Annotated in this window: 63 protein-coding genes (2 of these 63 cut by a window edge); 14 read left to right on the top strand and 49 right to left on the bottom strand. The window is 35.6% G+C overall.

The window, feature by feature from the left end; translation table 11 throughout:
* From ftsA to GGQ92_RS00535, 19 genes are all read right to left on the bottom strand, one after another.
* Window positions 1-112: the beginning of a cell division protein FtsA gene (ftsA, locus tag GGQ92_RS00625; protein ID WP_184243497.1), read on the bottom strand. Its footprint begins 1181 nt before the window's first position; only the first 112 of its 1293 coding nucleotides appear in the window; it begins with the start codon at window positions 110-112; its stop codon lies beyond the left edge, outside the window.
* Window positions 113-259: 147 nt separating this feature from the next.
* Window positions 260-622 carry a small basic family protein gene (locus GGQ92_RS00620; protein ID WP_184243495.1) on the bottom strand — a complete coding sequence of 121 codons (363 nt, stop codon included), beginning with the start codon at window positions 620-622 and terminating at the stop codon, window positions 260-262.
* A gap of 2 nt (window positions 623-624) precedes the next feature.
* The gene (locus tag GGQ92_RS00615; RefSeq protein WP_184243493.1) at window positions 625-1353 is read right to left on the bottom strand and encodes a DUF881 domain-containing protein; all 729 of its coding nucleotides are present in this window, start codon (window positions 1351-1353) and stop codon (window positions 625-627) included.
* Window positions 1353-2045 (bottom strand): DUF881 domain-containing protein, encoded by a 693-nt coding sequence (locus GGQ92_RS00610; protein ID WP_184243491.1) that lies wholly within the window; start codon window positions 2043-2045, stop codon window positions 1353-1355. Before GGQ92_RS00610 ends, GGQ92_RS00615 begins: the two co-directional genes overlap by 1 nt.
* Window positions 2035-2811 carry a cell division protein FtsQ/DivIB gene (locus tag GGQ92_RS00605; RefSeq protein ID WP_184243489.1) on the bottom strand — a complete coding sequence of 259 codons (777 nt, stop codon included), beginning with the start codon at window positions 2809-2811 and terminating at the stop codon, window positions 2035-2037. Before GGQ92_RS00605 ends, GGQ92_RS00610 begins: the two co-directional genes overlap by 11 nt.
* A gap of 83 nt (window positions 2812-2894) precedes the next feature.
* The gene (gene spoVE, locus GGQ92_RS00600; protein ID WP_184243487.1) at window positions 2895-4013 is read right to left on the bottom strand and encodes a stage V sporulation protein E; all 1119 of its coding nucleotides are present in this window, start codon (window positions 4011-4013) and stop codon (window positions 2895-2897) included.
* A gap of 78 nt (window positions 4014-4091) precedes the next feature.
* Window positions 4092-5438: a UDP-N-acetylmuramoyl-L-alanine--D-glutamate ligase gene (gene murD / locus GGQ92_RS00595; RefSeq protein WP_184243485.1), complete on the bottom strand. Its 1347-nt coding sequence runs from the start codon at window positions 5436-5438 to the stop codon at window positions 4092-4094.
* On the bottom strand, window positions 5435-6418 hold the full coding sequence (gene mraY / locus GGQ92_RS00590; protein ID WP_184243483.1) for a phospho-N-acetylmuramoyl-pentapeptide-transferase: 984 nt from the start codon (window positions 6416-6418) through the stop codon (window positions 5435-5437). Before mraY ends, murD begins: the two co-directional genes overlap by 4 nt.
* A 35-nt stretch (window positions 6419-6453) precedes the next feature.
* Complete coding sequence (locus GGQ92_RS00585; protein ID WP_184244739.1) at window positions 6454-7920, bottom strand: UDP-N-acetylmuramoyl-L-alanyl-D-glutamate--2,6-diaminopimelate ligase; 1467 nt, start codon at window positions 7918-7920, stop codon at window positions 6454-6456.
* A gap of 86 nt (window positions 7921-8006) precedes the next feature.
* Window positions 8007-9932, bottom strand: coding sequence for a stage V sporulation protein D (locus tag GGQ92_RS00580; RefSeq protein ID WP_184243481.1), 1926 nt, complete (start codon window positions 9930-9932; stop codon window positions 8007-8009).
* 87 nt (window positions 9933-10019) lie between these two features.
* Window positions 10020-12221: a penicillin-binding protein gene (locus GGQ92_RS00575; protein WP_184243479.1), complete on the bottom strand. Its 2202-nt coding sequence runs from the start codon at window positions 12219-12221 to the stop codon at window positions 10020-10022.
* Between the two features lie 9 nt (window positions 12222-12230).
* Entirely contained in the window at window positions 12231-12608 is a 378-nt protein-coding gene (gene ftsL / locus GGQ92_RS00570) for a cell division protein FtsL (protein WP_184243477.1), read from the bottom strand.
* A gap of 14 nt (window positions 12609-12622) precedes the next feature.
* Complete coding sequence (rsmH, locus tag GGQ92_RS00565; protein ID WP_184243475.1) at window positions 12623-13561, bottom strand: 16S rRNA (cytosine(1402)-N(4))-methyltransferase RsmH; 939 nt, start codon at window positions 13559-13561, stop codon at window positions 12623-12625.
* Between the two features lie 26 nt (window positions 13562-13587).
* Window positions 13588-14019 (bottom strand): division/cell wall cluster transcriptional repressor MraZ, encoded by a 432-nt coding sequence (gene mraZ / locus GGQ92_RS00560; protein ID WP_184243473.1) that lies wholly within the window; start codon window positions 14017-14019, stop codon window positions 13588-13590.
* 171 nt (window positions 14020-14190) lie between these two features.
* A complete protein-coding gene (gene bshC / locus GGQ92_RS00555) occupies window positions 14191-15813 on the bottom strand; it encodes a bacillithiol biosynthesis cysteine-adding enzyme BshC (RefSeq protein ID WP_184243471.1) in 1623 nt (540 codons plus the stop codon).
* 89 nt (window positions 15814-15902) lie between these two features.
* Window positions 15903-16292 (bottom strand): DUF3397 family protein, encoded by a 390-nt coding sequence (locus tag GGQ92_RS00550; RefSeq protein WP_184243469.1) that lies wholly within the window; start codon window positions 16290-16292, stop codon window positions 15903-15905.
* A gap of 293 nt (window positions 16293-16585) precedes the next feature.
* Entirely contained in the window at window positions 16586-17011 is a 426-nt protein-coding gene (locus GGQ92_RS00545) for an RsfA family transcriptional regulator (RefSeq protein ID WP_184243467.1), read from the bottom strand.
* 230 nt (window positions 17012-17241) lie between these two features.
* The gene (gene rpmF, locus GGQ92_RS00540) at window positions 17242-17415 is read right to left on the bottom strand and encodes a 50S ribosomal protein L32 (RefSeq protein WP_184243465.1); all 174 of its coding nucleotides are present in this window, start codon (window positions 17413-17415) and stop codon (window positions 17242-17244) included.
* Between the two features lie 31 nt (window positions 17416-17446).
* The gene (locus GGQ92_RS00535) at window positions 17447-17962 is read right to left on the bottom strand and encodes a YceD family protein (RefSeq protein WP_184243463.1); all 516 of its coding nucleotides are present in this window, start codon (window positions 17960-17962) and stop codon (window positions 17447-17449) included.
* 171 nt (window positions 17963-18133) lie between these two features.
* Between GGQ92_RS00535 and GGQ92_RS00530 the strand changes: the two genes are divergently transcribed.
* Window positions 18134-19342, top strand: a complete 1209-nt coding sequence (locus tag GGQ92_RS00530) for a nucleotidyltransferase (protein ID WP_184243461.1) — start codon at window positions 18134-18136, stop codon at window positions 19340-19342.
* A gap of 424 nt (window positions 19343-19766) precedes the next feature.
* On the opposite strand, the gene GGQ92_RS00525 is transcribed toward GGQ92_RS00530, so the two are convergent.
* A complete protein-coding gene (locus GGQ92_RS00525; RefSeq protein WP_184243459.1) occupies window positions 19767-20786 on the bottom strand; it encodes a SepM family pheromone-processing serine protease in 1020 nt (339 codons plus the stop codon).
* Window positions 20787-20848: 62 nt separating this feature from the next.
* Here GGQ92_RS00525 and ylbJ point away from each other — a divergent pair, with 62 nt between their 5' ends.
* The gene (ylbJ, locus tag GGQ92_RS00520; protein ID WP_184243457.1) at window positions 20849-22039 is read left to right on the top strand and encodes a sporulation integral membrane protein YlbJ; all 1191 of its coding nucleotides are present in this window, start codon (window positions 20849-20851) and stop codon (window positions 22037-22039) included.
* Here ylbJ and coaD read toward each other — a convergent pair.
* From coaD to GGQ92_RS00485, 7 genes are all read right to left on the bottom strand, one after another.
* Window positions 22036-22521, bottom strand: a complete 486-nt coding sequence (gene coaD, locus GGQ92_RS00515; protein ID WP_184243455.1) for a pantetheine-phosphate adenylyltransferase — start codon at window positions 22519-22521, stop codon at window positions 22036-22038. The genes ylbJ and coaD overlap by 4 nt on opposite strands.
* Window positions 22514-23083 carry a 16S rRNA (guanine(966)-N(2))-methyltransferase RsmD gene (rsmD, locus tag GGQ92_RS00510; protein WP_184243453.1) on the bottom strand — a complete coding sequence of 190 codons (570 nt, stop codon included), beginning with the start codon at window positions 23081-23083 and terminating at the stop codon, window positions 22514-22516. Before rsmD ends, coaD begins: the two co-directional genes overlap by 8 nt.
* Window positions 23084-23505: 422 nt before the next feature.
* On the bottom strand, window positions 23506-23781 hold the full coding sequence (locus GGQ92_RS00505) for a YlbG family protein (RefSeq protein ID WP_184243451.1): 276 nt from the start codon (window positions 23779-23781) through the stop codon (window positions 23506-23508).
* 69 nt (window positions 23782-23850) lie between these two features.
* Window positions 23851-24264, bottom strand: a complete 414-nt coding sequence (locus tag GGQ92_RS00500; protein ID WP_343068753.1) for a YlbF/YmcA family competence regulator — start codon at window positions 24262-24264, stop codon at window positions 23851-23853.
* Between the two features lie 87 nt (window positions 24265-24351).
* Entirely contained in the window at window positions 24352-24585 is a 234-nt protein-coding gene (locus GGQ92_RS00495) for a YlbE-like family protein (protein ID WP_184243449.1), read from the bottom strand.
* 9 nt (window positions 24586-24594) lie between these two features.
* Window positions 24595-24975, bottom strand: a complete 381-nt coding sequence (gene ylbD, locus GGQ92_RS00490) for a spore coat protein YlbD (protein WP_184243447.1) — start codon at window positions 24973-24975, stop codon at window positions 24595-24597.
* Between the two features lie 75 nt (window positions 24976-25050).
* Window positions 25051-26094, bottom strand: coding sequence for a CAP domain-containing protein (locus tag GGQ92_RS00485; protein ID WP_184243445.1), 1044 nt, complete (start codon window positions 26092-26094; stop codon window positions 25051-25053).
* Between the two features lie 152 nt (window positions 26095-26246).
* Here GGQ92_RS00485 and GGQ92_RS00480 point away from each other — a divergent pair, with 152 nt between their 5' ends.
* A complete protein-coding gene (locus tag GGQ92_RS00480; protein ID WP_184243443.1) occupies window positions 26247-26618 on the top strand; it encodes a YugN family protein in 372 nt (123 codons plus the stop codon).
* A 108-nt stretch (window positions 26619-26726) separates the two neighbouring features.
* Window positions 26727-27782 (top strand): sporulation integral membrane protein YtvI, encoded by a 1056-nt coding sequence (gene ytvI, locus GGQ92_RS00475; RefSeq protein WP_184243441.1) that lies wholly within the window; start codon window positions 26727-26729, stop codon window positions 27780-27782.
* Window positions 27783-27863: 81 nt separating this feature from the next.
* Here the strand turns inward: ytvI and ctaG are convergent, their stop codons facing one another.
* The 6 genes from ctaG to cyoE form a co-directional block, all read right to left on the bottom strand.
* Complete coding sequence (gene ctaG, locus GGQ92_RS00470; RefSeq protein WP_184243439.1) at window positions 27864-28751, bottom strand: cytochrome c oxidase assembly factor CtaG; 888 nt, start codon at window positions 28749-28751, stop codon at window positions 27864-27866.
* A gap of 247 nt (window positions 28752-28998) precedes the next feature.
* Window positions 28999-29313, bottom strand: a complete 315-nt coding sequence (locus GGQ92_RS00465; RefSeq protein WP_184243437.1) for a cytochrome C oxidase subunit IV family protein — start codon at window positions 29311-29313, stop codon at window positions 28999-29001.
* A 3-nt stretch (window positions 29314-29316) separates the two neighbouring features.
* The gene (locus GGQ92_RS00460) at window positions 29317-29937 is read right to left on the bottom strand and encodes a cytochrome (ubi)quinol oxidase subunit III (protein ID WP_184243435.1); all 621 of its coding nucleotides are present in this window, start codon (window positions 29935-29937) and stop codon (window positions 29317-29319) included.
* Window positions 29937-31796 (bottom strand): cytochrome c oxidase subunit I, encoded by a 1860-nt coding sequence (gene ctaD / locus GGQ92_RS00455; RefSeq protein ID WP_184243433.1) that lies wholly within the window; start codon window positions 31794-31796, stop codon window positions 29937-29939. The genes GGQ92_RS00460 and ctaD overlap by 1 nt, the downstream gene beginning before the upstream one ends.
* Before the next feature lie 42 nt (window positions 31797-31838).
* Complete coding sequence (gene coxB / locus GGQ92_RS00450; RefSeq protein WP_184243431.1) at window positions 31839-32909, bottom strand: cytochrome c oxidase subunit II; 1071 nt, start codon at window positions 32907-32909, stop codon at window positions 31839-31841.
* An 84-nt stretch (window positions 32910-32993) separates the two neighbouring features.
* Window positions 32994-33932: a heme o synthase gene (cyoE, locus tag GGQ92_RS00445; protein ID WP_184243429.1), complete on the bottom strand. Its 939-nt coding sequence runs from the start codon at window positions 33930-33932 to the stop codon at window positions 32994-32996.
* Between the two features lie 407 nt (window positions 33933-34339).
* Between cyoE and GGQ92_RS00440 the strand changes: the two genes are divergently transcribed.
* Window positions 34340-35248: a COX15/CtaA family protein gene (locus GGQ92_RS00440; RefSeq protein WP_184243427.1), complete on the top strand. Its 909-nt coding sequence runs from the start codon at window positions 34340-34342 to the stop codon at window positions 35246-35248.
* A gap of 48 nt (window positions 35249-35296) precedes the next feature.
* Here GGQ92_RS00440 and ftsW read toward each other — a convergent pair whose 3' ends face one another.
* Both ftsW and GGQ92_RS00430 read right to left on the bottom strand, forming a co-directional pair.
* Window positions 35297-36487, bottom strand: a complete 1191-nt coding sequence (gene ftsW, locus GGQ92_RS00435; protein ID WP_184243424.1) for a putative lipid II flippase FtsW — start codon at window positions 36485-36487, stop codon at window positions 35297-35299.
* Between the two features lie 196 nt (window positions 36488-36683).
* On the bottom strand, window positions 36684-36971 hold the full coding sequence (locus GGQ92_RS00430) for an Fpa/YlaN family protein (RefSeq protein WP_184243422.1): 288 nt from the start codon (window positions 36969-36971) through the stop codon (window positions 36684-36686).
* Between the two features lie 140 nt (window positions 36972-37111).
* Between GGQ92_RS00430 and GGQ92_RS00425 the strand changes: the two genes are divergently transcribed.
* Window positions 37112-37579, top strand: a complete 468-nt coding sequence (locus GGQ92_RS00425) for a hypothetical protein (RefSeq protein WP_184243420.1) — start codon at window positions 37112-37114, stop codon at window positions 37577-37579.
* 70 nt (window positions 37580-37649) lie between these two features.
* Window positions 37650-38243 carry a YhcN/YlaJ family sporulation lipoprotein gene (locus tag GGQ92_RS00420; RefSeq protein ID WP_184243418.1) on the top strand — a complete coding sequence of 198 codons (594 nt, stop codon included), beginning with the start codon at window positions 37650-37652 and terminating at the stop codon, window positions 38241-38243.
* A gap of 35 nt (window positions 38244-38278) precedes the next feature.
* On the opposite strand, the gene GGQ92_RS00415 is transcribed toward GGQ92_RS00420, so the two are convergent.
* A complete protein-coding gene (locus GGQ92_RS00415; RefSeq protein ID WP_184243416.1) occupies window positions 38279-38536 on the bottom strand; it encodes a hypothetical protein in 258 nt (85 codons plus the stop codon).
* A 124-nt stretch (window positions 38537-38660) separates the two neighbouring features.
* Here GGQ92_RS00415 and GGQ92_RS00410 point away from each other — a divergent pair, with 124 nt between their 5' ends.
* The gene (locus tag GGQ92_RS00410; protein WP_184243414.1) at window positions 38661-38867 is read left to right on the top strand and encodes a YlaI family protein; all 207 of its coding nucleotides are present in this window, start codon (window positions 38661-38663) and stop codon (window positions 38865-38867) included.
* Between the two features lie 100 nt (window positions 38868-38967).
* Here GGQ92_RS00410 and GGQ92_RS00405 read toward each other — a convergent pair whose 3' ends face one another.
* On the bottom strand, window positions 38968-39336 hold the full coding sequence (locus GGQ92_RS00405; protein ID WP_184243412.1) for a YlaH-like family protein: 369 nt from the start codon (window positions 39334-39336) through the stop codon (window positions 38968-38970).
* A 100-nt stretch (window positions 39337-39436) separates the two neighbouring features.
* On the opposite strand from GGQ92_RS00405, the gene GGQ92_RS00400 reads away from it, so the two are divergent.
* Window positions 39437-39607, top strand: coding sequence for a DUF5325 family protein (locus GGQ92_RS00400; RefSeq protein WP_221437182.1), 171 nt, complete (start codon window positions 39437-39439; stop codon window positions 39605-39607).
* 22 nt (window positions 39608-39629) lie between these two features.
* Here GGQ92_RS00400 and GGQ92_RS00395 read toward each other — a convergent pair whose 3' ends face one another.
* On the bottom strand, window positions 39630-40433 hold the full coding sequence (locus tag GGQ92_RS00395) for an inositol monophosphatase family protein (RefSeq protein WP_184243410.1): 804 nt from the start codon (window positions 40431-40433) through the stop codon (window positions 39630-39632).
* 215 nt (window positions 40434-40648) lie between these two features.
* Between GGQ92_RS00395 and GGQ92_RS00390 the strand changes: the two genes are divergently transcribed.
* Complete coding sequence (locus GGQ92_RS00390; RefSeq protein ID WP_184243408.1) at window positions 40649-41275, top strand: YktB family protein; 627 nt, start codon at window positions 40649-40651, stop codon at window positions 41273-41275.
* Window positions 41276-41354: 79 nt separating this feature from the next.
* Here the strand turns inward: GGQ92_RS00390 and GGQ92_RS00385 are convergent, their stop codons facing one another.
* The 7 genes from GGQ92_RS00385 to GGQ92_RS00355 form a co-directional block, all read right to left on the bottom strand.
* A complete protein-coding gene (locus tag GGQ92_RS00385; protein ID WP_184243406.1) occupies window positions 41355-41627 on the bottom strand; it encodes a UPF0223 family protein in 273 nt (90 codons plus the stop codon).
* 70 nt (window positions 41628-41697) lie between these two features.
* The gene (locus GGQ92_RS00380; RefSeq protein ID WP_184243404.1) at window positions 41698-42594 is read right to left on the bottom strand and encodes a polysaccharide deacetylase family protein; all 897 of its coding nucleotides are present in this window, start codon (window positions 42592-42594) and stop codon (window positions 41698-41700) included.
* A 190-nt stretch (window positions 42595-42784) separates the two neighbouring features.
* On the bottom strand, window positions 42785-44191 hold the full coding sequence (gene lpdA / locus GGQ92_RS00375) for a dihydrolipoyl dehydrogenase (protein ID WP_184243402.1): 1407 nt from the start codon (window positions 44189-44191) through the stop codon (window positions 42785-42787).
* Window positions 44192-44195: 4 nt separating this feature from the next.
* Window positions 44196-45473 (bottom strand): dihydrolipoamide acetyltransferase family protein, encoded by a 1278-nt coding sequence (locus GGQ92_RS00370; protein ID WP_184243400.1) that lies wholly within the window; start codon window positions 45471-45473, stop codon window positions 44196-44198.
* A 23-nt stretch (window positions 45474-45496) separates the two neighbouring features.
* A complete protein-coding gene (locus tag GGQ92_RS00365; RefSeq protein ID WP_184243398.1) occupies window positions 45497-46474 on the bottom strand; it encodes an alpha-ketoacid dehydrogenase subunit beta in 978 nt (325 codons plus the stop codon).
* Window positions 46475-46477: 3 nt separating this feature from the next.
* Window positions 46478-47560: a pyruvate dehydrogenase (acetyl-transferring) E1 component subunit alpha gene (gene pdhA, locus GGQ92_RS00360; RefSeq protein WP_184243396.1), complete on the bottom strand. Its 1083-nt coding sequence runs from the start codon at window positions 47558-47560 to the stop codon at window positions 46478-46480.
* A 471-nt stretch (window positions 47561-48031) separates the two neighbouring features.
* The gene (locus GGQ92_RS00355; RefSeq protein WP_184243394.1) at window positions 48032-48682 is read right to left on the bottom strand and encodes a YkyA family protein; all 651 of its coding nucleotides are present in this window, start codon (window positions 48680-48682) and stop codon (window positions 48032-48034) included.
* Window positions 48683-48869: 187 nt separating this feature from the next.
* On the opposite strand from GGQ92_RS00355, the gene def reads away from it, so the two are divergent.
* Window positions 48870-49427 (top strand): peptide deformylase, encoded by a 558-nt coding sequence (def, locus tag GGQ92_RS00350; RefSeq protein ID WP_184243392.1) that lies wholly within the window; start codon window positions 48870-48872, stop codon window positions 49425-49427.
* 152 nt (window positions 49428-49579) lie between these two features.
* Here def and GGQ92_RS00345 read toward each other — a convergent pair whose 3' ends face one another.
* Window positions 49580-50353, bottom strand: a complete 774-nt coding sequence (locus GGQ92_RS00345; RefSeq protein WP_184243390.1) for a Cof-type HAD-IIB family hydrolase — start codon at window positions 50351-50353, stop codon at window positions 49580-49582.
* 360 nt (window positions 50354-50713) lie between these two features.
* Between GGQ92_RS00345 and GGQ92_RS00340 the strand changes: the two genes are divergently transcribed.
* Both GGQ92_RS00340 and rnjA read left to right on the top strand, forming a co-directional pair.
* Complete coding sequence (locus tag GGQ92_RS00340) at window positions 50714-50923, top strand: DNA-dependent RNA polymerase subunit epsilon (RefSeq protein WP_184243388.1); 210 nt, start codon at window positions 50714-50716, stop codon at window positions 50921-50923.
* Window positions 50924-50925: 2 nt separating this feature from the next.
* Window positions 50926-52593, top strand: coding sequence for a ribonuclease J1 (gene rnjA, locus GGQ92_RS00335; RefSeq protein ID WP_184243386.1), 1668 nt, complete (start codon window positions 50926-50928; stop codon window positions 52591-52593).
* 56 nt (window positions 52594-52649) lie between these two features.
* Here rnjA and GGQ92_RS00330 read toward each other — a convergent pair whose 3' ends face one another.
* The 3 genes from GGQ92_RS00330 to GGQ92_RS00320 form a co-directional block, all read right to left on the bottom strand.
* Window positions 52650-53321, bottom strand: coding sequence for a potassium channel family protein (locus tag GGQ92_RS00330; RefSeq protein WP_184243384.1), 672 nt, complete (start codon window positions 53319-53321; stop codon window positions 52650-52652).
* Between the two features lie 148 nt (window positions 53322-53469).
* A complete protein-coding gene (locus tag GGQ92_RS00325; RefSeq protein ID WP_184243382.1) occupies window positions 53470-55308 on the bottom strand; it encodes an ABC transporter ATP-binding protein in 1839 nt (612 codons plus the stop codon).
* 26 nt (window positions 55309-55334) lie between these two features.
* Window positions 55335-57083, bottom strand: a complete 1749-nt coding sequence (locus GGQ92_RS00320) for an ABC transporter transmembrane domain-containing protein (protein WP_184243379.1) — start codon at window positions 57081-57083, stop codon at window positions 55335-55337.
* Window positions 57084-57326: 243 nt separating this feature from the next.
* Between GGQ92_RS00320 and GGQ92_RS00315 the strand changes: the two genes are divergently transcribed.
* Window positions 57327-57671 carry the 5' end (the start) of a mechanosensitive ion channel family protein gene (locus GGQ92_RS00315; RefSeq protein WP_184243377.1) on the top strand. 489 nt of this gene lie beyond the right edge of the window, so the window shows 345 of its 834 coding nt (coding positions 1-345); its start codon is at window positions 57327-57329; the stop codon falls past the right edge of the window.

Here is a 57671-nt window from a genome sequence, read left to right as displayed (position 1 = left end):
TAGCAGTACCAACACCTATGATATTAAGGGTTTCGCCTAATACTTCCCCGATAATTACTTTAACTTTTGAAGTTCCTATATCTAAACTTACTAGAATTTCACTGTTATCCATGAGGCACCTCCTCTTTTCCTGCATAACTTATATTTACTCTGTTTCTTAATGATACTTCTCATTATAATAAAAATTGTTGAATATTGCATGAATTACTCTAAATTTATACGAAAAACGTGAAGTTTACAAGCATCTTGTGATACTTGCTTAAAAAGTTGTACTTTTTTTTCTTCTATTAGCATATTTATCTAGTAATAGTCTTCGAATAATAGCTAAATTTTGGAATAAACGAACTCCGAATGCGAAAATTGCTGCTAAATACAAATCAATACCTAGCTGGACACCTAAGAAGGCAAGAAAAGCTGCTAGTGATACATTAAAGAAAAAACCACTTAGAAAGATTCTGTGACTATATGTATTCTCTAATTGCGCTCTCAGTCCGCCAAACAACGTATCCAAAGCAGCGAGAACAGCAATAGACAAATAATTAGAATATTGATCAGGGATGGTAATATTTGTGAGTAGTCCCAATATAACTCCTACGATTAAAAATAAAATCGGAAACCACATGTTTACTGCTCACCATCCTTTATATCTGCTAGGTCTACCCCATCCATTTGAATCGAATGTGGGTAAGGGGCAACCGTTACTTCATTTTGAATATCGATAGTTAGTGAAACTCTCTCGAGTGCAAAATACGTATTTATCTCACTAAGCATTAAGTGATTGTGTAGCTTTTCATGATCAAGAGCAAGTACGTTAATGGATAGTGGCAAATCAGGTAATGGATCATTATTCACATAAACTCGTCCGTTAACATTCCTTATTGGTGAAAAGTTCGTAAGACGTTGTTCTCCAATTGCAATATCTGTTGCACCATAATTATTTAAATCATTTATCAAGTATTGCAAAAGTTCTGCATTTAGTTCTGGATAAGATACCGATTCTTCTTCATTATCAACGAATACAGGTTCCAAAGTAATAATGATTCCTGGTCCCTTTTTTTCTGTTAAGCCAGCTTTTATCTCTAACAGTTCTATTGACTCTTTTAAAGAGTTTATTTGTTCCTGTTCTGATTGTTCCACATATTGTAAGAGTAGGCGCTCGTTTTCCTCGATTTCTTTATACAGTTGCTGTTGTTTCTGCTGTTCCTCAATTAAAGACATTCTAATTTCCCATAAATCGCGATTATCAGCAGCTTGTTCTTGCTGGTTCGAATTATATAATATAGAAATCATCAATCCAACCAAGAGGCATACAGCACTTACTACCCATATTTCATTCCATTTTTTATTTTTCATTACAATGAATCCTTTTCACGCATCATAATATTAGACGATAAATCTAGTTTAACATCTATATTATCTTGCACAAGATATTCAATAACACCATTTCTCATTTGGATACTTGTATCTAACGTATTCTGATCACCAATAGCAGATATTACAAATGGTGCCGGATAAACATTACCCTCTACGGATATAACGGGTCCAATACACGTAATATGACTATCGTGGTAAATACGCTGCCCATTAATGGCAATTGCTTTAGCTCCTGCACTAAATAATTCGTTAATTAATAGATGGATATGCCTGTCATGGACAACATATTGATTCGCATGATCCTCTTCACTCATATCGTACGTAGTATCAGATAAAGTTATTTGGATGCCTTCCCCTTCAATTGGCAGCTCACCAGTAAATTTTTGTAATGTGTTTTTCCGGTTAACTAAATCTTTTAACTCGTCTGTATCGTTCGCAATTTCTTGTTCTAGATTTTGGACATTTTCTTGTAATTCTACTAGTTCACTACGTAGTTGTTTATTCTTCTCTTGCACATCAATTAATTGATCCCGATAATACAAATCCTGCTCTACGTTACTCTCGTTCAGTTGGATAAGCTCTCCTGATCTGTTGGCATGCTGTATACTTACCGTCAACAAAAATCCTATTAATAGAAAAACGAATGCATAAACAACTTGTCTACCCCTCATCGGATTGCTCCTTTTTAGGTTTCTGCTTTGGTGTGAATACCGCCCCACTATTATCAATCTTTAGTATTCCTTTATTTGTATCTAATTGATTTACAATGGAAGGATATTGACTCAAATTATTAGAAAGACCATTCAATGATGTTAACAATTCAAACCCGTCGGTCATATACATTCTAATTTGATAAGGGTAAACTTCTTGAGGAACCCAATATATTTCAGAAATAAGATCTGAAATAAACGTTGGCATTTCCGACAATTGATTTGCAAGTTCATTTAACGTGTCATTATCTTCCACGCCGTATATAAAAGGTAAATCGGAAAATTGATTTCGTTCTGAAACATGATCTAACACATTCCCGTTTTCTAGTAAAGGTTTTAATTCCTCTTCTATTTGTACGTATCCTACATGCGCCCATTCCTCAATATTAATAACAAGTATATGGGGAAAGCTTCTCCGCACGTTTACAGATTGAATCGTAGGAAGAGTAGCAAGTTGTTGTTCAATTTCCTTCGTAGAAATTTCCCAAAAGTTTTCAGTTCCTTCTAGTTGCGCTACTTCTTTTACTTCTTGCTCCTCCACCCAGTTATTCCCTGTAATCTTTATCTCCTGGACTGTACTAAGTGGAGATTGTAAGTAGACAACAATAAATATAAGAAGGAAAAAGATTGTGAGGTAAATAATTAGTTTTCGGTTCGCTCTTTTTCTTCGTTCCTGTTTAAGTTTAGGAATACGATCTTCAAGTGAAACTATTTTTCGTTCCGCCATTTGGTAACTTCCTTCATTTTCCGATATTATGAAATGTTTTGAACTGCGTCCATTATATCATAGAGTGGCGGTTGTGATAACTATCAAACTGACGAAGTTTGCTGGCGATATTTACTAATATTCAAAAGAATGCCCACAGAACATAGTGTAATAGTTAAAGAAGAGCCACCGTAGCTGAAAAAAGGTAGCGTAATTCCCGTTACAGGAATGAGTCCGATTACGACGCTAATATTTATCATGATTTGGATCGTTAGCATCCCAACAATACCGACTGCTAAAAGTTTTGCAGATAAATCTGGTGCATAAATAGCTGTTAGCATACCTCTCCATACAAATATGAAAAAAAGACCTAATATGATCATTGATCCAATAAATCCTAATTCCTCTGCAACAATTGCAAAAATAAAGTCATTATGCGGTTCTGGTAGGTAAAAGTATTTTTGTAGACTATTCCCAAATCCTACACCTAATAGTCCTCCTGGTCCGATTGCGTATAACGACTGAATAATTTGGAAACCATTACCTAATGGGTCTTGCCAAGGATCTAGAAATGCTGTTATTCGATTGATTCGGTATGGAGCTGAAGCAATCAATAAAACAAATCCGATTATTCCTGTCAGCCCTAAAAGTAAGAAATGTTTAATTTGAGCACCAGCTGTAAACAACAGAAGAAAGCAAGTTAGCACGAATACCATACCAGTCCCTAAATCAGGTTGAAGCATAATTAATCCAAAAAGTAAAAATATTATTGCTAAAGGTGGGAGAAATCCTTGTTTGAATTGTTGAATCTTATTCTGGTGTTTGACTAAAAATCCAGTTAAAAATAAAATCATTGCTAATTTAATAAACTCTGCTGGTTGGATACTAAATGCTCCGACTCCAATCCAACTTCTAGCACCACCTCTAACAAGTCCTACACCAGGTATTAAAACGGCAATCAACAAAACTACACATACGATAAAAATAATGTTTCGATAGCTAAGCCATTTATAATATGGAATATTCGCAATAAATAACATTAGAACAACTCCTACACCTGCAAATAGAAGCTGTCTTTTTACAAAATAAAAGCTATCGTTAAATTTATATTCTGCCCATATAGACGAGGCACTAAATACCATCAATGTCCCGATGGATAAGATAATAATAATAGAAAAAAACAATATCCAATCAATCTGATTTCCTTTTTTAGGTTGTGCCACAAGCAAAGCCCCCAAATCATGTAATTTAGGGGCTTTATTCTATCAATTTATTTAAGTTTCCTATGAGACAAGCCCCTACTATAGCTTATGCACGGCATCAATAAACATGTCTCCTCGCTCTTCAAAAGTTTTATATTGATCCCAACTAGCACAGGCAGGCGAAAGCAAAATGACATCATCCTTGTTTGATATAGCATAAGCTTGCTTTACCGCTTGGTCCATATTAGTAGCATGATAGATATGGGGTATGTTTTCTTTTTTCGCCAATTCTTTTAATTTATCGGCCGTTTCACCAAATACGATCATTCCCTTAACATTACTCATCGAACTGACTAAATCCTCAAAGCCGTTGCCTCGATCGAGACCGCCAGCAAGTAAAATCGTCGGTTTATTAAATGCAGAAAGAGCTTTTTTAGTAGCTAATAAATTTGTAGCTTTCGAGTCGTTATAAAAGCTTCTACCTGATACACTCTTAACGTATTGTAATCGGTGTTTGACACCTGTAAATGTCGTTAAAACATTCACAATCGCCTCATTACTTGCACCACTAAGTTTTGCAGCTCCGACAGCTGCAAGTATATTCTCGATATTATGTTCTCCTACTAGAGAAATAGATTCTAAATCAATAATTTTTTCGTTTTTAAAGTAAATAGCTGTCTCTGTACTATAAATCCCGTCCGGTAATTCCTTTTTACGGCTAAACGGAATCTTCGTTGAGTTTGCATGAGCAACCATTTGTGTAACTCTTGTATCATCCGCATTATAAATAAGGTAATCATTTTTATCCTGGTTTATAAAAATATTCGATTTCGCCTTCTGGTAATTATCTAATGTGTGATGATAATCTAAATGTGCTTCAAATATGTTTAGCACAATAGCAATTTTCGGTTTTAGTTTTTCTACACCTTGAAGCTGAAATGACGATAGTTCTGCTACCATCCCCTCTTCCGCTTCCATATCTCTCGCAACTTCTGAAGCTACATGACCAATATTACCTGCTAAATGGTAAGTAATCGTACTACTTTTCAACATTTCGTATGTTAGCATTGTAGAAGTTGTTTTCCCGTTAGACCCAGTTATTGCTATAAGAGGTTGAACTTCAAAGTAATATAGCAATTCAATTTCCGTGAGGATGGGTATATTTTGTTTCATTGCTTCTTGTAGAAGTTCATTCTCATAAGGTATTCCTGGGTTTTTGATAATAACGTCTACACCCGATAAAAGCTCTAGAGGATGACTACCAACAACTACGTCTGCTCCCAAGCTCTTTAGTGCTAGAACATTGGGATCCATTTCTGTTCCATTTTTATCATTGGCTAGGACGCGGATGCCATTATCTAAAAGTAAGCGCGACACCGCGGTACCGCTTTTAGCTAGGCCTAGCACAAGACAGCTTTTATATGGAAAATGTTGAAGGTTTCTCATGTAGTCATCACCTCAATATATATACCAAGAATGGCAAACAAAAAGCCAACTGCCCAAAAAGTCGTTACCACTTTCCATTCTGACCAGCCTTTAAGCTCATAATGATGATGCAATGGACTCATTAAAAATACACGCTTACCTGTTGTCTTAAAGGAAATAACTTGTATAATAACGGACAAGGTTTCAATAACGAAAATTCCACCAATGATAACTAAGAGGATTTCCATTTTTAGTAGAATTGCTACTCCTGCAATTACTCCTCCTAGAGCTAATGAACCAGTATCCCCCATAAACACTTTAGCCGGATGTGCATTGAACACGAGGAATCCTAATAATGCACCTACAGCAGCTAGACAAAAGAGTGTAATAACTAAATTAGAATTACTATACCAAGATAGGATAGCAAATGCTCCAAAGGCTATAGCTGCAGTACCAGCTAACAACCCATCTAACCCATCGGTAAGATTCACAGCATTAGAGCTTCCTACAAGCATAAAGATTATAAAAATGGCATAGAACCACCCTAAATCAAAAGAAATATCTGTGCCTGGTATGGAAATGGCCGTTGAAAACGATTGGTTTCTTAAAACTAAATAAAAAATAATTGAGATAATAATCTGGCCTAAAAGTTTTTGTTTCGATGTGAGACCGAGGTTTCGCTTCATTACAACTTTAATAAAATCATCTAAAAAGCCTAAAAGTCCGAACCCTAATAAAACAAGAAGTAGCAGGCCTATTTCATAACCTATTCCTTGTTGAACTTTCATAATAACGATAAGGGAGGTAATGCTAATACTCGCAATAATCATTACTCCCCCCATCGTTGGTGTACCTGATTTCTTTTGATGTGATTTTGGTCCTTCCTCCCGTATGCTCTGCCCAAACTTTAATCTTCTTAAAAATGGAATGAGAATCGGGGAGAGTAAAACCGTCACAAGAAATGCAATTGCTATCGTTACAAAAAAGGTGTAAACGTTCAAGGTCTTTCTCTCCAATCTTCGTACTGCTTCATTTACTAGTACTTTTCTAAGTATTTTGCTGCTATTTTTGCATCATCGAAATCAATAGTCTGATTTCCAAGTATTTGGTAGGTTTCATGTCCTTTACCAGCAATTAAAACAATATCGTTTGCAGTAGCGTTCTTAATAGCATCTCGGATAGCTGATTCACGATCCTCTATTACCTTAAAATTACTGTAAGCAAGATCTGTTGTCATATCGTTTAAAATTTGAGCAGGATCCTCAGATCGTGGATTATCCGAAGTAAATATAGCTAAATCCGCTAATTCACATGCAGCCTGTGCCATTAAAGGTCTTTTTGTACGATCACGGTCACCTCCGCAGCCAACAACCACATGAATTTTTCCATTACAAAACTGCTTAATCGTTTTTAACACGTTTTTAAGTGAATCGGGTGTATGTGCATAATCTACAATGACGCCTATTTCTTTCGTATTGGCAATTGGCTGAAAACGCCCCTTAACGCTATCCATTTTTTCTAGTGCTCTTTGTATACTTTCCAATGGTATCCCACACGCATAAGTGCAAGTAGCTGCTGCCAACATATTATATACGCTAAATTCACCCATTAAATGACTGTTAATTGATATATTCCCTTCTGGTGTTTGCATATCAAACGAAACACCAGTCGAACCATACTGAATATTATATGCTTGGAAAGTAGATGGAGTATGAATTCCATAAGTTAGAATTGGTTGGGCACTCACACGTTTTAAAAAGTCACTATTTTTATCATCATTATTAATAATTGCGAATTTAGGACGGTTCGTATTATACGTATTTCCTAATTGAGAGAATAATAATGATTTCGCTACTAAATAGTTATCCATTGTTCCGTGAAAGTCCAAATGATCTTGGCTAAGATTTGTAAATACTGCTATATCAAAGTCACTTCCATGTACCCTTCCTAAATCTAATGCATGAGAGGACACTTCCATTGTTACAGTTTCTGCTCCAGCATCGTTCATCTTGTTAAAACTCTTTTGCAAAAACAATGCATCTGGAGTAGTATTTTTCACCGGATAAGAAGTCTCATTGATTTTCATTTCAATCGTTCCAATTAGACCTGTTTTCTGTCCGGTTTTTCTCAATATTTCATTAATATAATGGGATACAGAAGTTTTTCCGTTTGTTCCGGTAACTCCAATAAGTCGAAAACGTTGGGATGGATGAGCATAGAAGTTATTTGCTAATAAAGGTAATGCTCGTTTGGTATCGGGAACTAGGATGATTGGTACATCTTGTATCGATAATTTTTTTTCTGAAATAATTGCTACCGCTCCATTTTTGACTGCCGTTTCCACGTAATCGTGTCCATCTACTGTATAACCCTCTATACAGATAAATAGTGAGCCTGCAATAATTTCCCGACTATCTATTTCAACAGAAGTTATCTCTGAATCTATATCTTTGTTTATTATCTTGTATTCAGGAAGTACTTCTATTAACTGCTGCAAATTCATTCCATCACCTTTTTCCATTTGATATCCAACAAGTCATATTCTCTATTATATCAGAAACAGATTGACTTATCGTTCAAACTTTATCACTATTTTTCACCTAATACAACCCTTATTTTACTCCCCTGCTCTACTTTTTCTCCTGCTGCAGGCGCTTGATCAAGAATGACATTTCCATCCCCGACTGTATCAATTTGAAAGTTGAAATAATAAGATTGTAATTCTTTTGTTTCTAATCCGATTAAATCCGGAATTTCTACAAGCGGTTCTTCCGGCCACTGATAATCTTTCTCTATCCCATCCTCTTGTTTAGGGACATCTAATGCTCTCAAACTATCACTTATAATCGTTCCAACAATTGGAGCTGCAACCACACCTCCAAATTGTACAACGCCCTTTGGATTATCTACCGCTACATAAACAACGATTTCTGGATCATTAGCCGGTGCAAAGCCGATAAAAGAAACAATATGGTTATTTTCCATATAGCCACCATCAGGACCCACCTTCTGTGCTGTTCCAGTTTTACCGCCTAAACGATAGCCTTCAACAAAAGCACTTCTACCAGTACCTAGTGCTACAACATGTTCTAATGCATCTCTAATCTGTTCAGAGGTATTTTGAGAGATGACTCTTCTCTTCATCTCTGGCTCTTTTTCCGCAACTAATTCTCCTGTAGTTGGATCGATAAACCCTTCAGCTACATATGGTTCATATAAATAGCCTCCATTGATAGCAGCAGAAACAGCCATTACTTGTTGTATTGGTGTCACAGAGACACCTTGACCAAATGATGTAGTACCTAGCTCAATAGGACCAACATTCTCCAAGTTAAATAAAATTCCGTTCGCTTCTCCTTGAAGGTCAATTCCAGTTTTCGTACCAAAACCAAATTTTTCGATATAAGAGAATAGCTGTTCTTTGCCTAATCGCTGCCCTAACTCAACAAAACCAGGGTTACATGAATTCTGTACTACTTCTAAGAAAGTCTGGTGGCCATGTCCCCCACTTTTCCAGCAATGAAGGTGTGTTCCTCCGACTTCCACAGAACCATGATCATGAAAGTCATCTTCTAGTAAATCTACTTTCCCTTCTTCTAAAGCTGCAGCTAAAGTAATAATTTTAAAAGTAGAACCTGGTTCATAGGTGCTCCATATTGGTAAATTTCTATTGTACACTTCAGCCGAAATTTCTTGATAGTTTGCTGGATCGAAGTTCGGTCTTGAAGCCATACCTAATATACTTCCATTTTTAGGATTTACAGCAATCGCTATTGCTCCATCAGGATTATATTTGTTTTCTGCAATATCTAATTCCCGCTCAATAATCGTTTGTATTTTATTGTCTACCGTAAGTTTCAAATCATAGCCATCAACAGGCTCTTTGTATTTATCAGCCTTATGAGGCATTCTACGTCCTTTAGCATCACTATAAAAAGACAAACTTCCTGGGGTTCCACTTAGCTGTTCTTCATAAAATAGTTCTAATCCAGTTAGTCCTTGATTGTCAATCCCGCTAAAACCTAATACATGCGATAAATAATCCCCTTTTGGATAATGCCGAATGGAGTCCTCTGCCACATAAACGCCAGAGAGCGCTAATTCTTGAATAGCACGGGCCTTTTCCTCAGAAATCTTTCTTCCTTCGGGATGTAAACGAACAATTCGTTCATTTTTTGTTATTTCTTCTAGCGCTCGATCATAATCCATAGATAAGGTTTCTGCAAGTTGTTTAGCAGTATTCTCTGGATCCTCAATTTGCCTTGGTACAATCATCACCGTAGGAGCCGAAACATTTTCTGCTAACACTTCCCCATTTCGGTCAACGATTTTACCTCTTTCTGGTTCGAATACAATATCTCTGCTCCATAATTCCTCAGCTTGTCCAACTAAAAAAGGTGACAAAACAAACTGTACGTAACCTAATCGAACTAGTAAAATAATGAAAAACAAAAACACAAATGTAAAGATAACGACTATTCTTCTCTGAACCATTATATTGGCAATTCTCTTCATATCTCTGCCCCTTCTGCAAGAAATACTTTATGTCCAATATATGTTTGTCCTAATAAGAATAGAACGTTGTACCAAGGATTCCATTCACTATTCCGTTTGTTCTTCTAGTTCATCTTTATTGACTTTTTTAGTATCATTAGTTGGTTCCTGAAGCTCAGCCATCAAGTAACTTCCACTTTGAATTGATGTTCCAGGCTCAATACTTTGCTTGTGAATAAAGCCTGATCCAATCCACTCAATATCTAATTCGATTAAATCCTTTAACGTAAGTAAATCCTTTAGAGACCAACCTATTATATTAGGCATTGTTGGCTCATTAGTAACGATTAATACTTTTTGAGCAGTTGTAATTTTTTCACCGGGTTTTACATTCACATCTACGACACGTTCACCGTCTCCGATAACGATAGGATTTATATTCATTTCTTTAAATGCTTCCACCACATTGTTTGTAGATTTGTCTTTCCAATCAGGGACAGTTTTTAAGTTTTCTACTTTTACTTCTTCTTTATCTGGTTCGATATTTAAATATTTCAAACTATTCTCCATAACATTTTTAAAGATAAAAGAGGTCGTCACATTACCAGGCTCATATGTCTCTTCATCGAGATCTGGTTGTTGAACGGATATATACATAATTAACTGTGGATCCTCCGCAGGTGCCATCCCAATAAAAGAATAAATATAATTTCCCCAACCTGTTTTATATCCTCTTGTTTCTGGGTTAGGTATTTGAGCTGTTGCAGTCTTACCTGCTACAGTATAGTCATTTAATCCAAACACTTTTCCAGTTCCCGCCTCTGAAGTTATAACACTTTCCATAATATCTAAAACTTGATCCGCTGATTCCTTTGTAATAGGCTGTCCAACTACTTCTCTACTCTTTTCTTCAATTACCTCTCCAGTCTCTGAATCAACTATCTTCTTGATCAAATAGGGTTTGACCATTTCTCCACCATTAGCAATAGCGGAAGATCCTTTAACGATTTGAATAGGTGTCGTAATGGTTCCTTGACCAAACGAAGTAGTAATCTGTTCGATAGGATTATCAAATAAGATTCGACCTGGTACTTCTCCTGGAAGGTCAATACCTGTTTCTTTATCTAGATCAAACGCTTGTAAGTATTCTAAAAATTTATCCGATCCAAGCTTTTCATAAGCAAGTTTCGCCACTGCCACGTTGGAAGATCTTTGGAAACCTTCTAGATACGTTATACTTCCCCAACCTCTACCACCGTTATGGTCACTAATTGGCTTTATTTTAGGCCCAGCTTTGTATGATCCTGATTTGAAATATTCGTCACCCCGCCAGACACCTTCATTAACAGCTGCAGCTAAGGTAAATATTTTAAACGTTGATCCTTGTTCGACAGGGTTGGAGATCACATCATTAAACCAATTCTCTACATCCCCAAAGTTATTAGGATCATAACTTGGACGATTACTCATGGCCAAAACCTCGCCAGTTTTTGCATGCATGACAACGGCAGACATTTTCGTAGGTTCATATTCTTCTTCTATAACAGATAAAGAGTCTTCTAACAATGTTTGAACCTTCTGATCTATTGTTAAATATACTTGTTCCCCATCGTCTGCTTGATTTAATACTTCATTAGGATTTAATAGTTTGAAATTATACTTATCTCGCTGATAGGATATGCTTCCATCTTGACCAGTTAAGTATTCATCCATATAATTTTCCATTCCATTAATTCCTACAATTTTACCCTCATCGTTTTTTTGTGCTAAACCTATTGTTCGTGAAGCAAATGTTCCATTCGGATAAAAACGAACCGGTTCTTCTTCAAAATAGATGCCTGGAATTTCTAATGCTTCAATCTCTTCCTTTTGAGTCTGGGTTAATTCTTTACCATAATTACTAAATTCGACTTGGAATCGCTCTTCTTCTTTCCCTTCTACCATCCTTCGTTTCATTTCACTAGGCTCCATCCCGATAATAGGTGCTATCTTATCCGCCGCCTCATCTATATCGACAATATGTCTAGGTTTCTCGGGATTAATTGTTTGTCCTTCATCTAATACTGCATAAAGACGATATACTATTTTATCTTCTGCCAGTGGCATCCCATTACGATCAAAAATCGTTCCTCTTTTAGCAGGGATTGTATAATAATTCGTTCGCTTTTCTTCGGCTAACTCTGTGAGGGATACCCCTTGAACTTCTCCTGTTACTTGTATGTACAAAACACGTCCAAATACAATAAGAAAGCCAATTGCGAATAGTATCATCCAAACAATTGGCATCCATTTTGTCGTTTTTGTTTTCATTGGCTCACCCTATTCCGTAACCTTACTAGCTTCTTTAACTTGTGTATTTTGAACCTTTAATCCGTGCTTTTTAGCATTTTCGATAATACGAGAAGGCTGACTAAGTTCTTTTTGTTTATATACAAGGTTTTGGTTCGTTGTCATTTGTTGATCGATTTGTGTATTCACTGTCTGGATAGAGCGATTCATCGAATCTAAAGAAAAACTATATGTAACAATATAACACATAGCAGAAATAAAAATAGCGGAAAATAATGTATACATTATCTTTTCTCCACGTGTTACCCACGCTTTTTTAACTTTTACTTTTCTATGTACAACTTTTCTTGTCTGCTCTTTTACTGGAGTTTGATACGATTCAAAATTTCTTGCGTGTTGACTACTCATCTCTGTCACCTTCCTTATCCTTCATTTTTTTCAACGATTCGTAATTTTGCTGATCGTGATCTTCTATTTTGCTCTAATTCTTCGTCAGTAGGAAGAATTGGTTTTCTAGTTATTAAGCGGAAATCGGCTTGCTGTTCTTTCGGTAATACTGGAATATTCCGGGGTATAGATGGTGGAGTGCTCCACTGTTTAAACGTTTGTTTACATATTCTATCTTCCAATGAATGAAAAGTTATGACCGCAATACGTCCTGTTGGTTTTAGTAGCTTTCCAGCTTGTTCAATCGCTTCTTCAAATGCTGTTAGTTCATCATTGACTGCAATTCGAATTGCTTGAAATATTCTTTTTGCAGGGTGACCTCCCGTGCGTCTTGCCGCAGCTGGAATTGCCTCTTTAATAACTTCTACAAGTTCTAATGTTGTCTCAATTGCCTTCGTTTCTCTTGTAGATTCAATTTTTCGAGCGATTTGCTTTGAAAACTTTTCTTCACCGTATTTAAAAAATATAGAGACTAACTTTTCATACGGCCATTCATTTACTATTTGATACGCGGTCAAATCAGAACTTTGGTCCATCCTCATATCTAGAGAAGCATCTTGATGATAACTAAACCCTCTATCACCCTCGTCCAGTTGTGGGGAGGATACCCCTAAATCAAACAAAACACCGTCTACCTTAGTTACATCTCTCTTATGTAATTGTTCGGTTATATTTCTAAAATTACTTTTTATAAATTCTACGTTAGCTTTATAGTTCATTAATCGCTCTTTTGCAGCGATAAGCGCTTCATCGTCCTGATCAAATGCATATAGTCTACCTTTATCACTCAACTTAGATAGGATGGAAGCAGAATGACCGCCACCACCTAGTGTGCAATCGACATAAATACCGTCTGGTTTAATATCTAATCCTATAACGGCTTCTTTCTTTAATACTGTATAATGTTCAAACATCTATGCTCATCCTCTTATTGGATTGGTTAAAAATCGAAATCAATCATGTTTTCAGCGATTTCTGCAAATGAATCCTCTGACTCTTCAACAAACGAATTCCAATTATCTGCTGCCCAAAACTCTACTCGATTGGATACACCAATAACAGAGCATTCTTTTTCAATGTCTGCGTATTTTCTAAGTGGTGCTGGTATGTTTATTCTTCCTTGTTTATCGAGTTCACATTCCACGGCTCCTGAAAAGAAAAACCGCGTAAAAGCACGAGCATCTTTTTTTGTTAGTGGGAGTTTCTTTAGTTTTTCCTCTAATAGGTGCCATTCATTCATAGGATAAGCAAATAAACATTGATCAAGACCACGAGTAATAACAAATTGATCGCCAAGGTCTTCTCTAAACTTGGAAGGAACAATTATTCGGCCTTTTGTATCAATGTTATGAGAATATTCACCCATGAACATACCATGCACCCCACTTTCATTATTTATCGTACCACATCCCCCCACTTTCCTCCACTATTTTATTAAAAAAGTATGTATTTTTCTTACAGGTAATATTTTCATCCATTTCATCTTGCTTTTTCTCTTTATAAACAAAAAAATCGTAAGTCTTTAACAGACCTACGATTTTTATTATAATTTGATCACATAATGTAATTGTTTGTACGAATAATCTTCATTGAAGAATGTCCTGAACTTATCTACACCAAATCGGTTAAGAAAGTAAAAAATATTCCATGACCGTTCTTGAAAGCCGTTATTAGGGTAAAGATGTGCATTTAAATAATCAAATTCATTTAACGTTTGGCTATAGTCTCGTTCTTGTTCACGATGAAATTGGTTTCGAAGATTTTCGGTTTGTTGCAGAATATATTCTAGATTTTTTTCAGCATAGTTCTCCATATCTGGACGCCAACTTGCTGCTATATCCTGAAACACTTGATGTTGTTTTTTTATCGATTCCTTAAACTCATCAATCATGAGATCTAGTGGTGGAGCTAGTTGAGCTTTTAACCAATTCATTTTGTATTCATCTACTCCGCTCATTATCGCTTGCTCAATAGGAATACCGTATTTATCAAGATACCTTTCTACTTTCCTTTCTATCCAAGTGAACGAAGTACGCGGTAAAACAGGTGGCATTTTCATATCCAAATGATGAAAAGCTCCTTTAAGTATTCCCCAATATGCTACTTCACTCATCCCTCCATAGAAGGCTAAAGTAGGAAACAACATTTCTTGCATTAATGGACGAGTCACTACGTTATTACTTAATCTCTCAGGGCTCGTTTTCGCTATTTCGATTAGCTCTTCTGTTGAAAGTTCACACTCCTGATTTTTCCCTATCCATTTATCGTCTTTTCTTTTTAACAATATACGTTCACCGTGAAGATGATAAAACAAATGAGCATCATCTTCCTCGACTTCTACAGATACAGAGTAACCTCTTGTACGTAAATTCTCCAGTGTAGTATAAACGGATTGGCTAATAGCAGGTTGTTTCTCTATCATTTGTATAAAAAGGTTGCTTTCTATTTTCCTAACAAGCGAATTCCCGGAATCAATTAAAACAAGTCCTGTCTCCTTGAACAACCAGTGAATAATTTGTGCAAAGAAATCAACTAAATTGTGTGACTGTTCAATCACTCTATCAACCATGTTATATAAATCATACGTATGTTCTGTTTCTTCAAAGTAACGAAACGCTTCATGAACCCATTTTTTTAGTTCTTCTTCTATAATAGTACGTTCAGAAATAGAAAGTTTGTTCCATGTTGAAGATGGATATATATGTTTCGTTAATTCCCCTTCTTTAGGAAGAAATACATGATTGATCTCATCATAATCATGATCTTCACCAGCTATCCAAAACACAGGTATGACTGGAACACCTAGTTCTTTTTCTTGTTGCTTGCTTAACGATATGATGGAAATAATTTTATGTATAGACAGCATTGGACCAGTGAGTAGGCCAGCTTGTTGACCACCAATTACAACTAAACTATTTTTTTGTTCAAGCCGTTCAATATTTTGTAATGTGACATTATCTGCATTCCAGTTTTTATTTAAGGTCATTAACACATCTGTTAATACGTCACGTTCAAACACTAGTTTATCTAAATCCTCTTTTCTCTTTCGAAATACATCCTTAGAGTATGGAGAATAGTCATAAAAATTAAGTATTTGTTCGTTTCCTTGTATGTAATCCTTTATGAAAGGGTTTGTCCATTTTGTAGTCAGTGGTTCAATTACCATCAATAACGTTCTCCTTCTTTATGTCATTCCACTTGTATTGTACATAATCAAAAAAGAAAACGCACATAATTTGTTTATAAAAGATATGATTATCCAGAATATCGAATGATGTATAACAAGAGACCAGCGATTATAGATAATAGATGCGCTACAAAGAAAAATAAGAAGGTTATACGCCAGAAGAAACGAAAGACCGTCGCAAAGACAATATCGGTATATTTTTTCCAACAGATAAACACCGAACTTATGAATAGGAGAAGAAGAATGATGATTCCATAAAGGAAAATATTATGTACGGATAATGTATACCAAATAACACACGTTGAAATGAAATATAGAATTGTCGTATAGTTCACTGCCATTAGAAAAGACTTTTTCTTGTTTATTGCAAGAAAACGACTAATTCGAAAAACAATAAATGTTATAAGTATAGGAAAGGTTCCCATAAATGCTAGAACATAAGCTAGGAATGTGATCATTCTTCTATCCTCACTATCTTCATAAGAATCTAATTACCTATGAAAATAATACGACAGAATTCATAATTTAACAATGCCTGTTATGCAAAAAGGACTAATCACCGACAAATAATGACTTTTATCTCATTTAGTGAGAAACGAACGTTGCTTTAAAGAAAGAACGATTCGCCCATTGTACAACTCTTATATGTTCATTAAGATTTACATTCTAGGTTAATAGGTGATTAGTCTTAATCTATATTTGGAAGGATTATTAGTGAGGAATATATTATTATGCTTGTTCCATTGCTATATTACTCAAGGATTTCTTTTATTTTCTTTATTTTATTTTCATAGTCTGAAACCTTCTCTTTTAAATGAGCATTTTCTTCATAAATTTTCCTAAAGCTCTCAGACTCCCCTACTTGAAGATAGAATCGTTGTAAATCCTCAATTCCTTTCATAATTTCTTCGATGCCAGGATTTGCTCCAACCTGATTGCTTTTCACAAAAGCGCGAGATCTTCTATTTTTCTTAGCCTGTTGAATATCATTTTCATATTGCTTCCTCAATGTAGCATTCCATCGAAAACCGCATGCAGCAGGTGTTCTTGACAACTGCTCACCCGCTTCAGAGAATGCCTGTAATTGGGTCTTCCCTTCTTTAATAAATTGAAGTACAATTTCCCCGAGCAGTTGATCCTCTTCTTGTGTCCATGCGTCTTGACGATTGCTTTGCATGGCCTCACCTCCTAGATTCATTTGCTATCAATCTATGCAATTAATAGAGGAGATAGAATCAGAATTTTAGGAAGTTACATATACTTTGTAGTAATTTCCCCAAAGAGGAGCTTAATCAAGTAGTCGTAATTCAATTTGCTAGTAACCCATTTTATAGAGTAAGGAAAGCTGGTTTTCGTTTTCTAACTAAAAAAACAAGCAACCTTTATTTGGATTGCTTGTTTTTATAATTATTGCTCTACCACTTGTTTTTCACCATAATGTCCACAAGATTTACATACATGGTGAGGTTTAGTAGGTTCACCACAATTCGAACATTCTACTAATCCAGGTACGTGTAGCTTTTTATGTGTACGTCTTTGATCTCTTACTTTTTTAGATGTTTTACGCTTAGGTACTGCCATGCCTTACACCTCCTTTAAAAGAAGCAATAAATTAATTGTCTTCTTTATTCTTCTCGAAAAATTGTTGCAATTTTTCTAGGCGGGGATCTACTTTCTTTTCTTTCTGTTCATCTGTTATCAGTGTCCAACCTTCCCCTTCATCTACCGTATTTGCTTCAAGCTCTTCTTTTTCCGCAAACACACGCATTGGAACGTCCAGTAGTACATTTTCTCTGATAGCAGGGGTTAAGTCAAGAAGTTCTCCCTTTACTAAGTGGATCTCTTCAGATTCTTTAAATTCATCCGTTGTATACGTTTCGTCTACATGTACTTCAAAAGAATAAGGAACATCAATTAATGTTCTCGCACAAGGTAAAATCATTTTACCCGTTACTTGAAGTTGGCAAAAAATCTTGTCCCCATTCATTCTTACTGTACCTACTACATGAACGGGCTCTACCGAACGAATATCATTGTTTAATTCTTTGATCTCACGGATATCTTCCATCTCATCTACACGCAAAGCTTCCCCGTTTAAGTGTCTAAGTTTTTGAAGAGATAGTTTCAATGTTAATTCACCTCAAGGCAACAAGAAATATTTTAAAAGGAAAATCATGATTTGTCAATGTTTTTTCTTTACAGTCGTATCCTAACATTACAGATATATGATATACTACAAAACAAACATCTATTCAAGAATTAACTATTCCTATAATAATGTACCATAATGGAGGTAAACATGAAAGCTTGTGGACTAATTGTCGAATATAATCCTTTCCATAACGGGCACTTACACCATCTCAATCAATCTCGGCTACTATCTAATGCTGAATGTATGATTGCTGTTATGAGTGGTAACTTTCTCCAAAGAGGAGAACCTGCAATCGTAGACAAATGGGCACGATCAAAAATGGCTCTTTCTCAAGGAGTGGACCTCGTTATAGAATTACCCTACCCTTATGCTGTTCAACATAGTGAATATTTTTCTCAAGGTGCTGTCACAATTCTAAATAAATTACACGCTGACTATCTCTGTTTTGGAAGTGAACATGGCGATATCGAAGAATTTATCCGTATGGAAAAATGGATACATTCTAACGAAGAAACATATAAACAGGTATTAAAAAAGCACCTAAACGATGGACTTTCCTATCCAATGGCACATGAAAAAGCTCATAAAGATATTGGACCTAAAGGTGAGACTTTAGATCTTACAAAACCTAATAATATTCTCGGTAGACAATATGTTAGACAAATATTGGAACAAAACACTTCCATGATGCCATTAACTATACCAAGAATACATAATAATTATCATGATAACGAAATTAATGGACCTATTGCGAGTGCAACAAGTATACGTAATGAATTAATACGAAATAATAATTGGAATGACTCCATGAAGGCTAGTGTCCCCTCATCAACGGAACAAATAATGAATGACTATTATGAGGAAACAAAGACATGGCATCTATGGGAACTATATTTTCCGTTACTCATTAATCGAATACTAACTAGTAATAGGAAAGACCTTCAAGCAATTCACGGTATAAAAGAAGGACTTGAAAATCGTATTTATCAAGCGGCAGAGAAGGCAGACAGTTATACAGACTTTATCCAACGAGTTAAAACAAAGCGGTATACATGGACAAGTATCCAACGTATTTTCACTCATATTTTAACTAACACAACAAAAGATGAGATGCTTCAACTTCGCAAGCAAGAACCTGAAGTTCGTATTTTAGGTATGAATCAAACTGGACGTGCTTATCTACATTATCTCAAATCAAAAGAGCTAGAATTCACCCTCTACACAAGTAGTAAATCACCTTATCGTTATCAAGATCATGTGCGAAGAATAAATCATGCTTATTATTCCATTCTCTCAACGAATATACGAAGACAAAAAAGCTTACAAGAATTCCAATCACCTATTATATATACTTAGAGACTGAGCCAGAGTAATTTTCATAATATAAAATCCTAATATTATACTAACGCCTTGTCAAAATACTTCGCTTTTACCCATAGGGTATAAGTTAACATCTGTGCAAAAAATACTTGCACAGTGTTTCCTATACCTCGACAACGCCTCAACTAATTACAAAAGTTATATAAAAACTTTAGTTTGTGATGTTCGGCGTTGCAACAGAGCCTTGCCGAGGTATAAGCGAAGTGTTTTAGCGAAGCAATTATAAAAAGCATACAAACAGAACTGATTCTAACGAATCGTTCGGTTTGTAGTATGATTAAATAATTCTGTCCCAGCCTCGCTTTCAATAGAATAGGAAGTAATGCTATTCTGTGGCAAAAAACGCTCCGTCAAGCCTTACTTAAGCTTGTCGGGGGGTGAGCAAGGCGCTTGCGCTTTTCTATTTACTTTGTAGATATCCAAGTGCGTCGTTGAAATGATCTACTGGAACGATTTCCATTTCTGTTTGGATGTCATCTGCCGTTTCTCTTGCCTGAACATAATTGGACGTCTCGCTATTCTGTTCATTGGGTACGAAAAATATGTCACAGCCAGCTTTATCAGCAGCAACTATTTTTTTATCTACTCCACCAATCCTACCTATATTACCTTCATAATCTATTTCCCCAGTCCCACAAACTTGGTAACCTTGAGTTATGTCCTCTTCCGTTAACTGATCATAAATCTCTAATGCAAACATGAGACCTGCACTTGGTCCACCCGTTTTACCTGTTTCAAAAGTAAGCTTCGGATCTACTTCCACTTTTCGATCCGTGACTAGAGAAATTCCTATACCAGGTTTTCCGTCTAATTGCTCTAAACTGACTAGTTCAATCTCTACTTCTTCTATAAGTTCTTCACGCTCAATTGTTAGTACAATCGAATCTCCTGCATTTTTCTTATTACTTACATAGTCTGTTAAATCATCTGCTTCTTTAATTTCTTCACCATCAACAGCAACAATAACATCTCCTGTCTCAAGCTTATCTTCTGCAGGCACACCTTCCATTACAGCTACAACATACACACCATTAAAATTAATTGTAATCTCTTCCTCAGCAGCTTCATATGCTACTACTGTAGACTGTTCTTGTGAATTTTCCATCATTAATAGTTGCATTTGCTGGTATTCTTCGTCCGTTATATCTTGAAGTAACTGTTTCTCAGGTATTATTTCATAATAATCCGTAATGGTTGCCCATAAATACATAATTGGACTAGCCTTGCCACTTCTAATTGTTACTAAATGCATATCGCCTTCACTTTCTGTACCACCATCAACGGATACTATAGGATCTAGTGGATCTGCACTGCCAGGTTTTTGTATATAAAAAGGTAACGGGTATGCAAACAAACCAATAATGATTAAGCCACAAATACCCAAAATCAAAGTTTTAGTAATACTTTTTTTATTTTTCATGTCCAACCTACTTTCTTAATGAACTTCCGATAAAGATATCTTCTAAAGGAGCGACAGATCCTATGCCACGGATTTATACAATTTTTTTAGCAGTAATAACTTGTACCTTAGCCGCAACTACTATTATATTCCCAAATGAAGTGCTGCAAGCAAGTAAAAGAGGCGTAGAAATGTGGGCTACCTCTGTATTCCCTTCTTTGCTTCCCTTCTTCATTATAGCAGAATTATTAATAGCGTTTGGGGTCGTACATTTCATAGGCGTTTTACTAGAACCATTGATGCGTCCACTCTTTAATGTACCTGGTGCTGGAGGCTTCGTATGGGCAATGGGAATGGCCAGTGGCTATCCTTCAGGCGCTAAATTCACTGCAAGACTGCGTCAAGCTAATCAACTCACAAAAACAGAAGCTGAGCGTCTAGTTAGCTTCACAAATTCATCAAGTCCACTATTCATCATAGGTGCCGTTGCAATTGGTTTTTTCCACGATCAACAGCTCGGCATTCTTCTAGCAGTTGTACATTATATTAGTAACTTTTTTGTAGGTGTAAGCATGAGATATTATAAACGAAATGAATCTGGTACTATGTATAGGACAAGCTTTTCATTTCACAAGGCCTTAGGAGCCTTACACCATGCTAGAGTTCAAGACAATCGCTCTTTAGGTAAGGTATTAGGTGATTCAGTCGAGCGATCCATAAAAACATTAATCATGATTGGTGGATTTATCGTTTTGTTTTCTGTCATCACACAATTAATGAAACAACTTTACTTAACGAATGTAATTGCAGAAGGTTTGAAATATATTCTGAGATCAATGTCTATGGAAGAAGTATTAGCTCTTCCGTTTATATCTGGAATATTTGAAATAACAATTGGCGCCTTCGAAATGTCACAAATAAATAGCTCTATGTTACATATTGCTATGTTGGTTTCTGTATTCTTAGCTTTTAATGGCTTTTCTGTACAAGCACAAGTTGCGAGTATTTTAGCAACTACGGATGTTCGATTCAAGCCTTATTTTGTTGCCAGACTCATACATGGTGTCTATGCAATCGTCTTAACAATTATTTTGTTTAAGCCCTTATATCAGGAGCCAATAGCACTGGTTTCAAATTGGCAAAATTTCGATACGAAAGATATTAGTTCTATTTGGTTAAGTATACAGAGCTTCTTTATTGTGACTACGCTTATTATTCTATTTATGTATTTTATGTATCTTTTTCTAACGTTATTAGGAAAGAGAAAGCGTTAAGAATTTTTAAACTTCTCTTTTAAAGCTTGTTCGACTACTGGTGGAACTAAATCAGCTACATTCGCATGATATTTCGCTACTTCTTTCACAATACTTGAACTTAGGAAAGAGTACTGATTGTTTGTCATAACAAAGAACGTTTCTATATCCTCATTTAATTTACGGTTCATTGCTGTAATCTGCATTTCATATTCAAAATCGGAAACGGCACGCAATCCTCTTAGAATCGCATGGGCATTTTTACGCTTTGCATAATCCATCAGTAATCCATCGCAAGCATCAACCGTAACATTTGGAATGTCCTTAGTAGCTTCTTCTAATAATGCTACACGTTCTTCTATATTAAATAATGGTTGCTTAGATGCATTATTAAATACTGCTACAACGATTTCATCAAATACCTTTGCACCTCGCTGAACAATATCTATGTGACCATATGTAACTGGATCGAAGCTACCTGGACAAATTGCTAATTTAGGCATGATTTATACTCTCCTTTTTGAAAATGGTGATTGCTGTTGTTTTATTATATATTTCACGTCGTATCATAGAAATATCATCCGTTGAAAATGTTAGATTCTTTTCAGCGTCATGCTCGCAAACAATATACGTATCTTGTTTTATGATGTCACTAGACACTACAGCTTCGAGTAATTTTTCATACGACACTTTATGGTAAGGTGGATCTAAGAATATTAAGTCAAATTTTAATTCTCTTTTTCGTAATGCTTTTAATGCTCGAAACGCATCATTCCTATACACCTCTGTAATCTCTTCCGCATGTAATCGATTTACATTATGGTGTATGGTTTCTACCGCATTCTTCTGTATATCGACAAGAATAGCTTTTTCCATTCCTCTACTTAAAGCTTCTAACCCGAGAGCACCACTTCCCGCGAATAAGTCTAGGCAATTTCCTCCTTCAAAATACGGCCCAATCATTTGAAAGATAGCTTCCCTTATTTTATCCCCGGTTGGTCTAGTCTTGTTACTAGGAACCGCCTTAACAGGGTGACCTTTCCATTTTCCAGCGATTATTCTCATTGGCTCACATCCCATATCATTCATAAATCTATCTTAATATAGCACGATTTATTTATAGCCTACAAATATTTCGTAAGACCGTGAGTCACTCTCTTTTAACACACGTTCCTATTTATCGTTCTATTATTTTCTATATAGCAAATAATTATTTTAATTTCGATGTATAAAAACATGAAATAACGTCCAAACTTGGACTGAAGCAACTCACTTAAATAGTTGCTTTCAAACGGAGAAGACTTACATTTCCCCATAAGTCCTTACTCCGGTTTCTCCTCTCCCTTTATCTTTTTATTACCATCAGTGGTAATAAAAAGAACCTGCAGTTATTAATGAACTGCAGGTTTTTTTGTCTTTAAATATGAATTAGATAGAATGTTATCTTTATTCTAGCGGCCGTACTGATTCTCTATACTAAATAATAATTAAATTCCCATTTTGTAATCATACTCTTTTTCATCTTCCGCTTTTACGCTTTCAAACTCTGTTTTAATATATGGTTTCGAGGATACCTCTACGTTTCGTATGTACGGAAGTTTTTTTAGAGAGTTCATGATTTCATCCACTTCTTCCATATCTACATAGAGAATTGCATATTTCATTTTTTTAGATACGTACACAAGGTGTCCATATTTTTTAATAAATTTAACATTTTTCATCTTTTGAAACCATATCGCTAACCCTTGGCGTTCAACTAACATAATTTTATCCTCACTTTATTGTATTCGGCCCGTTTGCCGTACCAATCTAGACCCAGAGGCTCCAATATGTTAAGATGCTTGACAGCCACAACCTCCACCTGAACCGCAACCACAGCCACCATCTTTAAACAGAGCACCATCCATCGGGACCATGATCTTATCACTAACTGAATATGCTACAATTTGACTTATTTCATCAAGAAAACTTTGTAATTCAGTTTCTTTTATTTTATAAGCGGCAATCGTTTCATGCATATCCATCTCCCGTTTGGAAACTCTTACTTCTTTCATGATCGTACTATAATCTGGGTGATACCTGCCGAAACGTTCAACCTCTTCGTATTTTTCTTTCATTTTATTAAAGCGAGCAATTAATGTTTGAGCTTGTGGATCATTATCCATTTCATTCTTTGCTGCATTGTATTCTTCCATTGTACTAGATTGAAGAATTAATTTTCCTAACTCTTCTGATTTATCTAAAATCTCTACGAATTCAATTGTTGCTATAATTTAAATCACCTCCATTTCCATCTTATCAATTTTATGAACGAATGAAAAGAGGCAAACTCTCTAATCGGAAGATGAGTTCGCCATATTCATTAAGAATTGAATTAATTGAATGTTTTGTTGCATTCTATCCATCCGTTGTGTAATAGTCTTTCCAAAATACTCTTTTGCTAACCTTTCCATCTCAAAAACCCTGTCTGGTTCTCTCATCAAATACCGATACCATTCAGGGTTCATACGAATAAATCGAATTAGGTCCTTATTCTTCATAAGGTGTTCATAGCACTCAGGTTCCATTGTTACCTCCTAATCTTTTGGAATAAAAGAATTGTTAGAAGTATTCGCTTCCTCATTATTTTCTTTTTGATATTGTTGAATCATTTGAATAATACCGCCTATAACTTTATCTGCCTGTTCAATATGTTTATCTATATTGTCGAGATTGATATTAGACAATATAGATGAAAGGAGTTGAGAAGAAGAGGTGCTATTTTTCTTTTCTTTCTCTTTGTTCGTCCTCGTTTTCTTATACTCTTCCCAGCTCGGATCATCTTCTCCTAATAATATATACTCTTCAAAAATATCTTGAAGTGTTCTTTTTTTCAGACGGACCTCTTGTACAAGCTGAGGATGTTTTGACAAAAACTGTTTAAACTGGTCAACTACTTGCTTTCTGTCTTGCGTCATGACAGCCCACTCCAACTTAATTATTCTATATTAATTATATGTTAATTAGTCTGGGTTGTTACACTACTATCACGTTCACTCTAATTTTTGCAGAAAATTTTGCGTATAGTATTTCGCATACACACCGACTCCTATATGTGTATACGTATCATGTAATAAGGCGTCTCGGTGTCCTTCACTATTTAGCCAACCATGAACCACGTCTGGGCCGTCAACATAATTAGCTGCGATATTTTCACCCGCTGACAGATAGTTTGCGTTAGCTTCAGCTAATCGTTCTTTCAAACCATCTCCATTTGGACGGAAATGAGAAAAATAATTTTGTTCATGCATATCCTGGCTGTGAGCCTTTGCAGCTTGATGTGATAATTCATCCCAGGCTAATTCTTGCTTGCCATGAACGTTTCTAATGACATTCGTTATATCCCATATTTGGTTCTCTATTCCTTTTTCGATAGCCAGCCGTTCATCCTCTGAAGCAACAGGTGGTTCATTTAGTTCACCGTAATAATACAATTCATATGGTCGAAGCAACTCAAATACTTCTTTATTTATTAAGCGGATGCCAGATAACTCATCCGTAAAAGTATCCATATATAATTGGGCAAATACACCTTCCGATAACCGAATGATAGGTCTTTTCTGAAAATCTTCGTCATTTAATTGAAACTTTAGATGATCAAACTCTATCTCTTTTAATAATGTTACTTGCTCCTCTATCTCTGCTCGTTTTTGCCCAATCTGCAGCGGTTGAATATTTAATTGCTTTGAAGGGGTATAAATGGAAACAATTTGATTTTCTTTTACAGCTATCTGCACGTATTGTTCTTGTTTGTCATAGATCCACCACTCATATCCATAGGCAGATTGGTCTTTTCGACTCGGTTCCCCATAGGATTGTATCCACTGATCCGTTTCCTCATTAATATAATTCCAAATAAACTGATCTTTTTCCCAATGGAGATTGTTTTCTGGTTGTGCTTTCTCTTGTCGTTCTGAGTGTTTCATAGATTTGGTTGGACTGTCATAGTTATGTAGCTCTGATTCTGATTCAAACGGTAAGCATCCCGATAGAAGTACCATGATAACAACTATTTTTATTAATAGAATTTTATACAAGATTCCACGTCCTTTTCTATGTATACTATTCATTAGTATATGCAAAACTAACTCGATAGATGAAATTTTTTTCTAGTTACCCTTTTTAAATTGCATCTTTTTCAATTTCGTAATAATATAGGTATAGTGACTACATAAAATGAGGTGACGTAATGAAGTTTACAGATATAGAAATTGAAGGTTCAGTAATTGATTTAAAAGCTCTTGATCACGTTATGGAAAAAGCAAAATTTGTTCGTGCAGGTCAATGGGACTATGAGCGAGTTACATATGATTACAAAATTGGATCACCAGAAAAAAACATAACATACTATGTAAGAGTTCAAGGTTACGCATTGGAAGGTGATGTGGACCGAGGTGATGCTGTCATGAAGCTATTAACTCCACTATTAGGCAAGCATTACTATCCTCACGGCATCGAATATGGTGAGGAAGAAGAATTTCCAGAAACTATCATTCAACATGCAAACAGACTCTTATCGGGTATCGAAACAAACTTAAAATCCTTCGTGAAACAATCATAAAATTCATACATTAAGCGGCTGACCTTACCAGCAGCCGCTTTTCTACTAGCTCTTTTTTTACCATTTTTTCTCATATCCTCTGTTTGAAAGGAGCCCTTGAAATTATTAATGAAAAACGTAAATAAACGTTATCTAAAAATTGCTCTTTTTCTAGTTGCAGTAATACTAATATTTATTTTCATTCTACCAATTTCTGTCCCGTTAGTTGCTGCATTAATTACAGCACTCGTGCTAAATCCACTAGTAAAACTAGCTGTAAATAAATTTAAGTTTAGTCGGAAAATAGCCGTTCTGATTGTATTTTTGCTTTTCCTATTAATTATGAGCACTATTGGTACATATCTAGTAATGAAAACAGTAACCCAGGTTATTCACTTTGCTGAAAATGTGCCTACCTATATTATTCAAGTAAATAATCAATTACTCCAATGGGAAAGTGAAATACAACATTTTACAGAACCATTGCCAGACGAATTAATCGAAGAAGTAACTGGGCAATTTCATTCTACCCTACTAGCCCTTAATAATAATTTAACAGAATTATTTCGTATTGAAAGAATTGCTAGTGCGATAAGTAAAATTCCAGATTATTTAGTAAGCTTACTAGTTTATTTAATCAGTTTATTTCTTTTTATGATAGAATTACCTAAACTTAAAGCAGGAGTTTACAATTTAATGCATGAAAAGACAGCCGAAAAAGTGACTTTCATGAATAAACGACTTACAGATGTAATTTTTGGCTTCTTTAAAGCTCAATTCTTAGTTAGTATCATCATCTTTATCGTATCTTTAATAGGTTTGTTAATCATTATCCCACAATATGCCTTAGTTATGTCTTTAGTTATTTGGGTAATAGATTTAATCCCTATACTTGGATCAATTATTATATTAGCCCCTTGGGCAGTCTACATGTTTATTGTTGGAGATTATGTGCTGGGTATTCAACTCTCTATCTTAGCCGTCATTCTATTGGCTATTAGAAGAACGGTGGAGCCAAAAGTGATGGGAAAACACATTGGACTATCACCACTAGCAACACTTATTTCCATGTATATAGGTTTAAAGTTGTTTGGTCTAATAGGCTTCATAATTGGTCCTATATGTGTGATCCTATTTACGTCAGCTAAAGAAGCTGGCATAATTAAATGGAATTTAAAAATTTAAAAATCTCTCCAAAAAAAGGTTCGAATCATTGTGTATACGATGACTCGAACCTTTACTCATTCTCTTATATATAACTTTCGTTTAATTTGTTTGATGCTCCATTGGTAATGGATCAATTTTATACTCATCCTTGCGGAACCAAGGAAAGAAAATTCGTCCTATCATTGATGCATAAATTAACTCCTGAGAAATCTTCATTACAATACCGCCTAGTTGTTGGTCTTCCAACAAGCCCATTGGTGAGAACATTTCAGGGCCACTAATCGTAATGCTATCCAATACATCTAAAGGTACACATAATGCCATCGCTTGAAGCCAACTTCCCTCTGCACCATACGTTGCATAATGACTTGTCGTAGAGAAGATAATTAAGGCACAGGCAGGAGTAATCAAAATACCACTTGCAGCAATGTAACCTATCTTTAGTAATGGTTGCATACGATTCATTTCTTTAATAGGAGAAAAGATTGGCCACCACATAATAAATGCTGCAGTTAATAAAATAACTGTAACTGAAATATGGATAATCTCATTTTCTTTTGAGAAATCAAATATATCTGGTAAATGGTAGAACGAGAATAGAGCATTGAACATTAACAAAGAAATCAATGGCTTTGTCAATATTCTTAGTATCTGCTTCAAAATTGGTGCGTAAAAAATTTTTTCCCAGATCCAAACTGGTAAACCTTTTATAATGGCTATAGGGAATAACAAGAATAAAAGTGCCATTTGGATCATATGGGCGGTAAACATAATGTGTGACATTAAATCGATAGGTGCTCCTTTTAATATGTAAAGTAATAGGAGTCCTAAATAGAAAAACATAGGTTGTTTACCAACAGGTCTTTTCGACTTATCTTTATGTCGAACGAGCCAGAAGTAATATATTAATCCTACCAATGCAATAGATAGGAAAAAGTACGGGCTCCACAATGCACGGAAACCAAATATTTGTATGTCATTCCACATGGATTTCACCTCTATTAATAAATATGCTACATACCATTATACCTAAAAAAAATACAAGTTAAAAGATAGACCTCTACTAAGTCTTTACAATTTCGTGACATTATAATAAACGCGGTAAAAAAAGTGGATTTCTATACAACTTAAGAAATTGCACGAGCGCTTTTGCTTATGTCTTATTCGTCTATAAAGCTATAGTTTCATGGATAAAAGGAAAAAGTGGAGAAAATAGTATTCTCCACTTTTTATTTTACCACCAAGTTAATACAACTAATCCTAGCACTGTTAGGAAACCTGCAAAACAGCCTCCATAGAACAATAAGGATGGCATTCCATGTCCTTTTTCGTTCATGTGCATAAAGTAGTACAATTGAAAACCTACTTGCACCACAGCAAAGAGGATAATAACCATTCGAACAAACATAGCATTTAAATCGGACATAACCATTCCAAATGAAATGAGTGTAAAGATGATTAACATAGAAAAAGTTAATACTTGGTGTCTCATGTCTTGTCTTCTTTTTTCTTTTATAAACTCTTCGTTAAAAGTAGCTCTTTCCTCCATATCCTACAGCACCCCCATAAGGTAAACTACCGTAAAGATAAATACCCAAACAACATCAATAAAGTGCCAGTAAAGGCTAGCGATATAATATTTTGGTGCATTATAAAGGTTTAAACCTCTTTTAGCATTTCGTACTATTAATGCTGTAATCCATGCTAGACCAAATACAACGTGACCACCATGAAATCCTACTAACGTATAGAAAGCAGATCCAAAAGCAGAAGATCTAAAAGTGAAACCATAGTCCGTAATGTAATGATAGAACTCATAAATTTCACAGGCAAGGAATCCTAGACCTAAAATTACCGTAATAGACATCCACAATTGTAATCGTTTAAAATCATTATTCCTTAAATGATGCATTGCATAAACACTTGTAAGTGAACTCGTTAATAGAAGCATGGTCATAATAAATACTAATGGAAGACCAAACATCTCCTCAGCAGATTTCCCACCGTTTAGAGAGCCATTTAAGGCTAGGTAAGTACCAAAGAGACTGGCAAATAATACTGCCTCTCCACCTAAGAAAAACCAGAAACCTAAGAATTTATTTTTTCCTTCTAGAGTTGCCTTCTCTGGTTGTAGAGGCATCTTTTTTGGATTCATAATATCCTGTTCTGTCATTATTTCCTAGCCTCCTTTTCCAATTCCTTTTTAGGAATGTGATATCCTAAATCGTCTTTCAAGGAGCGTACAAGCATAGCACCTAGTGCAATCCCCATACCAACGAAAATTAATGCATTGAGCGCATTGTCATATTTCTGATAGATGAAACCAAATCCAGCGATGAAGAATCCTATAGTCATAACAAATGGTAGCACCGTATTATTCGGCATATGGATGTCATCTAGTGGTTCAGATGGTGTCATTTCTTTTCTGCCATCCATTTTTTCTACCCATAATGGATCCAAACCACGAACTAATGGAACTTGTTTAAAGTTATAGTGTGGAGCTGGAATCGGTACTGCCCATTCTAACGTACGTCCATCCCATGGATCATCTCCGCATGGTTCGCCTTTAATTGCTGTTTTAATAATGTTATATAGCAGGATTAGGACTGCGATCGCCATTAAGAATGCACCTGCAGTACTAATAGCGTTCCCTAAATCCAGACCTTGATCCGGTAAATAAACCCAGTAACGACGTGGCATACCCCAAAGACCTAAGAAATGCTGAATCATAAATGTTAAGTGGAAACCTACAAAGAAAATCCAGAAAGTAATTTTTCCTAATCTTTCATCTAACATTCTGTTAAACATTCTTGGCCACCAGTAATGCGTTGCTGCTAATAAACCAAACACAGTACCACCAATAATTACATAGTGGAAGTGAGCAATAACGAAGTAACTGTCATGGTACTGATAGTCTGCTGTTGCAGCAGCTAACATAACCCCAGTCATACCACCAATTGTAAAGGTTGGAATAAATCCTAAAGCATATAACATTGGTGTTGTTATTTGGATACTACCTCGCCACATTGTAAATAACCAGTTAAATATCTTAATCCCGGTCGGTACCGCAATCGTCATCGTTGCTACCGCAAATATTGCGTTAGCTGCTGCTCCCATACCAACTGTAAACATATGGTGAGCCCATACCATAAATCCTAAGAACGCAATAAGTACCGTTGCGAATACCATTGCAGAATAACCAAACAATCTCTTTCTAGAGAATGTGGATACAACTTCACTAAACACACCGAAAATAGGCAAGATTAAAATGTATACCTCCGGGTGTCCAAATATCCAGAATAAGTGTTGCCAAATGATAGAGTTTCCTCCCATAGCTGGGTCGAAAAATGCACTATCAAACATACGGTCAAACATCATTAAAAATAAACCTACAGTCAAAGCAGGGAAAGCAAATAAAATTAACGCACTTGCCACAAATGATGTCCAAGTAAATAATGGAAGACGCATATACGTCATACCTGGAGCTCTCATATTAATGATTGTAACAAGGAAGTTAATCCCCGCCATTAATGTTCCCGCACCAGAGATTTGAAGTCCTATTACATAATAGTCCATCCCCTCTCCTGGTGATATGGTTGATAAAGGAGTATAAGCTGTCCATCCAGCATCTGCTGCTCCTCCTGTAAACCAACCAACGTTTAACATAATACCACCGAATACAAATAACCATAATCCTAATGAGTTAAGGAATGGGAATGCAACGTCACGTGCTCCAATTTGTAAAGGAATCACTGCATTCATAAATGCGAAAATAAGTGGCATAGCTGCCAAGAAAATCATTGTTGTTCCGTGCATAGTTATTAATTCATTGTAAAACCCAGCACTAACAAAGTCGTTCATAGGCTTGACTAATTGCCAACGTATAGCTAGCGCCTCTAACCCGCCAAGCAGGAAAAAGAAACCACCGGCAATCAGATATAACACACCTATCTTTTTATGGTCAACCGTTGTTATATAATCCCAAACAACGGACCAAAAGCTGCGTTTATTACTCGCTGCCAAAGTAGACATAGTTGGTTAACCTCCCTTTAAAATAAACGTAATCCTTCTATATTATTGATCTTCAAAAGGTTCGAATTCAGGTACAACTTCTGTTGATTTTAATTCTAGTAAGTAGTCAGCAATCTTCTCTGCATCCTCTGTGCTAATTCCCTCTTGTAAATAAGGAGCGTTTAACATCCCGTTACCAGGTTTTTTAGATGCAGGATCAACAATCCATTCTACTAATTCTTCTTTGTTATGTTCTAACACGCCTGCGATCATTGTTCGATTACCAAAGTTCGTTAAATTCGGTCCAATGGCTGGTGCTGTAGTTGCTCCATCTGTTGCGTGACAAGATAGACAGCTCTGTTCAAATAAAGCTTTACCTTCCTGAGCACTTGCTGTTGCTGGTTCCTCTTCCATTGGAGTTCCCATATTTTCTATCCATTGGTCGTACTCTTCCTGACTTACAACAACAATCTTAAAGTCCATTAAGGAGTGTGAGTCACCACAGAACTCCGCACATTTACCCCAATAAACACCTTCTTCATAAGCTTCGATGTACATAACGTTTTCATTCTCTGGGTTAACGTCCATCTTACCTGCAAGCGTTGGTACCCAGAATGAGTGAATTACATCACCAGAGATCATATTTAAATAAACTCTCGTGTCGACTGGTATATAAAGATCTTGGCTTGTTTGAATACCTTCATTTACATAATCGAAATTCCACCAAAATTGTTTACCAGTAACATTGACATTAATACTATCATCTTTCTGACTCTCGTCAGCTAAATCATATGTAGTGGCAATTGTCGGTACAGCGATAATAACTAATAATAAAATTGGAATGATAGTCCATACAATTTCAAGTGTTTTATTTCCTTCAATTTGTTCTGGAACATAATCTTCTTGACCTTTTTTACGTCTGTATTTAATAAGTACATACGTAAAAATCGCCATAACCACAACGAAAACTATTGTCATAACTAAAATAGAAATGATAATAACTTCAAAAGAGCGTTCTGCACTATAACCTTTTGGAGCTAGAGCAGTTAAATTTTCTTTACCACAAGCTGTAAGGAAAATTGCCATAAGAGAAAACAATCCGAGCATTCGGACCTTTCCCACCCATTTTTTCATGTGTAACCCTCTCTTTCTGATTGACTAAAATTTATATTGAGAAAAACTTGATTGAATCAAGTTTACTGCCTCTAGTATTGTACCTCATAATATGTTCGATGGAAAAGTTATAAAAATCATGACGATACAAATTAGCGTTAAGTAAAGTAATGAATAGGCAAACATCTTATTCGCCCATTTAAGAAAGTCTACATCTTTTTTATACCCTGTTAGCGCTAAGTAAATCCATCCGATATTAAGTATCGTACCGATAATGATAAAAACTGTGCCTAGCTCATATAGGAAAAACGGAATTGGCAAGAGACATAATATATAAATTAGCATCTGTCTTCTAGTCATTTCATTTCCATGAACAACTGGTAGCATTGGTATATTTGCCGCTCTATAGTCTTCTGTTTTTCGAATAGCAATTGCAAGAAAATGCGGTGTTTGCCAAATGAAAATTAACAAGAAGAACACATATGCAGCAGGTTGTAATGATGGCTCTACTGCAGACCAACCAATTAATGGAGGTATTGCACCAGATAAGCTGCCAATCCCTGTGTTAATGGTATATTTTCTCTTCGACCATAACGTATACAAAACGACATAGCTAAACCAACCAATCAAACCTATTATAGCTGTTTGAATTGAAGCTAGTCCCAGTATTAAAATTCCTACAACTGAAAAAGCCACACCCATAAATATTACATGACGTATCGGAATTTTTCCAGTAACAGTCGGTCTTTCTTTTGTTCGCTCCATAACATTGTCTATATCTCTATCAAAATAATTATTAAGAACACAACCTCCTGCAATGACAAAGGCTGTTCCAATAACAGTTACTAAGAGCATATGCCAATATTCACTAAAGGAGGCACCTGTGTAATATAAAGCTACCCAAAACCCTGCAAATGCTGTCATTGTATTAGAATTGATAATTCCTACTTTTAAAAGTTGTTTCATATCTGACCAATTATATTGAAAGTCACTATCCGCCCATTTAATGAGTGGACTACTTGTTTCGACATTAATTTTTTCCATTTGCGCAGCTACCTCCTCTCGTATGTAAAAATGCCATTTGTGCCTTATGCACAATCATTGCTTATTGTATCATGGATTGTATGACAACGCTATGTTACTCTCCTATCGAAAAACACTTTTGACGTTTTTGTGAACTTTTTTCAACAAAATCATGACCACTAATTATAGCATACATTTATTTGCTATAATGTATTGAAATCTATCATTAACATATAGCTTTCTTGTTGAAGGTTCTATCTACTTTTTTAGCATATCTCGCCCTAATATTGCAAACTTATTGCAATATTTTTATGTTTAAAATAGATGAACGGAGAAATTAGTTTCAAAAAATCAATATCTATCATTTGCTATATTTGTTGCATGCATAATTATTATACATCATGTATGATGTTACGAGAGGTGAAAAAATGAAAGGTTTAAAAATTTTATCTATTATATCTGTTGCCGTCATGATTTTCGTACTCGTTGGTGGTGCATTAGTTACAAAAACAGATTCTGGCATGGGGTGTGGAGCAAATTGGCCGCTATGTTATGGTGATTGGTCGTTAGAAATGTTTATTGAACTGAGTCACCGTATCGTTTCTTCATTGGCGGGTATATTCATTCTACTACTATCCATCTTATCATGGAGAAAGATTGGGCATATACGTGAAGTGAAGTTTCTATCTTTTATCTCAATATTTTTCCTTATTGCACAAGGTTTATTCGGAGCTTCAGCTGTTATTTGGCCACAATCAGATACCATACTTGCACTGCATTTTGGGGTTTCATTAATCTCTTTTGCAGCGGTGTTACTCTTAACGATTTTAATCTTTGAAGTAGACCATAAATTTGATGCTGATTCTCTAATAATACCTTCTTATTTTAGAAAGCAATTTATCTGGCTAGCAATTTTCACATATGTTGTAGTTTATTCTGGAGCACTTGTGCGTCATATGGACTCAAGCCTTGCTTGTCCTGATTGGCCGTTTTGCGTAAATAACGATCCACTCGTGATGGTTGATTGGCATATTGGTCAATGGGTCCAAATGGGACACCGTTTTCTAGCAGCAATTGCGTTTATTTGGACAATTGTATTGATGTTCCAAATTAAGAAGCATTTTCGCCATAGTAAGATTATGTATAATGGATGGATGATTCAAACAGGCTTTATGGTTTCTCAAGTACTATTAGGGGCTTTAGTAATATTTTCATTAGCAGATCTAACATTTGCTTTACTACATGCGCTGATTATTACACTTTATTTTGGGGTACTTTGCTATTATTTACTACTTTCCTATCGAAGTGTTAAAAAAGAGAAACAAAACAAATCATAATAAAAAGGCAGTTGCTAAAAAATAAAATGCAACTGCCTTTTTGTTTTGCTATTTTATAGAATACTTAGAGTTTCTAACAATGGTAGGTTTTTGAATGGACTGATCCCTTGGTATATCTTCTTTTTCAAGTCGAAATTCATTATAGCGAACGTGTCTTGCTATATTATTTAGAATTCCCATTGATATCATTAAAACTAATAAGGACGTTCCTCCATATGAAATAAACGGTAAAGGCACTCCTGTTATTGGCAATAGCCCGCTCGTTGCTCCTAAGTTAACAATTGCTTGAATAGCAACCATACATGAGATACCGATTGCTAATAGACTTCCAAAAACATCTTCACATTTTCTCGCTATATAAAGACCTCTTAAAACAATCAAAGCAATAAAGCCAATTACAAAGGCAATTCCAAACGTACCTAATTCTTCCGCAACTGTTCCAATAATAAAATCACTTTCCGCTTGTGTTAAATAGCCTAGCTTTTGTACCCCTTGCCCTAGTCCTTGACCTTCTACTCCACCAGTAGCAATAGCGATATATAATTGTATCAATTGATAACCGCTATCTTCCGGGTCTTCAAAAGGTTGATAAGCACCGCTAAAGCGGGAAATTCTCACATCCGTAGACATCGTATTTACTAAAAACACAAGTAACATAAGACCGATTGTGATGAGCAAGGATAAATGTCGAAATTTGACACCTGAACTGAAAATAATCGTACAAGCAATAGCAAATATAATTGCCGCTGTTCCGATATCAGGTTGTTTCACTATAAGTCCTATTAGGACAATCACAATTATTAACGGTGGAAGCACACCTCGGAAAAAATCACTTATATATTGTTGTTTTTTAGTATATACACTCGCTAAGTAAATAATGATCCCTATCTTTACAAATTCAGACGGTTGGATTGAAAATGGTCCTATATGTATCCATGAGGTTGCCCTATTGATTGTAACTCCAAATAGTTCAACAGCAACTAAACTTACAAAAAGAAATATAATAATTATCTTAGTCAGCTTTTGATACAATTTATAATTAAAAAAGCTTGTGAAAACAAATGCTATAAGAGAAAGAATAAACCAAATCCCCTGTCTAATCAAAAAGTGATAAGGAGAATCACCTGACATCGTAGCTGTTACCATACTTGCACTGTATATCATAACAATTCCAAATGCAGCTAATAGAATCGGAGGGAAAAATAGTAGAAAGTCAAAAGTTTTAAACTTCTTTTTCATAAAAATACCTCATTACTTAAATAGTATATCATTCATTTTACCATAAAAGGGTTCCTTGCACGGCCTCAAAGTAACCTTTTTAAATAATTTAATTACATTTTGGCCTCCATTAAAAAAGCAATCTAAATTTATAATATTAAAAAACTCATATCTCTCAAAGAGGTATGAGTTCGGAAACTAATAGATTCTTCATTTTTTATCCTTGTGCTGACTTTTGGGAAGCTTCATGCAATATGTTTAATTGGCGCTCCAAATTATCTAACAAGGATTTTCCTTTCTCTTCACTAACTAGATTAAGGCGAACGGCCAAATCAATTTCCCGGGATAAGCCGTACATTTGCGTATCTAAGACTTCCTCATATAAAGGACATTGTGGCATTGTTAAGTTATCTATCTGAACTTTTATCAATTGCAGTATCTTCTCAGCATCTTCTTTAAGAAGGGCGTATGCTTTTTCTTCTACACTTATTGCAATCTCCGGCATATAAATTCCCCTCCGAATTCGTTACTTCTTCCCTCTATCATACCTTGAAAAATAGTAAAAAGCAAGATAACACAATACATGCATTTGTTAATAAAATTTGTTATTGTTAATAGAAGACAGATAAAGATGGGGTGAATAGATTGATCGTACCAATTAAAGGGAATGTGAAATATCCAATTACTTTAGATCCAGGAACGTGGATATTTGATGATCGTAAACTGAATGTTGAAGATGCTTTTAAGGAACGGCCATTAGAGAAAGAAATAGATGATGAAAACAGGTACCTATATGATGGGCCACTAAATAAACCTCCTACTCGAAAAAGCGCAAAAAAAATTGATAAGGATGTCCTGTTTTCTACTTCTTATTGTATACCTATTAAAGATTTTTTAAAAAATGCAGAATATAATGAAAACGCAAAAAATGTTCTTCTTACGACAAGTAATGGAAACGTTACAATTTCAATAGAGCAATTAGAAAACAGTCTTTTGCAGTTTTCCCTAAATGGAAAGCAACTAGCTGAAGACGGTCCTGTATACTTACTATTCGGTGATGGCTCTAATAAAGATAATCCTATAAAAGGGGTAAATCTTATAACAATTCAATAAAAGTTCTCTCCTTCTCTTGCATATTTTTTCACTTTTAACAAAAAATAATCGCAAAAGGAGGAGTTTTTTTATGAAAAGAATTTTGCTATTCGTTATGACTTCGTTTCTTGCAGCTTTTCTACTGGGATGCCAAAACGACAATAACGAGCAGTCGTCTCCAAACAATCAAGAAAACCAACCTATTCAAGTTAAAAACTCAGATCCAAGAAACGTAGAAGTGTTAGATAATCAAGAAAAAGCGCAACATTTAGCCAATTTAGCTAGTGAGGTACCAGAAGTTAATGGTGCTACTGCTATAATGACAAATCAAGGTGCGCTTATTGCAATAGATGTAGACAAAGATTTGGATCGTTCGACCGTCGGTTCCATTAAGTATACAGTATTAGAAGCCGTTCATCATGATCCCCAAGGAAGAAACGCGGTAGTTGTAGCAGATGGCGATGTCTTTGAAAGATTAAATCATATTATGAATGAGGTACGTAATGGGCAACCAGTATCAGGCTTTTTAAATGAATTAGGAAATCTCATCGGAAGATGGATACCAGAATTTCCTATTGACGAACAAACAGAGCAGAAAACGAAACAAAACACAAATCGCTTAGATTCGGAAGAAGAGGATGAACTCGGAGAAATTAATAAAGAACAATCCAATCACCATAAATAAAAGCTATTAAGGAAAAGCAATAGAGAGATCGCTCTCTATTGCTTTACTTTATTATAGTAATCTACACCAAATTGAGAACCTTCATAAACCATATCTGCATTATCAATGTTATCGTCGATTGGATTTCCCGCTTCTTGTATCGGGAAAGATTGATTATTCTTTTGAAACTTATTAGAAATAGCTTGAATTCTATTTTTAATTTGATGTTTCTTTTGGTCATCCAACATGGAATAGGAAGCTGCTACTGCGCCTGCTAGTCCAATTAAACTCAACATACTTCTTTTTCTAATCATCTTACTCTCATCCTTTCATCCTTTGGTATTTAAGTTATACCCCTTCAACCTTGATTAAAACATACGCCCCATTTTATGCTATAATAGAGCAAGTCCTTTTATCTCAAAAGGGAGGTATAAAATAATGCGTGTTAAATGTGTAATATGCGACAATATCGAAAACATAGACAATGGTTCACCCGTAGCTAAAAAATTAAGAAATCGGTTAAATTCTACATTTATGTGTGAAGATTGCTCCGAACGAATCAAAGAAAATACGTTAAAGCGACATAAAAATGAAAACTTTCAGTTGTATCAATCAAAAGAAGATACTGATCAATATCTTTCTTAATAGTAACTTGAATGTATTAACAAAAAACCGAACCATCTATCTCACCTATCGGAAGGTGGAATAGATAGTTCGGTTCTTTAATTACCAAAACGCAATTAAGTTAAGATGTACGCTGGTTGCGCTCGCGATGAAGTCGTAATCGGTAAATCCCCATTACAAAAGCAATAATTATTAAACACTCAGCTAACGGTAAGTTCAATCCAAAAATCAACGTTAGAAAAAATGTACCTATTATCAATAGTATGTAAATAATTATATTTTTTCCTATAGATAATTTTTTAGCAAAGCCAAATTTATAAGCCAATATCGCTAGAGCGGTCACTGTTATATACAGGAAGAAAAATCCTCTCAGAAGAAGTGACATCTCATCAGGGTTATTTAAGTTTACTTCCTCACCCAATCCTCGCATAAAAAAATCTGCAATGGGCCATAAATTATCTGGAACTTGGATTACATTTTGTGCTTCCATTCATGTGCCTCCACTCTAATCATCGTACAAACTCTATCATACTAAATAAAAATATGATATTCTAGTAAAATATAAGGAATAATAAAATGAGGTGAACATCTTGCAAACAATACAATACTCAAAACTTTTTCTAGCGATTGCCGTAGTTGCATGCTTTTCTGCTGTTGGAGTTGGCATTGCTTTAAGAAGTCTTCCATTTATTTTTATAGCTACATTCTTAGGTTTTGGAATAATGGCATATGGCATTGTACAAAAGAGAAAAGACCGTTAGCTAATACTTACGGTCCAGCTCTTTACTTTATTTCAATATAATCTTTTGTTAGCGTAGTAAAGATCTCTTGATTACAGGTCAGTATAGGGCTCTTTTCTAAAAGGTTAACTTTATCTCCTTGTGCTGTCGTGGTAATCCCACCAACTTCCTCAACAAGTATCATGCCCGCAGCAATATCCCATGGTGCTAAAGAGAGACTTACATAAGCATCAATAATACCCTCTGCAACAAATGCAAATTCCAAAGCTGCTGAACCATATGATCGCGTACCACGACTAACTGCTATCAGTTCTTTAATTTTGTCCGTATTGATTCGTTGATCATTGAAGCCGATATAGGAATTCATGGCGATAATACTTTTTTCTAATACAACATCTTTATTTAATTGCGGTAACTTCTGATTATTTTTATACGCCCCTTCACCTTTTACGGCTGTGTAGAGAACATCATCCATCACATCATAAATAATCCCAATCTGACCAATACCGTCATGGTAGATTCCAACAGATATAGCGAAATTACGCTTTTGGTGAACAAAATTCATCGTCCCGTCAATAGGATCTATTATCCATATCGTTCCTTCGAGAGAATGAACATCATCTCCATAACCTTCTTCTCCAATAATCCGATGATTTGAATATAAACCTCGTATTTTTTCTGCGAAGAATTTTTCTATCTTTTTATCTAACTCCGTTACTAGATCGTTTGCATTCGATTTCGTTTCAATTGTTAACTGATTGTACATGTTGGAACGAATATTCTCTCCAGCCTCATAAACCCATTCCTTAGCTTGCTCAAATATTGAATCTCGTGAAGTTAATCCCATTTTTTTCACTCCGTTCTACTTACTCATGTTCATATTAGCAAAATATCATAAATATTAACACTAATCCGTATTGCATAGTTTTTGCACTGTGCTTAAGTCTTCGGTAAAATAATAATAGAGTTTCAACCTTTCTGCATGTAACGCCCATTCAGGGGTGGGAAAGAATAAAGTTATGGACAATTATGACGAAAAATTATACGTAAAGGTGAGAGTATATGACATTTAAAGGATTTCAACAAGAAGATTTTGAAACATTCTCCATTGAGGGCTTAGATGAGCGAATGGAAGCTATCCAACAACGTATTCAACCAAAATTCCAATCTATATATAATGAAATAGCGGATGAGTTGGATGAAACTACTGGTATTCCTATGCACTTACACATTGCGCGCCATGCTCGTAGAACTGTAAATCCTCCAGCTGATACTTGGTCTGCATATTGTCACAACAAGCGTGGTTACAAAAAACATCCACACTTTCAAGTAGGTTTGTGGCATGATAATGTTTTTGTTTGGCTTGCATATATTTATGAGCTTCCCGGTAAACAATTAATCGGGGAGAAATTCCTCGAGGATATCGATCATTGGAAAAACTCAATTCCTAAACATTATCACATTTCAAAAGATCATATGCAAAATGAAGCAATCTTGGTAAAAGATGCAGATGTAGAAGCTATTCTTCAGCGGTTTACAACGATAAAAAAAGGAGAGTTACTTATAGGTAAACGATTTGATAAAACAGATGAGATTCTTTACGACGGCGAGCGATTCATCTCAGAAGTAAAAGAGATTATAAAAACATTAGCTCCTATTTATCGTAGCTCTCTCGAGGTTAGGAATTAAAATCAATAATGAGGCTAGACAAGTATGTGCAAATAAAACGTACGTCATCTAGCCTCTTTTTAAGTAATGTTTAGTCTGATTAGCTCATCTTTATCTTCTCATTACCCTCTATTTCTCTTGCCTTTTTAATAACGCGATAGATGCTGTAACCTGAGTTTTTCTCAAATGCTTTATCTAATAGCTTTTCTTCACTTTTTGACGGTACGATTTCCTTAAATCGCTGATACGATAATATCAAGTCCTGTCGGTAAACACCTTTTTCATATGCTTTCTCAACTTGCGCTAAAAAATTCACTATGTCTACGATTTCATCTGTAGACCACGATTCATCGATCGGATAACTATATTTCATTGTAATCACCTCTCACTACTACTATTCTTCCCTTTTTAATGGGCTTCATTACATTTTAGCTATTAAAGTATCAGGATTCAGGAATCTCAATTGCTTCTGGGTTAACAAATGTATAGCCTTTATCTCTCAAGCCTTTCACGATATCTTCTAATGCTTCGAAAGTCCATTCACGATCATGCATCAATAAATTAGCACCTGGTTGTAATAATGAATAGTTGACATCTACCTCTGGACCTTCACCTGAAATCATTGCTTCTTTCAGTTTCTCCGCATCCATGTACGGTTCAAAATAATCATATCCGTATGTCCAATTCATTAAAAGCATGCCTTCTTGTTTTACTAAATCTTTTACATAATCAGTATTAGCTCCATGTGGTGCACGGAAAAATTTTGGTTTCTCACCAATTATTTTTTCGACCAATACATTTAACTCGATAATCTCTTCCTTTTGCCTTTCTTCATTTATATCTGAAAGAACAGGATGTGTCATAGTATGGTTCCCTATATGGAATCCTAATTCATGGATATTGCGCAATGTTTCGTAGTCCTCTTCGTTTTGCAAAAAATGACCGTTTACAAAAAAGATAGCAGGAACATTTAATTCTTTCAATAGTTGTGCCATCTCCAATGCATATTTGTCTGGTGCATCGTCAATTGTGAGTAGAAGTACGTTCTCTTCTATGCCGTCTTCAATAGGTTCAATTGCCCAATTTTTTTCATTTGATCTATATTGAACTTCTATGTCTTCTTCGGTTACTGGTTCTACTCTCGTATCCTGTTCCTCCGTGTCTTCCTCATTCGTTAACTCTTCATAATCCTCGTTTGTTTCAACATCTAAGTTTGGTTCTGTTTCTACTGTATTTCCATCAGTATTTGAAGTAGTTTCATCTGTTGACTCATTTTCATTTTGGCATGCAACTAGGAAAAGCATTGAGCTACACACTAGAATAAGCATCCATTGCTTCATTACGTACACACTCCTAACTAGGTTGAAATCAAGGTGTTATGGAGACATTTCCAAACTTAAATGGAAGTATCGCCTTCCTATTGTTTATATAGACGTCAAGTATGCGCAATATACCTAAAAAGCCTTTCTTCTTACCCGTTTCGAGGTGAAAAAAAGAGCTTGCAAAAGCAAGCTCTTTATCTATTTTTAATTACATAATATGAATTGGAGCATCTAAAGCTACATCAGCAGCTTCCATTACCATTTCACCTAGTGTTGGGTGAGCATGGATTGTAAGTGCGATATCTTCAGCTGTCATTCCAGCTTCGATTGCTAAGCCAAGTTCAGCAATAAGATCACTTGCATTCGCTCCTGCAACTTGCGCACCAATTAGTAAGCCATCTTCTTTACGAGTTACCAATTTAACAAAACCTTCGGACTCGTTTAGTGATAAAGCACGGCCATTTGCAGCATAAGGGAATTTAGCTGCTTTTACGTCGTAACCAGCATCTTTAGCTTCTTGTTCAGAATATCCAACAGATGCAAGTTCTGGGTCTGAGAATACAACAGCTGGAATTGCTTGGTAATCAATCGCACTCTTTTCACCAGCAATTGCTTCTGCTGCAACTTTACCTTCGTATGATGCTTTATGCGCTAGCGGTGGTCCAGCAACAATATCACCAATCGCATAAATACCATCTACGGTTGTACGACATTGGTCATCAATTTTAATAAGCCCTCTGTCATCTAATTCGATGCCAACTTGCTCTAAACCAATCTCCGAAGTATTCGGTCTACGTCCAACAGTTACAAGTACATAATCTGCTTCTACTGTTTCTTCTTTTCCATTTACTTCATATGTTACTTTTACGCCATCAGCACTTTCTTCTACGCCTTTAGCCATTGCTTTAGTGACAATCGTAGCACCTTTTTTCTCTAAACGCTTTTTAACGATGGATGACATTTGCTTTTCAAATCCACCTAAAATCTCGTCTAGACCTTCAAGGATTACAAGTTCACTACCTAGATTTGCATATGCAGATCCAAGTTCTGTTCCAATATATCCTCCACCAATAACTACTAGCTTCTTAGGAATCTCTTTTAAATTAAGTGCACCAGTTGAGTCCAATACACGATCAGAGAATTTAAAAGCTGGAAGTTCGATTGGAGTAGAACCTGTAGCAATAATACAGTTTTTAAATGTGTATGTTTGAGAGCTTTTCTCATCCATTACTTTCACTGTATTTTTATCTACAAAGTAAACTTCACCTTTTACTACATCTACTTTGTTCCCTTTCAATAATCCGGAAACGCCACCAGTTAATTTCTTAACAATGGATTCTTTATATTCTTGTACTTTGGAGAAATCAACAGTTGGATTTTCTGTTGTAATCCCCATTGTTTCTTCGCCTTTTGCTTTTTCATAACGGTGCCCTACTTCAATTAAAGCCTTAGAAGGAATACAGCCAACGTTTAAACAAACGCCACCAACTTCTCCTCTTTCTACTACCGTTACTTTTTGTCCAGTTTGTGCCGCGCGGATAGCAGCAACGTATCCGCCCGGTCCGGCACCAACTACAAGTGTATCAAGTTCTATTGGGAAATCTCCAACTACCATATAATTACCCCTCCATCATGATTAATTGTGGGTCTTGTAATAGACGTTTAATCTGGTTTAATGCGTTTTGCGCAGTTGCACCATCAACAATTCTATGATCAAAGCTTAGTGACAATGCAAGAACTGGTGCAGCTACAATTTCCCCATCTCTTACGATTGGTTTTTCAGCAATACGTCCGATTCCTAAGATAGCTGCTTCTGGGTAGTTAATAACCGGAGTAAACCACTGTCCACCAGCTGAACCAATATTTGAGATCGTGCTCGAAGCACCTTTCATATCGTTAGGTGCAAGCTTACCATCTCTTGCTTTTACAGCTAACTCGTTAATTTCTTGAGAAATTTCAAAGATGGATTTCTTATCTGCATGCTTCACTACAGGAACTAGAAGACCTTTATCCGTATCTGCTGCAATTCCAATATTGTAGTAATGCTTGCTTACAATTTCATCTGTTTCGTCATCAATAGACGCATTTAAAATTGGATATTTCTTAAGCGCAGAAACAAGTGCCTTTACCACATATGGTAGGTACGTTAACTTAATTTCTTGTTCCGCAGCAATTGGTTTAAATTTCTTACGGTGTGCAACTAGCTCTGTAACATCTATATCATCATGTAATGTAACATGCGGAGCTTTATGCTTCGAGTTAACCATTGCATTAGCAATTGCTTTACGGATACCACTCATTTTCTCTCTAGTTTCTGGGAATTCTTCACCAGAAGGAATAGAGGTTGTTTGCGCAGCCGCTGTAGTTGTTTCTTTTGTATCAGCTTGTTGTTCTGTAGACTGACCACCATTTGCAAATGCATCTACATCTTCACGTAATACTCTACCATTTTTACCTGTACCTTGAACTTGAGTAATGTCTACGTTGTTGTCACGTGCATACTTGCGTACTGATGGCATCGCAATTACGCGCTTGTCAGAACCTGAATTTGTGTCATTTTTGTCATCTGTAATCTTTTCGTCTGGTACACCAGCTTTTTCTTCTTCTTTAGCTTCTGGTTTGGAAGCAACTTCTTCAGAAGAGCCACTATCTTCATAACCTTCTGCATCAATTGTAATAATTGTTTCACCAACTGTAGCAACCGCACCTTCGTCAAAATGAACTTCCTTAACAGTTCCTTCAACAGGTGATGGGATTTCCACTACTGCTTTATCATTCTGAATTTCACATAGTACGTCATCTTCTTTAATTTCATCGCCAGGTTTTACAAACCATTTAGCGATCTCACCTTCATGGATACCTTCACCAATATCCGGTAATTTAAATTCAAAAGCCATTTAGAAACCTCCCGTCAAAATTTTTAGAAATTAATGACTTTATTCGCTTTTTCAACAATATCTTTATAGTTAGGCAGCCATACTTCTTCCGCTTGTGTAAATGCATATACTGTGTCAGGAGCCGCAACAGTTAAGATTGGAGCTTCTAAATGCAAAATAGCACGTTCTTGTACATTGGAAACGACATAACTAGCAATACCTGCTTGTCTTTGTGCTTCTTGTACCATTACCATTCTATTTGTTTTTTCAACAGACTTAATAATTGTGTCGAAGTCAACTGGCATTACAGTACGTAAGTCAATAACTTCTGCACTGATACCGTCTTTTTCTAATTCTTCCGCTGCTTTCAAAGATGCTTGAACCATTGCGCCGTAAGCAACTAAAGTTACGTCGGTACCTTCACGTTTAATGTTTGCTTTTCCAAGTTCGATTGTGTATTCCTCTTCAGGAACTTCTTCACGGAACGAACGATAAAGCTTCATATGCTCCAAGTAGATAACTGGATCGTTATCTCGGATTGATTGAATTAATAAACCTTTAGCATCGTATGGTCCTGAAGGAATTACTACCTTCAATCCCGGTTGTTGTGCTACTAATCCTTCTAATGAATCCGCGTGAAGTTCCGGCGTATGAACCCCACCACCGAATGGTGAACGAATTGTAATCGGAGCGTTTTGTGTATTTCCACTACGGTAACGTAATCTAGCCGCTTGACCATTCACGGCATCCATTGCTTCATATACGAAACCAAAGAATTGAATTTCTGGTACTGGGCGGTAGCCTTGTGTAGATAAACCTACAGCCATACCAATAATTCCAGACTCTGCTAATGGAGTATCAAATACTCGCTCTTCACCAAATTCAGCTTGTAATCCTTCTGTAGCACGGAAAACCCCACCGTTTTGGCCAACGTCTTCTCCAAATACTAAAACATTTTCGTCATTCTTTAATTCTACTCTTAAAGCGTCTGTAATCGCTTGGATCATCGTCATTTGAGCCATAATTTACTTCGACTCCTTTGCTTCGTATTCTTCCAGCTGCTCTTGTAAATGAGCCGGTAAATTTTCATACATATTGTTGATTAGCTCTGTAACTTTCATCTTCGGCTGAGCATCTGTCTTCTTAATAGCCTCTTTAATTTCTTCTTTAGCTTTTTCAATTACTTCGTTCTCTTCTTCTTCAGACCATAAACCTTTTTCTTCTAAGAATTTACGGAAACGAACAAGTGGATCTTTTTTCTCCCACTCGCTATCCTCTTCTTCCGTACGATAACGTGTTGGATCATCACCAGCCATAGTATGTGGACCGTAACGGTACGTTAATGTTTCAATTAATGTAGGACCTTCGCCTTTAACAGCACGCTCTCTCGCTTCCTTCGTTGCAGCATAAACAGCTAGGACGTCCATACCATCAACTTGGATACCTTCGATACCAGCAGCTACCGCTTTTTGTGCTAATGTTTCAGCAGCAGTTTGTTTTTCAACTGGAACAGAAATAGCAAAACGGTTATTTTGCACAACGAAAATAGCAGGAAGATTGTAAGCACCAGCAAAGTTAATACCTTCATAGAAGTCACCTTGAGATGTACCACCATCACCTGTATACGTTATAGCAACTGCATTTTTCTTACGCATTTTAAGACCCATTGCTACACCTGCAGCTTGGATGTATTGTGCACCGATAATAATTTGTGGACTTAATGCATTAACACCCTCTGGGAATTGATTACCATGGAAATGACCACGAGAGAATAAAAATGCTTGGTACAGAGGAAGTCCATGCCAAATTAATTGAGGAACATCACGATAACCTGGTAAAATGAAATCCTCTTTTTCTAAAGCAAATTGTGTCCCCAATTGGGAAGCCTCTTGACCTGCTGTAGGTGCGTAAAAACCTAAGCGTCCTTGACGGTTAAGAGCAATCGAACGCTGATCTAAAATTCGAGTGTAAACCATTCTATACATAAGTTCTTTAAGCTCTTCATCCGAAAGATCTGGCATTGCGTCTTCGTTTACTACCTTACCTTCTTCATTCAGAATCTGAAACGTTGGAAACTGTTCCTTGATATTTTCTAATGTACGTTTCAAAAAATTCACCTCTTCCTTTCTCCGTTTGGAAATTAAGCATATATTCTATAATAGCTTTCCCAAAAGATTAAAAATTCTGTATCTTACCTGTAATATTAAATATACCCTTCATGTGTCATTCTAATCCGACTCATTTAAGAAACTGTTACATTAATTTTTTGTAAAACAGGTGATACAATATTGATTCATTTATAGTTTAGCTTATATAAAGTATATGGTCAAACACTTTACACTCAATATAAAGAAATAATCAACCTAATGAAAAGGGTTTCAAACACCTGTATCATTCATGCTACCTCAAGCTGTTTCATACTAAAACGATCACTGTATTATTCCATTTTTAATGACTAATTTAATTCTAAATTCATTTACCTACTTTAACAAGAGAATCACGCCTCTTGCTAACTGAGTGTTTGTTTTAATATTTAAAAAAGATCCCGATTGTGACGCTTATCGGAATCTTTCTTATTATTATTCAAATACTATATTTAAATCCGTTGATTCATAAAATTCTCTTTTTTCTTGATTATATTGTTCGGTTAATGAGTTAAATGTATTGCTCAATTCTGTTTCTTTGTCGTATGTTTCATTCACAATTTCGATTTGTTTCTTTAGGTCTTCTTCTGTAAGTTCTTCATTTTTAAACAATTCGTATAGTTTTTGATTTTCCTCTAAGGATTCATGTGAAATTTCATTTAGCTCTTTAAAAGTATTGTATCTTTGCTCCATCGTATCCACTAATTTTTCTGCTTTTTCTTTCTGGTTCTCTTCTTTTAGTTCAGTAACAAGCTCGTTCACTTTAGTAAATTCCTCATTAGCCTCACTCATAATACTTAATTCTTCTTCTAAAATTTCTTTACGATTCTTTATTGTAGTTATAGCTTCATCTGCTAACTCGTTCACTTTGTCCATTTCATCTGCAGACAATTCAATAAGCTGACTATATATTTCTTGTTCCTTACTATCTAAACTAATTAATTCTTGTTGACTTTCTACAAATGGTTCTTCTAATTCAACCGATTTTTCCAAATGCTCGTACATATCATTCGTTACAGAATCACCACTACAAGCTGCAAGAATTAAAACAGTTGATATAATAATTAAAAATAATAATTTCTTCATTTTCAAAAAATCCTCCCACAACAGTATCTATAAAAGTATATGTAAACTTTTTATATTATAGCACAATCTTTAGAAACGATTAAAGAATCGAGTAAATGATTTTTCACCTTAACATGATTGTAATTATTTTGTCATATGTTTTATATCATGTTATTATCATTCATATTAAAGAGAGGTGTTGAAACGAATGATTACAATGAAAGATATAGTTCGCGAGGGACACCCTGCATTACGGGAAAAAGCGGCTGAAGTAACACTTCCTCCATCCGACGAAGATATTCAATTATTAAAAGATATGCTTACATTTTTGAAAAATAGTCAAGATGAAGAATTAGCCGAAAAGTACCAATTACGCCCAGGGGTCGGACTTGCAGCGCCACAATTAGGGGTAAAAAAGAGAATGATGGCAGTCCATTTTGAAGACTTGGATGGAAAACAATACAGTAATGGATATTTCAATCCAAGAATTATTGGACATTCTGTTGCGCAAACATTTTTATCCTCGGGTGAAGGGTGTTTGTCTGTTGATCGAGAAGTCCCTGGATATGTTCCTCGTTATAAAAAATTAACGATTAAAGCAATTGATTTAGATTTAAATGAAGTGACACTCAAATTAAAGGGATATAGTGCAATTGTATTCCAACATGAATTGGATCACTTAAATGGTATTATGTTCTATGACCACATAAACGAGGATAACCCATTTCATGTTCCCGAAAATGCTACACCATTAGAGGATTCTTAGTAAAAGGAACCAAGTTTTCATCTGTTGATGAAAACTTGGTTCCTTTTTTCTAGATGCTTCTATCGATTGCGCAAATACTAAGCTAAGACATTGAAAGTAATCATCGCTAATTCCAGTCGTAAACAAATCGCAACACGTTAACAACCTTGAATTCAAATTAGACCAATCTTTTCTAAACCTTTCGCAAGACCATCTTCAGCAACATCTTCTGTTACATAATCAGCAATCTCTTTTACTTCCGGTACACTATTTCCCATCGCCACTCCAACCTGAACCTTTTGCAGCATCTCCAAATCATTCAAACCATCACCAAATGCATATGTATCCTCAAGCTCGAAATCTGAATTTTTAATAAATTGCTCAATTCCATTGGCTTTCGATCCATTTACAGGCATTACATCACAAGAGAATTGATGCCATCGAACAAAACGCAGTGACGGAAATTCCTTTTCGTAAATAGTTTGTTCTTCTTGTTCATTAAATAATAAAACTTGATAAATAGGTAAATGCTTATAATAATTCGATTCCTGTAAAGGGAACTCTCTCTTTAAGCTGTTCATACCTGTTTTTATATGTGGATGATCTGCTACATTAGATTTCATATCGGAAGCAGACTGATAAATAACTGGGTGTTGTTTATCTGTTGAAAAAGCAGTGAGTCTTTCTAATTGGTCCATCTCAATCGGATTGGCATAGATAACTTTATTCTCATGAACCACATACTGACCATTAATGCTAACGTAGGAATGAATATCTAATTCATCGAGAATCTCCTGAAACATAAAAGGAGCTCTACCAGTAGATATTGCAACTGTAACTCCATTTGCTTTTAGTTTATTTATCGCTTGCTTAGCTGATGCTGGTATATTTTTATTATGGTCTAACAGTGTTCCATCAATATCTAAAAAAACAATCTTGTCCCCCATAGATGTCACCTCATTAATTTTTATTTCATTTTGATTATATCATACGTTTATGGGGAAATTAGAGGATAAGGAATACCGCTAATAAACGAAAAGGAAAATTATCCTATCTTTTTTGTTTCAATATTTTCAAAAACATACTATACTATAAAGTAATAGGGATTGGATCGGTTCATTATTACTTGCTATTTCTTTCTATCTTCAAAACGTAAGTATAGGAAGGAGCTGGAAGTTAAATTGTTGAAACGGTTAAAAGAAAGATTAAAAAAGCGCTTACGGGAAGTGCTTCGTAAAAAAGGTATACCTACTACAGCCAAAAGTTCTGAAAATATATACAAATAAACATAACAAAGGAGAGTAAATATGATTTATAAAGTGCTTTATCAGGAAAACCCTGATGAAATCCCTGTGCGCGAGCACACAAAAAGTCTTTATTTAGAAGCTGAGTCCGAAAAGGACGTTAGAATTAAACTAAAAGAGCGTAATATCAATATAGAATTCATCCAATTACTAAATGAGGCACATTTAGAGTATGAAAAAAATTCACCTGATTTTAAAGTGGAGACTGCCTAGAGATGAAATTCGTAAAAAATGACCAAACAGCAGTATTTGCACTAGGTGGACTCGGGGAAATTGGTAAAAACATGTACGGTGTGCAATTCCAGGATGAAATCATTATTATTGATTCTGGAATTAAGTTTCCTGAGGACGAGCTACTTGGAATAGACTATGTAATTCCTGATTATACGTACCTTGTGCAAAACGAAGATAAAATTAAAGGGTTATTTATCACTCATGGACATGAAGACCATATTGGTGGTATTCCCTATCTATTAAAACAAATTAATGTGCCTATTTACGCCGGCAAGCTTGCCATTGGACTAATAAAAAATAAATTGGATGAACACGGCTTATTAAGAAAAGCAAAACTGCATACCTTCCAAGAGGAGGATATATTTAAATTCAGAAAAACATCTGTATCATTTTTCAGAACAACGCATAGTATTCCTGACTCTTATGGAATTGTTGTAAAAACACCTCCAGGAAATATTGTGCATACTGGTGATTTTAAATTCGACTTTACTCCAGTTGGAGAGCCAGCAAACTTAACAAAAATGGCTGAGATAGGAAAAGATGGTGTATTATGTCTTTTATCAGACAGTACAAATAGTGAAGTACCCGGCTTCACATTATCTGAAAGAGTAGTTGGTGACAGCATCAACGATATTTTTGCCCGTGTTGATGGGCGATTAATATTTGCTACTTTCGCTTCCAACATTCACCGTTTACAGCAAGTTGTCGATGCGGCAGTCCGCACAAATCGTAAGATCGCTGTATTTGGAAGAAGTATGGAAAACTCAATTAATATTGGACAAGACTTAGGGTATATTAAAGCCCCTAAGAACACGTTTATTGATGCACATCAAATAAACCAGTTACCAGCTAACGAAGTGGTGATCTTATGTACTGGTTCTCAAGGTGAGCCTATGGCGGCATTGTCCCGAGTGGCGAATGGTACCCATCGTCAAATTAGTATTATACCTGGTGACACTGTTGTATTTTCATCTTCCCCAATCCCTGGGAATACACTTAGTGTTAGCAGAATCATTGATCAATTATATCGTGCAGGAGCAGATGTTATTCACGGTCCTTTAAATGATATTCATACTTCTGGTCATGGTAGTCAACAAGAACAGAAACTTATGTTACGTTTAATGAATCCAACTTACTTCATGCCAATTCACGGGGAATACCGTATGCAGAAAGAACATATGAAAATTGCGGAAAAATGTGGTGTTCCAGAGAAAAATTCTTTTATCATGGATAATGGTGAAGTGTTAGCACTTGGTAAAGATAGTGCGTCTGTCGTTGGTAAAATACCTTCCGGTTCTGTTTATATAGATGGTAGCGGAATTGGTGATATCGGCAATATCGTCCTTCGTGATCGAAGAATCTTATCTGAAGAAGGTTTAGTTATTGTAGTAGTAAGTATTGATATGGAAGACTTCAAAATTGCTTCTGGTCCAGATATCATCTCTCGCGGTTTCGTTTATATGAGAGAATCCGAAGATTTAATCAATGAGGCACAGAAAATAGTTGCCAAACATTTAAACAAAGTAATGGAAAGAAAAACAACACAGTGGTCTGAGATTAAAAATGAGATCACGGACACTATTGCTCCATTCCTATATGATAAAACAAAAAGAAGACCGATGATCCTTCCAATTATTATGGAAGTTTAATCACAAAAAAATGACCTTTTCATAGGTCATTTTTTTTGCTTACATATGCGAATTGACTAATCTTCTGCTACTAAAATTCTCTCGAATTTTGAGATATCTTTGTCCGCACCAATAACAATCAAAATATCTCCCTTATCAATTTTTAGATTAGGCTCCGGCGAAACATTAATCCCTTTATTATACGCATTTTTAATAGCCACAACGTTACAACCATATTTCGCACGTATATCTAAGTCAATTAATGTCTTTCCATGCATCTTTTTACCAGCTTTTACTTCTACGATGCTATGCGCGTCGGAGAGTTCCAAGTAATCAAGTATATTTGTAGATATAATACTATGCGCAATCCGTTTCCCCATATCTCTTTCTGGATGCACCACATGATCCGCACCTATTTTGATCAATACTTTTTCATGGTAATCATTTTGTGCTTTTACTGTTATTTTCTTAACCCCTAATTCTTTTAGCATCAGTGTTGTTAATATGCTTGCTTGGATGTCCTCTCCAATTGCCACAATGACGTGATCAATATTTCGCATCCCTAATTCCTTTAAAACTTTTTCATCTGTTGTATCTGCTATGACCGCATGAGCAGCAATGTCTTTAAATTCATTTACTCTATCTTCATCACTATCGATAGCTAGGACGTCCATCCCTTCAGCACTTAACTCCTTGCAAATACTGCCACCGAACCTTCCTAGTCCTATTACTGCAAATTCTCGTTTCATCGTTGTTCCCCCATTTATGATTTAAGTATAGTTTAGACGAATATGTGTGTAGATGCAAAAACAAATAAGTAAAAGAAAACAATTTTAAGTTATACTTTTGGGTTCTAACAGAAAAAGATACGGATAGTAGATATCCGTATCTCTCATCTTATAATGCATCTAGCATATCAAATTGCGACTTGACTAAGTGGTAATATTCGCCTTTTGCTGCCATTAATTCATCGTGACTGCCTTGTTCAAGAATTCTCCCTTGTTCCAATACAATTATTTTATCGGATTCTCGTATCGTTGATAGGCGGTGAGCAATGATAATTGCTGTTCTTCCTTCAAGCAAGATACGAAGAGCTTCTTGTATTCTTACTTCTGTTTCTGTATCGATACTTGCAGTTGCCTCATCTAGTATGAGGATTCTTGGATCTGCTAGTAACGCACGGGCAAATGAAAGGAGTTGCCGCTCTCCCGCAGAAAGAATACTACCTCGTTCCTCTACTTCTGTTTTGTATCCTTTCGATAATCGCTGAATAAAATCATGCGCTCCTACTACTTTTGCAGCTTCAATTACTTCCTCATCCGAAGCATCAGGACGTCCAAATCGTATATTTTCCATTATAGTTCCAGAGAATATAAATGTATCTTGCAACACAACAGAAATATTCGTTCGTAAACTATCAAGTTTCATATCTCTTAAGTCATAACCATCAATCTTAACAGAACCTTTTGTAGGATCGTAAAATCGACTAATTAAATTCGCTATCGTGGATTTCCCTGAGCCTGTATGCCCTACAAGTGCGACTGTCTGACCTTGTTTCATTTCTAAAGAGATTTCATGCAAGGCTATTCGATCCTCGTCGTACGAAAATTGAACACGATCAAAAACGATATGACCTCTCATATTTTTGAAATCTTTCGCATCCGCTTTTTCTTCGACGTTTGGTTGTTCATCTAAAAATTCGAAAATTCTTTCGGATGAAGCCATAGCAACTAACAACTGATTATAAATCTGGCCAAGTCTCGAAATCGGTTCCCAGAACATTCCTAAGTAGAAAGCAAAAGCTACAAAAGTCCCTACTACAATAGTTCCTTCCAATATTAAGTGAGCACCAAAAGCAATCAAAATAACAGTCCCAATAGCGTTGCTCATCTCGACGAAAGGTCCAAAGTAAGCACTCTTTTTCATTGCTTGACGTTCCATTTCATAATTATCCGTGTTAACACCACTAAAGTACTCTGTGTTTTCATTCTCTTGTGCAAATGACTGAGTAATCCGGATACCTTGAATACTCTCATTTAAATGTGAGTTTAATCTAGATTTTTGTACACGGACGTCTTGCCAAGCTCTTCTTATCTTTCTTCGAAGCTTTGTTGATATAAAGAACATGATTGGCAAAATAACTAATACAGCCAACGCTAATGGTGGACTAAGTACAAATAATAAAACGATAATTCCGACCAACATGACAATATCTGTTAATAAGTTGATAATACCATTAGTAAATAGTTCTTGAAGTGCGTTTACATCATTTAAAATTCTTACGAGTATCGAACCAGCGGACCTCTTATCAAAAAAGTTATGAGATAGACGCTGGACATGTGAGAATAATGATTTCCTTAAGTCATAAATAATTCGTTGTCCGAGAATATTAATCCACTTGATACGGTAAACGTTCGCTACATAGTTGATTAGGTATAATATCGAAATACCGATGATAAGGTATGTAAGTAAGCCTGCATCATTATTAGCAATCGCTATATCAATGACTACTTTACCTATTAAAATCGGTACGACGAGTCGAACGATTGTTGCGATTAACATGGCTATCATAGCCGCAGGAAATAGATTTTTTAAGTATGGTTTCAAATACTTCAAGAGGCGAAGCATTTGTTTCCAATTAAATGGCTTTTCAATAGCTTGATCTAGTGGATAGTAAAATCGATTCAAATGTGGATTTTGCTTTCCCTTTTTCCCTTCTATACTGGTACTTGCCATATTACTTCCCCCTTCTCATATCTTCCTTAAGATGATTGCATAACTGCATCTCTATCTTGATATTGGATATCATAAATTCTTCGGTATGCTCCGTTTAGGCGGACCAATTCATCATGTGTCCCACGTTCAACAACTCTTCCTTTGTCAAGAACGACAATTTCATCTGCATGCTTTAACGATGAAATTCGATGCGCAATAATAAAGGTTGTTCTTCCATCCATTACTTCTTTTAACGCTTTTTGAATTCTAAATTCCGTTTCCATATCAACCGCTGAAGTCGCATCATCCAAAACAAGTATACTTGGATTAATTAATAAAGCTCTTGCAATCGCAATTCGCTGTTTCTGACCACCAGATAATCCCATACCACGCTCACCTAATAATGTGTCATATCCCTTTGGCATCTCCATAATAAAATCATGCGCTTGAGCTCTTTTTGCTGCCTCAATGATTTCCTCCATCGTTGCATCTGGGTTACCATACGAGATATTTTCTTTAATTGTGGTGGAAAATAAAAAGGACTCTTGCAAGACGAAGCCGATATTCTTCCTTAACCACTTTAGTGAATACTCACTAGAAGGAATATTGTCAATAAGTACTTCTCCCTCATCTGGTTCATAAAATCTTGTCATAAGTTGTGTAATACTTGTTTTTCCTGATCCCGTTGGCCCAATTAGACCAATCACTTTCCCGGGTGGTGCGTCAAAGGAAATATTATGAAGAGCAACGTCATCATCTTCTGTGTATTTAAGCGTAACATCCTTAAATGTTACATGTCCTTTTAATCTCTGCTGTACGATAGGATCATTTAGTTCTTCAATATCCTCTTTTGCTTCTAAAATTTCTAATAAACGTTCTCCTGAAGCTTTTGCTTGGGAAAACATATTCACAATAAACCCTAACTGCATGAGCGGTCCGATAATATACGTTACTAAACTAAAGAAAGCGACTAACTCACCTAGCATTAATTGGTTACTTATAACAAGGTAACCTCCATAGATTAGTAAGGATACCATACTAATGTTACCAATGAACTCCATTAACGGGAAAAAACGAGCCCATATATTGGAAGTATGGATATTTATTTCTCGGTAATCCGTATTATTGGACGTGAAACGCTCAATTTCAAAATCTTCCTTAGACAAAGATTTGATTGTGTTCATCCCACTAACATTTTCCTGTATTCTCGTATTAAGTCGTCCTAACGACTTTCTTACGGAGCGGAATGCAGGGTGTACTTTTCTCTCAAAACGAAATACAACAACTGCTAAGAAAGGCATTGCAGCCATCGTTACTAGAGCAAGCGGAATGGAATAATAAAACATAACGCCTAAACTAATAACAATCAATAGAACTACTCGGATAAGTTCTTTTAATCCGGCAGCTAGGAAAAACTTAAATCCCTCAACATCCATCGTTAGTCGAGACATCAAATCGCCTGTTCTCGCATTATCATAGTACGTAAATGAAAGCCTTTGCAATTTTTTGTACAACGAATCCCTTAATTTGTAAACAGACTTTACCCCAAAAAGGTCCCCTAAATATTGCTGGGTGAAGTTAGTAATACCTTTTAATACCATTAGACCGATAAAGACAGAAGAGATAATCGGGATAAGGTTGTATCTTCCTTCGTAAACAACTTCATCAATTGTTACCTGTAAGATGATCGGATATACAACGGTAATGACTGTTACGAATAAAACAGATAGAACAGAATAGATAAAATACTTTTTAAAAGGCCAATAAAATTGTTTTAATTTACGAAAAACATCCACTGTGTGGCACCTCCTGTTTTTTTTCGTATGTACTAATATAGCCCCTTATAAAATAAAATTCCAGCTTTTACACTTATTTTTTGAAAATTTTTTCTATAATGTACGTATAAGAGTTTTTCGCCTTAATTTACAGCCAATCAACTTTTAAAAATGTCACATTTAGCATTAATTTGATGAATATTGTTTGATATGAGTTCCTTCCTTCTATAATATGTAGATATATTTATTGAAGGAGGGAATGTATTGTTTCGTTTAGAAGATGGATTTCAGATTGATTGGGGCCAATTATTAGGGATTGTGTTGGAGTATGGCTTAAAAATCATCGTTTTAATTATAGGATTACTCATTGTCTATCCCCTTGGTAAAAAAATAATTAGTAAAACACTAAATCGAGCTCAAAATAACCAAAAGCTCTCAGCAGCAAGAATTCAAACATTAGAGAAGCTACTTTTAAATATATTCTCCTATGTAATAATTTTTCTGTTTGTTGTAATGTTCTTCGGCATCATCGAACAACCTATAGGACCCCTTCTTGCTGGTGCAGGGGTAGTAGGTTTAGCTATTGGTTTTGGTGCCCAAGGTTTAGTT

Source organism: Gracilibacillus halotolerans, assembly GCF_014206945.1.
Taxonomy (GTDB): Bacteria; Bacillota; Bacilli; order Bacillales; family Amphibacillaceae; genus Gracilibacillus; species Gracilibacillus halotolerans.
The sequence above is the reverse complement of the archived record's forward strand: the minus strand, read 5'-3'. Positions and strand labels throughout refer to the sequence as shown.

Excerpts from the sequence above, each read along its gene's own strand:
- GGQ92_RS00620 (WP_184243495.1), bottom strand. The coding sequence starts at position 622 with ATGTGGTTTCCGATTTTATTTTTAATCGTAGGAGTTATATTGGGACTA.
- GGQ92_RS00615 (WP_184243493.1), bottom strand. The coding sequence starts at position 1,353 with ATGAAAAATAAAAAATGGAATGAAATATGGGTAGTAAGTGCTGTATGC.
- GGQ92_RS00610 (WP_184243491.1), bottom strand. The coding sequence starts at position 2,045 with ATGAGGGGTAGACAAGTTGTTTATGCATTCGTTTTTCTATTAATAGGA.
- GGQ92_RS00605 (WP_184243489.1), bottom strand. The coding sequence starts at position 2,811 with ATGGCGGAACGAAAAATAGTTTCACTTGAAGATCGTATTCCTAAACTT.
- murD (WP_184243485.1), bottom strand. The coding sequence starts at position 5,438 with ATGAGAAACCTTCAACATTTTCCATATAAAAGCTGTCTTGTGCTAGGC.
- GGQ92_RS00585 (WP_184244739.1), bottom strand. The coding sequence starts at position 7,920 with ATGAATTTGCAGCAGTTAATAGAAGTACTTCCTGAATACAAGATAATA.
- GGQ92_RS00580 (WP_184243481.1), bottom strand. The coding sequence starts at position 9,932 with ATGAAGAGAATTGCCAATATAATGGTTCAGAGAAGAATAGTCGTTATC.
- GGQ92_RS00575 (WP_184243479.1), bottom strand. The coding sequence starts at position 12,221 with ATGAAAACAAAAACGACAAAATGGATGCCAATTGTTTGGATGATACTA.
- ftsL (WP_184243477.1), bottom strand. The coding sequence starts at position 12,608 with ATGAGTAGTCAACACGCAAGAAATTTTGAATCGTATCAAACTCCAGTA.
- rsmH (WP_184243475.1), bottom strand. The coding sequence starts at position 13,561 with ATGTTTGAACATTATACAGTATTAAAGAAAGAAGCCGTTATAGGATTA.
- mraZ (WP_184243473.1), bottom strand. The coding sequence starts at position 14,019 with ATGTTCATGGGTGAATATTCTCATAACATTGATACAAAAGGCCGAATA.
- bshC (WP_184243471.1), bottom strand. The coding sequence starts at position 15,813 with ATGGTAATTGAACCACTGACTACAAAATGGACAAACCCTTTCATAAAG.
- GGQ92_RS00550 (WP_184243469.1), bottom strand. The coding sequence starts at position 16,292 with ATGATCACATTCCTAGCTTATGTTCTAGCATTTATGGGAACCTTTCCT.
- GGQ92_RS00545 (WP_184243467.1), bottom strand. The coding sequence starts at position 17,011 with ATGCAAAGCAATCGTCAAGACGCATGGACACAAGAAGAGGATCAACTG.
- rpmF (WP_184243465.1), bottom strand. The coding sequence starts at position 17,415 with ATGGCAGTACCTAAGCGTAAAACATCTAAAAAAGTAAGAGATCAAAGA.
- GGQ92_RS00530 (WP_184243461.1), top strand. The coding sequence starts at position 18,134 with ATGAAAGCTTGTGGACTAATTGTCGAATATAATCCTTTCCATAACGGG.
- GGQ92_RS00525 (WP_184243459.1), bottom strand. The coding sequence starts at position 20,786 with ATGAAAAATAAAAAAAGTATTACTAAAACTTTGATTTTGGGTATTTGT.
- ylbJ (WP_184243457.1), top strand. The coding sequence starts at position 20,849 with ATGCCACGGATTTATACAATTTTTTTAGCAGTAATAACTTGTACCTTA.
- coaD (WP_184243455.1), bottom strand. The coding sequence starts at position 22,521 with ATGCCTAAATTAGCAATTTGTCCAGGTAGCTTCGATCCAGTTACATAT.
- rsmD (WP_184243453.1), bottom strand. The coding sequence starts at position 23,083 with ATGAGAATAATCGCTGGAAAATGGAAAGGTCACCCTGTTAAGGCGGTT.
- GGQ92_RS00505 (WP_184243451.1), bottom strand. The coding sequence starts at position 23,781 with ATGTTAGTTGAACGCCAAGGGTTAGCGATATGGTTTCAAAAGATGAAA.
- GGQ92_RS00495 (WP_184243449.1), bottom strand. The coding sequence starts at position 24,585 with ATGGAACCTGAGTGCTATGAACACCTTATGAAGAATAAGGACCTAATT.
- ylbD (WP_184243447.1), bottom strand. The coding sequence starts at position 24,975 with ATGACGCAAGACAGAAAGCAAGTAGTTGACCAGTTTAAACAGTTTTTG.
- GGQ92_RS00480 (WP_184243443.1), top strand. The coding sequence starts at position 26,247 with ATGAAGTTTACAGATATAGAAATTGAAGGTTCAGTAATTGATTTAAAA.
- ytvI (WP_184243441.1), top strand. The coding sequence starts at position 26,727 with ATGAAAAACGTAAATAAACGTTATCTAAAAATTGCTCTTTTTCTAGTT.
- ctaG (WP_184243439.1), bottom strand. The coding sequence starts at position 28,751 with ATGTGGAATGACATACAAATATTTGGTTTCCGTGCATTGTGGAGCCCG.
- GGQ92_RS00465 (WP_184243437.1), bottom strand. The coding sequence starts at position 29,313 with ATGGAGGAAAGAGCTACTTTTAACGAAGAGTTTATAAAAGAAAAAAGA.
- GGQ92_RS00460 (WP_184243435.1), bottom strand. The coding sequence starts at position 29,937 with ATGACAGAACAGGATATTATGAATCCAAAAAAGATGCCTCTACAACCA.
- ctaD (WP_184243433.1), bottom strand. The coding sequence starts at position 31,796 with ATGTCTACTTTGGCAGCGAGTAATAAACGCAGCTTTTGGTCCGTTGTT.
- coxB (WP_184243431.1), bottom strand. The coding sequence starts at position 32,909 with ATGAAAAAATGGGTGGGAAAGGTCCGAATGCTCGGATTGTTTTCTCTT.
- cyoE (WP_184243429.1), bottom strand. The coding sequence starts at position 33,932 with ATGGAAAAAATTAATGTCGAAACAAGTAGTCCACTCATTAAATGGGCG.
- GGQ92_RS00440 (WP_184243427.1), top strand. The coding sequence starts at position 34,340 with ATGAAAGGTTTAAAAATTTTATCTATTATATCTGTTGCCGTCATGATT.
- ftsW (WP_184243424.1), bottom strand. The coding sequence starts at position 36,487 with ATGAAAAAGAAGTTTAAAACTTTTGACTTTCTACTATTTTTCCCTCCG.
- GGQ92_RS00430 (WP_184243422.1), bottom strand. The coding sequence starts at position 36,971 with ATGCCGGAGATTGCAATAAGTGTAGAAGAAAAAGCATACGCCCTTCTT.
- GGQ92_RS00420 (WP_184243418.1), top strand. The coding sequence starts at position 37,650 with ATGAAAAGAATTTTGCTATTCGTTATGACTTCGTTTCTTGCAGCTTTT.
- GGQ92_RS00415 (WP_184243416.1), bottom strand. The coding sequence starts at position 38,536 with ATGATTAGAAAAAGAAGTATGTTGAGTTTAATTGGACTAGCAGGCGCA.
- GGQ92_RS00410 (WP_184243414.1), top strand. The coding sequence starts at position 38,661 with ATGCGTGTTAAATGTGTAATATGCGACAATATCGAAAACATAGACAAT.
- GGQ92_RS00405 (WP_184243412.1), bottom strand. The coding sequence starts at position 39,336 with ATGGAAGCACAAAATGTAATCCAAGTTCCAGATAATTTATGGCCCATT.
- GGQ92_RS00395 (WP_184243410.1), bottom strand. The coding sequence starts at position 40,433 with ATGGGATTAACTTCACGAGATTCAATATTTGAGCAAGCTAAGGAATGG.
- GGQ92_RS00390 (WP_184243408.1), top strand. The coding sequence starts at position 40,649 with ATGACATTTAAAGGATTTCAACAAGAAGATTTTGAAACATTCTCCATT.
- GGQ92_RS00385 (WP_184243406.1), bottom strand. The coding sequence starts at position 41,627 with ATGAAATATAGTTATCCGATCGATGAATCGTGGTCTACAGATGAAATC.
- GGQ92_RS00380 (WP_184243404.1), bottom strand. The coding sequence starts at position 42,594 with ATGAAGCAATGGATGCTTATTCTAGTGTGTAGCTCAATGCTTTTCCTA.
- lpdA (WP_184243402.1), bottom strand. The coding sequence starts at position 44,191 with ATGGTAGTTGGAGATTTCCCAATAGAACTTGATACACTTGTAGTTGGT.
- GGQ92_RS00370 (WP_184243400.1), bottom strand. The coding sequence starts at position 45,473 with ATGGCTTTTGAATTTAAATTACCGGATATTGGTGAAGGTATCCATGAA.
- GGQ92_RS00365 (WP_184243398.1), bottom strand. The coding sequence starts at position 46,474 with ATGGCTCAAATGACGATGATCCAAGCGATTACAGACGCTTTAAGAGTA.
- GGQ92_RS00355 (WP_184243394.1), bottom strand. The coding sequence starts at position 48,682 with ATGAAGAAATTATTATTTTTAATTATTATATCAACTGTTTTAATTCTT.
- def (WP_184243392.1), top strand. The coding sequence starts at position 48,870 with ATGATTACAATGAAAGATATAGTTCGCGAGGGACACCCTGCATTACGG.
- GGQ92_RS00345 (WP_184243390.1), bottom strand. The coding sequence starts at position 50,353 with ATGGGGGACAAGATTGTTTTTTTAGATATTGATGGAACACTGTTAGAC.
- GGQ92_RS00340 (WP_184243388.1), top strand. The coding sequence starts at position 50,714 with ATGATTTATAAAGTGCTTTATCAGGAAAACCCTGATGAAATCCCTGTG.
- rnjA (WP_184243386.1), top strand. The coding sequence starts at position 50,926 with ATGAAATTCGTAAAAAATGACCAAACAGCAGTATTTGCACTAGGTGGA.
- GGQ92_RS00330 (WP_184243384.1), bottom strand. The coding sequence starts at position 53,321 with ATGAAACGAGAATTTGCAGTAATAGGACTAGGAAGGTTCGGTGGCAGT.
- GGQ92_RS00325 (WP_184243382.1), bottom strand. The coding sequence starts at position 55,308 with ATGGCAAGTACCAGTATAGAAGGGAAAAAGGGAAAGCAAAATCCACAT.